This is a genomic window from Streptomyces eurocidicus (assembly GCF_002891295.1).
GTDB classification, from domain to species: Bacteria; Actinomycetota; Actinomycetes; order Streptomycetales; family Streptomycetaceae; genus Streptomyces; species Streptomyces eurocidicus.
Genome location: NZ_LGUI01000003.1, coordinates 510,005 through 567,138 on the forward strand (window position 1 = coordinate 510,005; position 57,134 = coordinate 567,138).

General features: G+C 72.5%; 49 protein-coding genes, 3 tRNA genes, 4 pseudogenes and 1 CRISPR repeat array (2 of these 57 running past the window's edge). Of the genes and pseudogenes, 34 read left to right on the forward strand and 22 right to left on the reverse strand.

Annotation, left to right across the window (positions count from 1 at the left end; all coding sequences use genetic code 11):
• The 3 genes from AF335_RS12085 to AF335_RS12095 all read left to right on the forward strand — a co-directional run.
• On the forward strand, positions 1–460 hold the end of the coding sequence (locus tag AF335_RS12085; protein ID WP_102918326.1) for an MFS transporter. Its footprint begins 758 nt before the window's first position; 460 of the gene's 1,218 nt are visible here — the last part of the coding sequence; the start codon falls outside the window, past its left edge; its stop codon occupies positions 458–460.
• A 120-nt stretch (positions 461–580) separates the two neighbouring features.
• Positions 581–2,107, forward strand: a complete 1,527-nt coding sequence (locus tag AF335_RS12090) for an FAD-binding oxidoreductase (RefSeq protein WP_102918327.1) — start codon at positions 581–583, stop codon at positions 2,105–2,107.
• Between the two features lie 278 nt (positions 2,108–2,385).
• Positions 2,386–4,332 (forward strand): helix-turn-helix domain-containing protein, encoded by a 1,947-nt coding sequence (locus AF335_RS12095; protein ID WP_102918328.1) that lies wholly within the window; start codon positions 2,386–2,388, stop codon positions 4,330–4,332.
• A gap of 103 nt (positions 4,333–4,435) precedes the next feature.
• On the opposite strand, the gene AF335_RS12100 is transcribed toward AF335_RS12095, so the two are convergent.
• A complete protein-coding gene (locus AF335_RS12100; protein ID WP_211304092.1) occupies positions 4,436–5,665 on the reverse strand; it encodes an IS701 family transposase in 1,230 nt (409 codons plus the stop codon).
• 364 nt (positions 5,666–6,029) lie between these two features.
• Between AF335_RS12100 and AF335_RS12105 the strand changes: the two genes are divergently transcribed.
• The 4 genes from AF335_RS12105 to AF335_RS12115 all read left to right on the forward strand — a co-directional run bounded on the left by AF335_RS12105 (position 6,030) and on the right by AF335_RS12115 (position 8,904).
• Positions 6,030–7,562 (forward strand): FAD-binding oxidoreductase, encoded by a 1,533-nt coding sequence (locus AF335_RS12105; protein WP_211304093.1) that lies wholly within the window; start codon positions 6,030–6,032, stop codon positions 7,560–7,562.
• A 29-nt stretch (positions 7,563–7,591) separates the two neighbouring features.
• The gene (locus tag AF335_RS35555; RefSeq protein WP_244927000.1) at positions 7,592–8,053 is read left to right on the forward strand and encodes an alpha/beta hydrolase family protein; all 462 of its coding nucleotides are present in this window, start codon (positions 7,592–7,594) and stop codon (positions 8,051–8,053) included.
• Positions 8,054–8,102: 49 nt separating this feature from the next.
• The gene (locus tag AF335_RS35560; RefSeq protein WP_244927001.1) at positions 8,103–8,381 is read left to right on the forward strand and encodes an alpha/beta hydrolase; all 279 of its coding nucleotides are present in this window, start codon (positions 8,103–8,105) and stop codon (positions 8,379–8,381) included.
• Between the two features lie 151 nt (positions 8,382–8,532).
• Positions 8,533–8,904, forward strand: coding sequence for an STAS domain-containing protein (locus AF335_RS12115; protein ID WP_170127674.1), 372 nt, complete (start codon positions 8,533–8,535; stop codon positions 8,902–8,904).
• Between the two features lie 147 nt (positions 8,905–9,051).
• On the opposite strand, the gene AF335_RS12120 is transcribed toward AF335_RS12115, so the two are convergent.
• Positions 9,052–9,435, reverse strand: coding sequence for an STAS domain-containing protein (locus tag AF335_RS12120; protein ID WP_244927002.1), 384 nt, complete (start codon positions 9,433–9,435; stop codon positions 9,052–9,054).
• An 856-nt stretch (positions 9,436–10,291) separates the two neighbouring features.
• Here AF335_RS12120 and AF335_RS34590 point away from each other — a divergent pair.
• The 5 genes from AF335_RS34590 to AF335_RS12140 all read left to right on the forward strand — a co-directional run bounded on the left by AF335_RS34590 (position 10,292) and on the right by AF335_RS12140 (position 13,831).
• Positions 10,292–10,456 (forward strand): hypothetical protein, encoded by a 165-nt coding sequence (locus AF335_RS34590; RefSeq protein WP_170116743.1) that lies wholly within the window; start codon positions 10,292–10,294, stop codon positions 10,454–10,456.
• 10 nt (positions 10,457–10,466) lie between these two features.
• Positions 10,467–10,760 carry a Dabb family protein gene (locus AF335_RS12125; protein ID WP_095581263.1) on the forward strand — a complete coding sequence of 98 codons (294 nt, stop codon included), beginning with the start codon at positions 10,467–10,469 and terminating at the stop codon, positions 10,758–10,760.
• A 261-nt stretch (positions 10,761–11,021) separates the two neighbouring features.
• Entirely contained in the window at positions 11,022–11,891 is an 870-nt protein-coding gene (locus AF335_RS12130; RefSeq protein ID WP_102918753.1) for an RNA polymerase sigma factor SigF, read from the forward strand.
• 198 nt (positions 11,892–12,089) lie between these two features.
• Complete coding sequence (locus tag AF335_RS12135; RefSeq protein ID WP_102918331.1) at positions 12,090–12,923, forward strand: RNA polymerase sigma factor SigF; 834 nt, start codon at positions 12,090–12,092, stop codon at positions 12,921–12,923.
• Between the two features lie 80 nt (positions 12,924–13,003).
• Positions 13,004–13,831 carry a hypothetical protein gene (locus AF335_RS12140; protein ID WP_102918332.1) on the forward strand — a complete coding sequence of 276 codons (828 nt, stop codon included), beginning with the start codon at positions 13,004–13,006 and terminating at the stop codon, positions 13,829–13,831.
• A gap of 112 nt (positions 13,832–13,943) precedes the next feature.
• Here AF335_RS12140 and AF335_RS12145 read toward each other — a convergent pair whose 3' ends face one another.
• A complete protein-coding gene (locus AF335_RS12145) occupies positions 13,944–14,165 on the reverse strand; it encodes a hypothetical protein (RefSeq protein ID WP_102918333.1) in 222 nt (73 codons plus the stop codon).
• 403 nt (positions 14,166–14,568) lie between these two features.
• Here AF335_RS12145 and AF335_RS12150 point away from each other — a divergent pair, with 403 nt between their 5' ends.
• Both AF335_RS12150 and AF335_RS12155 read left to right on the forward strand, forming a co-directional pair.
• Complete coding sequence (locus AF335_RS12150) at positions 14,569–15,051, forward strand: MarR family winged helix-turn-helix transcriptional regulator (protein ID WP_102918334.1); 483 nt, start codon at positions 14,569–14,571, stop codon at positions 15,049–15,051.
• Positions 15,052–15,184: 133 nt separating this feature from the next.
• Positions 15,185–16,735 (forward strand): annotated as a pseudogene (locus AF335_RS12155) (MDR family MFS transporter); the annotation flags it as partial.
• 171 nt (positions 16,736–16,906) lie between these two features.
• Here the strand turns inward: AF335_RS12155 and AF335_RS12160 are convergent.
• The 4 genes and pseudogenes from AF335_RS12160 to AF335_RS12170 form a co-directional block, all read right to left on the reverse strand.
• Positions 16,907–17,530, reverse strand: coding sequence for a TetR/AcrR family transcriptional regulator C-terminal domain-containing protein (locus AF335_RS12160; protein ID WP_244927015.1), 624 nt, complete (start codon positions 17,528–17,530; stop codon positions 16,907–16,909).
• Positions 17,531–17,545: 15 nt separating this feature from the next.
• Positions 17,546–17,740: pseudogene (locus tag AF335_RS36400) on the reverse strand (TetR/AcrR family transcriptional regulator); the annotation flags it as partial.
• 227 nt (positions 17,741–17,967) lie between these two features.
• Positions 17,968–19,481 (reverse strand): annotated as a pseudogene (locus tag AF335_RS12165) (MFS transporter).
• A gap of 77 nt (positions 19,482–19,558) precedes the next feature.
• Entirely contained in the window at positions 19,559–20,392 is an 834-nt protein-coding gene (locus tag AF335_RS12170) for a response regulator transcription factor (protein ID WP_280524625.1), read from the reverse strand.
• A gap of 168 nt (positions 20,393–20,560) precedes the next feature.
• On the opposite strand from AF335_RS12170, the gene AF335_RS12175 reads away from it, so the two are divergent.
• Positions 20,561–21,445: a TIGR03620 family F420-dependent LLM class oxidoreductase gene (locus AF335_RS12175; protein WP_102918337.1), complete on the forward strand. Its 885-nt coding sequence runs from the start codon at positions 20,561–20,563 to the stop codon at positions 21,443–21,445.
• Between the two features lie 102 nt (positions 21,446–21,547).
• Here AF335_RS12175 and AF335_RS12180 read toward each other — a convergent pair.
• The 3 genes from AF335_RS12180 to AF335_RS12190 form a co-directional block, all read right to left on the reverse strand.
• Positions 21,548–21,621 (reverse strand) — tRNA-Met (locus tag AF335_RS12180).
• A gap of 48 nt (positions 21,622–21,669) precedes the next feature.
• Positions 21,670–21,742, reverse strand: a tRNA-Arg gene (locus AF335_RS12185).
• 273 nt (positions 21,743–22,015) lie between these two features.
• Positions 22,016–22,106 (reverse strand) — tRNA-Ser (locus AF335_RS12190).
• 205 nt (positions 22,107–22,311) lie between these two features.
• Here AF335_RS12190 and AF335_RS12195 point away from each other — a divergent pair.
• On the forward strand, positions 22,312–22,818 hold the full coding sequence (locus AF335_RS12195) for an SSI family serine proteinase inhibitor (RefSeq protein ID WP_102918338.1): 507 nt from the start codon (positions 22,312–22,314) through the stop codon (positions 22,816–22,818).
• 201 nt (positions 22,819–23,019) lie between these two features.
• Complete coding sequence (locus AF335_RS12200; protein WP_102918339.1) at positions 23,020–27,771, forward strand: response regulator; 4,752 nt, start codon at positions 23,020–23,022, stop codon at positions 27,769–27,771.
• A gap of 202 nt (positions 27,772–27,973) precedes the next feature.
• On the opposite strand, the gene AF335_RS12205 is transcribed toward AF335_RS12200, so the two are convergent.
• Positions 27,974–28,588, reverse strand: coding sequence for a TetR/AcrR family transcriptional regulator (locus tag AF335_RS12205; protein ID WP_102918340.1), 615 nt, complete (start codon positions 28,586–28,588; stop codon positions 27,974–27,976).
• A 112-nt stretch (positions 28,589–28,700) separates the two neighbouring features.
• Here AF335_RS12205 and AF335_RS12210 point away from each other — a divergent pair, with 112 nt between their 5' ends.
• Positions 28,701–29,951 carry an MFS transporter gene (locus AF335_RS12210; RefSeq protein ID WP_102918341.1) on the forward strand — a complete coding sequence of 417 codons (1,251 nt, stop codon included), beginning with the start codon at positions 28,701–28,703 and terminating at the stop codon, positions 29,949–29,951.
• Between the two features lie 238 nt (positions 29,952–30,189).
• Here AF335_RS12210 and AF335_RS12215 read toward each other — a convergent pair whose 3' ends face one another.
• Complete coding sequence (locus AF335_RS12215) at positions 30,190–30,882, reverse strand: LbetaH domain-containing protein (RefSeq protein WP_102918342.1); 693 nt, start codon at positions 30,880–30,882, stop codon at positions 30,190–30,192.
• 85 nt (positions 30,883–30,967) lie between these two features.
• Here AF335_RS12215 and AF335_RS12220 point away from each other — a divergent pair, with 85 nt between their 5' ends.
• Entirely contained in the window at positions 30,968–31,843 is an 876-nt protein-coding gene (locus tag AF335_RS12220) for a glycosyltransferase family 2 protein (RefSeq protein ID WP_102918343.1), read from the forward strand.
• Here AF335_RS12220 and AF335_RS12225 read toward each other — a convergent pair.
• Positions 31,840–32,946: an NAD-dependent epimerase/dehydratase family protein gene (locus AF335_RS12225; protein WP_244927003.1), complete on the reverse strand. Its 1,107-nt coding sequence runs from the start codon at positions 32,944–32,946 to the stop codon at positions 31,840–31,842. The two genes, AF335_RS12220 and AF335_RS12225, sit on opposite strands and share 4 nt — an antisense overlap.
• 281 nt (positions 32,947–33,227) lie before the next feature.
• On the opposite strand from AF335_RS12225, the gene AF335_RS12230 reads away from it, so the two are divergent.
• Complete coding sequence (locus tag AF335_RS12230; RefSeq protein WP_102918345.1) at positions 33,228–34,616, forward strand: NsdA family TPR-like regulatory protein; 1,389 nt, start codon at positions 33,228–33,230, stop codon at positions 34,614–34,616.
• Between the two features lie 98 nt (positions 34,617–34,714).
• Here AF335_RS12230 and AF335_RS12240 read toward each other — a convergent pair whose 3' ends face one another.
• Entirely contained in the window at positions 34,715–35,626 is a 912-nt protein-coding gene (locus AF335_RS12240) for a catalase (protein WP_102918347.1), read from the reverse strand.
• Positions 35,627–35,848: 222 nt separating this feature from the next.
• On the opposite strand from AF335_RS12240, the gene AF335_RS12245 reads away from it, so the two are divergent.
• Together AF335_RS12245 and AF335_RS12250 are read left to right on the forward strand one after the other, a co-directional pair.
• Complete coding sequence (locus tag AF335_RS12245) at positions 35,849–36,997, forward strand: AAA family ATPase (RefSeq protein ID WP_102918348.1); 1,149 nt, start codon at positions 35,849–35,851, stop codon at positions 36,995–36,997.
• A gap of 145 nt (positions 36,998–37,142) precedes the next feature.
• Complete coding sequence (locus AF335_RS12250; protein WP_102918349.1) at positions 37,143–38,600, forward strand: helix-turn-helix transcriptional regulator; 1,458 nt, start codon at positions 37,143–37,145, stop codon at positions 38,598–38,600.
• A 429-nt stretch (positions 38,601–39,029) separates the two neighbouring features.
• Here the strand turns inward: AF335_RS12250 and AF335_RS12255 are convergent, their stop codons facing one another.
• Complete coding sequence (locus tag AF335_RS12255; RefSeq protein ID WP_102918755.1) at positions 39,030–40,685, reverse strand: long-chain fatty acid--CoA ligase; 1,656 nt, start codon at positions 40,683–40,685, stop codon at positions 39,030–39,032.
• Positions 40,686–41,171: 486 nt separating this feature from the next.
• Between AF335_RS12255 and AF335_RS12260 the strand changes: the two are divergent.
• The 10 genes and pseudogenes from AF335_RS12260 (at position 41,172) to AF335_RS12305 (ending at position 49,582) form a co-directional block, all read left to right on the forward strand.
• Positions 41,172–42,172: pseudogene (locus AF335_RS12260) on the forward strand (IS5 family transposase).
• A gap of 51 nt (positions 42,173–42,223) precedes the next feature.
• Positions 42,224–43,036: a helix-turn-helix domain-containing protein gene (locus AF335_RS12265; RefSeq protein ID WP_260423837.1), complete on the forward strand. Its 813-nt coding sequence runs from the start codon at positions 42,224–42,226 to the stop codon at positions 43,034–43,036.
• Positions 43,037–43,045: 9 nt separating this feature from the next.
• On the forward strand, positions 43,046–43,237 hold the full coding sequence (locus tag AF335_RS12270; protein WP_102918351.1) for a DUF397 domain-containing protein: 192 nt from the start codon (positions 43,046–43,048) through the stop codon (positions 43,235–43,237).
• A 226-nt stretch (positions 43,238–43,463) separates the two neighbouring features.
• The gene (locus AF335_RS12275; protein WP_146045505.1) at positions 43,464–43,994 is read left to right on the forward strand and encodes an NUDIX hydrolase; all 531 of its coding nucleotides are present in this window, start codon (positions 43,464–43,466) and stop codon (positions 43,992–43,994) included.
• A gap of 187 nt (positions 43,995–44,181) precedes the next feature.
• Positions 44,182–44,484 (forward strand): putative ATP-grasp-modified RiPP, encoded by a 303-nt coding sequence (gene tgmA / locus AF335_RS12280; protein ID WP_102918353.1) that lies wholly within the window; start codon positions 44,182–44,184, stop codon positions 44,482–44,484.
• Positions 44,481–45,449, forward strand: a complete 969-nt coding sequence (tgmB, locus tag AF335_RS12285) for an ATP-grasp ribosomal peptide maturase (protein WP_102918354.1) — start codon at positions 44,481–44,483, stop codon at positions 45,447–45,449. The genes tgmA and tgmB overlap by 4 nt, the downstream gene beginning before the upstream one ends.
• Positions 45,433–46,653, forward strand: a complete 1,221-nt coding sequence (tgmC, locus tag AF335_RS12290) for an ATP-grasp peptide maturase system methyltransferase (protein ID WP_102918355.1) — start codon at positions 45,433–45,435, stop codon at positions 46,651–46,653. Before tgmB ends, tgmC begins: the two co-directional genes overlap by 17 nt.
• Before the next feature lie 63 nt (positions 46,654–46,716).
• A complete protein-coding gene (locus AF335_RS36180) occupies positions 46,717–46,845 on the forward strand; it encodes a hypothetical protein (RefSeq protein WP_260423836.1) in 129 nt (42 codons plus the stop codon).
• On the forward strand, positions 46,842–48,029 hold the full coding sequence (locus tag AF335_RS12300; protein WP_244927004.1) for a methyltransferase domain-containing protein: 1,188 nt from the start codon (positions 46,842–46,844) through the stop codon (positions 48,027–48,029). Before AF335_RS36180 ends, AF335_RS12300 begins: the two co-directional genes overlap by 4 nt.
• 18 nt (positions 48,030–48,047) lie before the next feature.
• Positions 48,048–48,320: a CRISPR direct-repeat array (repeat unit 29 nt; unit sequence GGGACCACCCCCGCATGCGCGGGGACCAC).
• A gap of 134 nt (positions 48,321–48,454) precedes the next feature.
• The gene (locus AF335_RS12305; protein ID WP_102918356.1) at positions 48,455–49,582 is read left to right on the forward strand and encodes a methyltransferase domain-containing protein; all 1,128 of its coding nucleotides are present in this window, start codon (positions 48,455–48,457) and stop codon (positions 49,580–49,582) included.
• A gap of 167 nt (positions 49,583–49,749) precedes the next feature.
• Here the strand turns inward: AF335_RS12305 and AF335_RS12310 are convergent, their stop codons facing one another.
• From AF335_RS12310 to AF335_RS12320, 3 genes are all read right to left on the reverse strand, one after another.
• The gene (locus tag AF335_RS12310; RefSeq protein WP_342353955.1) at positions 49,750–50,892 is read right to left on the reverse strand and encodes a cytochrome P450 family protein; all 1,143 of its coding nucleotides are present in this window, start codon (positions 50,890–50,892) and stop codon (positions 49,750–49,752) included.
• Positions 50,893–51,126: 234 nt separating this feature from the next.
• Positions 51,127–51,771: an iron-containing redox enzyme family protein gene (locus AF335_RS12315; RefSeq protein WP_102918358.1), complete on the reverse strand. Its 645-nt coding sequence runs from the start codon at positions 51,769–51,771 to the stop codon at positions 51,127–51,129.
• Positions 51,772–51,924: 153 nt separating this feature from the next.
• Entirely contained in the window at positions 51,925–52,539 is a 615-nt protein-coding gene (locus AF335_RS12320) for a hypothetical protein (RefSeq protein WP_146045506.1), read from the reverse strand.
• Between the two features lie 390 nt (positions 52,540–52,929).
• On the opposite strand from AF335_RS12320, the gene AF335_RS12325 reads away from it, so the two are divergent.
• Positions 52,930–53,436 carry a carboxymuconolactone decarboxylase family protein gene (locus AF335_RS12325; protein WP_184744026.1) on the forward strand — a complete coding sequence of 169 codons (507 nt, stop codon included), beginning with the start codon at positions 52,930–52,932 and terminating at the stop codon, positions 53,434–53,436.
• Between the two features lie 130 nt (positions 53,437–53,566).
• Positions 53,567–54,262 carry a hypothetical protein gene (locus AF335_RS12330; RefSeq protein WP_102918360.1) on the forward strand — a complete coding sequence of 232 codons (696 nt, stop codon included), beginning with the start codon at positions 53,567–53,569 and terminating at the stop codon, positions 54,260–54,262.
• Here the strand turns inward: AF335_RS12330 and AF335_RS12335 are convergent.
• The 4 genes from AF335_RS12335 to AF335_RS12350 form a co-directional block, all read right to left on the reverse strand.
• On the reverse strand, positions 54,209–54,748 hold the full coding sequence (locus AF335_RS12335; RefSeq protein WP_102918361.1) for a SigE family RNA polymerase sigma factor: 540 nt from the start codon (positions 54,746–54,748) through the stop codon (positions 54,209–54,211). The genes AF335_RS12330 and AF335_RS12335 overlap by 54 nt on opposite strands.
• A gap of 207 nt (positions 54,749–54,955) precedes the next feature.
• A complete protein-coding gene (locus tag AF335_RS12340) occupies positions 54,956–55,804 on the reverse strand; it encodes a DUF1906 domain-containing protein (protein WP_102918362.1) in 849 nt (282 codons plus the stop codon).
• A 53-nt stretch (positions 55,805–55,857) separates the two neighbouring features.
• Positions 55,858–57,024, reverse strand: coding sequence for a lipid-transfer protein (locus AF335_RS12345; RefSeq protein WP_102918363.1), 1,167 nt, complete (start codon positions 57,022–57,024; stop codon positions 55,858–55,860).
• Positions 57,021–57,134: the final stretch of a MaoC family dehydratase gene (locus AF335_RS12350; RefSeq protein ID WP_102918364.1), read on the reverse strand. It continues 354 nt past the right edge of the window; the window shows 114 of its 468 coding nt (coding positions 355–468); its start codon lies off the right edge, out of view; it ends in the stop codon at positions 57,021–57,023. The genes AF335_RS12345 and AF335_RS12350 overlap by 4 nt, the downstream gene beginning before the upstream one ends.

Consider the following 57,134-nt stretch of genomic DNA (forward strand, 5'->3'; position numbering starts at 1 on the left):
AAACCGGGTCAGCATGATGCTGCTGATCTTCGGAGTCGCCGGCATCATCGGCAACTTCCTCGCGGGTGCCAAGGTCGGTCAGCACGTCCGGACGATCGTCCTCGCGATCTCGGTGGTGCTGACCGCCGCGATGGTGCTGTTCGCCGTCACCGGCGGCGGCCTCGCCGTGGGCATCGCCCTGCTGGTCCTGTGGGGCCTGGGCTACGGCGCCGTGCCGGTGAGCCTCCAGACCTGGATCCTCAAGGCCGCCCCGGACGCCACCGAGGCCGCGTCCTCGCTGTACGTCTCGATGTTCAACTTCTCCATCGCGCTCGGCGCCCTGATCGGCGGGCTGGCCTTCGACAGCCTCGCCATGACCAGCGTGCTCTGGATCGGCGCCGCCCTGGCCGTCCTCACCCTGGCCGTGGCCGGCGGCCGGACCAAGGGCCTGCTGTCCACCGAGCCCACCGCGGGGCACTGACCCCGCCACCTGAACCCGCCCCCGCATTCAATCCCCCGGAGTGCGGGGGCGACCCCCGCCCCCTCCCCGATCCCCCCGGATCCCCCCGTTCCACCTTCCTGTTCCGATGAAAGGCCGCACATGTCCGACGCAAACCGCCCGTCGTCCGCCGTGGGCGCCGCGGACCCGCGCTACGAGGCCCTGGCCACGCGGGGCAACAACAAGCGGTTCACCGCCCGCCCGGAGGAGTTCCGGGTCGTCACCACGACCGCCGAGGTGGTCGCGGCCGTGGGCGACGCCGTACGCGCCGGACAGCGCATAGCCGTCCGCAGCGGCGGCCACGGCTACGAGAACGCCGTCGGCGAGCCCGGCGTCCAGCTCGTCCTCGACCTCGGCGAGATGCGCGCCGTCGCCTTCGACGCCGAGCGCGACGCCTTCATGGTCGAGCCCGGGGCGCGCCTCCTGAAGGACGTCTACGGGCCCATGTACGAGCGCTGGGGCGTCGCGATCCCCGCGGGCAACAGCAACACCGTCGGCGTCGGCGGCCATGTGCAGGGCGGCGGCTACGGCTCGCTGTGCCGGGCGCACGGCCTGACCGTCGACCACCTGGCGACCGTGGAGGTCGTCACCGTCGACGCCGCGGGCGAGGTCCGCGCGGTCGTCGCCACCCGGGAGCCGGACGACCCGCACCACGACCTGTGGTGGGCGCTGACCGGTGGCGGCGGCGGCAACTTCGGCGTCGTCACCCGCTTCTGGTTCCGCACCCCCGGCGCCGAGGGATCCGACCCGGCGGCCCTGCTGCCCCGGCCGCCCGCCGAGGTGATCACCAGCACCGTCCTCTTCCCGCGCCCGGGCCTGGACAAGCCGGCCATGCGGGCGCTGGTCGGCGGCTTCGGCCGCTGGCACGAGCGCAACAGCGCGCCGGACTCCCCGTACGCCCACCTCTTCGCGAGCCTGGTGCTGCTCGGCCGGAACCCGGACCCCGAGAAGGACATGGGCGCCGTCCTGGTCACCCACATGGATGCCACCCGGCCGGACGCGGAGCGGCTGCTCGCGGACTTCCTCGACGAGGTGGCCGGGCAGCCCGGCCTCGCGCCGGTGGTCCTGCCGCCCGAGACCGTGTCGTGGCTCGACTCCAAGAAGGCCCTCGGGGACGCGCAGGACGCCGAGATCGGCCGGCAGAAGGTGAAGTCCGCCAACCTGCGTCGCGCGTTCACCGACGACCAGGCCGACGCCCTGCACACCTTCCTGAACGACGACGACCACGCGAACGACAGCAGCCTGGTCGCCCTCGACTCGTACGGCGGCCGCGTCAGCACCGTCGCGCCGGACGCCACCGCCGTCGCGCAGCGCGACTCGGTGCTGAAGGTCCTGTTCATGAACACCTGGCAGGACGCGGCCGACGACGCGGTCAACCTCGGCTGGCTGCGGCGCTTCCACGGCGCCGTGTTCGCGAAGACCGGCGGCGTGCCCGCGCCCGACGACTCCCAGGACGGCGCGTTCGTCAACTTCGCCGACACCGACCTGGCCGACCCCGAGTGGAACACCTCGGACAGCCCCTGGCACGAGCTCTACTACAAGGACAACTACCCCCGGCTGCAGAGCGTCCGGGCGGCGTACGACCCGCGCGGCGTCTTCGGCCACGCCCTGTCGGTCCGCACGCCCTGACCTCCTGACAGGGCCCCCAGGCCCTCTTGATCGTTCCGAGTCGCGCGAGGACAATTCCGGTACACACCAACGCGACTGTGCGCGACGCCCGGCGTCGCCGGAATCGACCGCGCCCGGCGGGGAAACTCCGCCCCCCGGGTGCGGTCGACGCCTGCGCAAATGGCAATGCTTTGTTCACGTCCGTTGATATGAACGGACGTTGACTCCGGCATTACTCGATGCGTAGCTTCCGACATGTACGCCGCGAACGATCTCTGCGTTGCACCTGGGGGGGCAAAATGGGAAACGTTGCGTCACAAGGGAGGGCGACGGACTCCAGTGCGTTCGCCGTGCTGGAGTTGCTGGCCGACGAAGCGCCGATAGACCAATTCGAATCGCTCGTGGAAGAGGCCCGCTGGCGTGGGACCACGGGTGCCGAACTGGCATTCCTGGAAAAAGCCAAGCGGCTCGGCATGGCCATCTACGCACAGGCCGAACGGCGGCAGCGGAAGGAGGCCCGGCTCTCCGCGTTCATCGAAACGGCGCGCACCCTCGCCAATACGCAGGACCTGCCGGAACTGCTCACCACGCTCGCCAAGGAGGCCCGCCGGCTCTTCGAGGTCGACCTGGCGTACGTCACCACCTTCGACCGGACGCCCGGACTCGTCTCCGTCAGCGCCTTCGACGGGCATACGACCGTCCTCGCGCCCGGCCTCACCGTGCCCGACGACACGGCGCTGAGCGGCGGCCCGACCCCGTTCTGGACGCCCGACTACGCGGCGGACGAGCGGGTCGGCCACAGCCGGGCCGTCGACGGGCTGATGAAGTCCGAGCGCGTGCGCGCCCTCATGTCCGTCCCCCTCAACGACGGCGCCCGGCCGGTCGGCACGCTGTACGTGGCCAGCAGGTGCATGCGCTACTTCACGGCGGGCGAGGTGTCCCTCATGGCCTCGCTCGGCGAGCTCGGCGGGGTGGCCATCGGCAAGGCCCGCTTCCTGGAGCGCGCCACCGACGTCATCGCCGAGCTGGAGCGGCACAAGGCCGGGGCGCGCGGCGTCCGGGAGACCACGAACCTGCACGGCCGACTGATGGAGGTCGTCCTGCGCGGCGGCGAGCTGCCCGCGCTGGCCCGGGAGGCCGCCGCGGGCCTCGGCGGCGCCCTGCGGGTCCACGGCGCGGACGGCGCGGTGCTGGCGACGGCCGGCGAGATGCCCGCGGAGGCCGGGGCGGACGCGGTGCGCGCGCTCGTCGAGGCGGCGGGGGCGCGGCCGCCGCGCGAGCCCGCGCTGCTCGACGGCGGGCTGTGGGCCGCCCCGGTCCTCGCCGGCTCCGAGGACCTCGGGACGCTGCTGTTCAGCCCCCGTCACCCGCTCGGCGAGCAGGACGTACCGCTGCTCGCCCTCGTCGCCCAGACCGTCGCGGCCCAGCTGCTGCTGCGCGCCGCCCGGCAGGAGACGGCCGCGGGCCACGACCGCGACTGGCTGCTGGAGGACCTGCTGGCCGGTCCGGCCCGGCCGGCCGGGCGGTTCCGCGAGCGCGCGGCCCGGCTCGGCGTCGACCTCGGGCTGCCGCACGTGGTGGTGGTCGCCCGGCCCGAGGGCGAGCACAAGGACAAGCTGGACCTCTGGGCCTCCTCGTACGCCCGCCGCCACAACGGCCTCAAGGGCATGCACGCGGGAAGCGCCGTCCTGCTGCTGCCGGGTACGGACGCGACGGCGGCGGCCGAGCAGGTCTCGCGAGCGCTCGCGCCCGTGCTGGACCGGCCGGTGACCGTCTGCGCGTCCGGTCCGGTCGCCGCGGGCGAGGACGGCGGCGGCATCGCCCGCGCCCACGAGGAGGCGCTGCGCTGCCTGGAGGCGATGATCGCGCTCGGCGCCACCGGGGGCTTCGCCTCCGCCCGGGAGCACGGCTTCCTGGGCGTGCTGCTGTCGGACACCCATGACGTCGAGGGCTTCATCCGGTCCATGATCGGACCGCTGGCCGACTACGACGCGCAGCGCTTCACCGAGTTCACGCCGACCCTGGCCGCGTACTTCGACGCGCGGGGCAACATCACGCAGACGGCCGAGAGGCTGCATGTGCACCCGAACACGGTGGCGCGGCGGCTGGACCGGATCAGCGAGCTGTTAGGCACGGGGTGGCAGCAGTCCGAGCGGGCCTTCGAGATCCAGCTCGCGCTGCGGCTGTCCCGGATCCAGCACTTACTGAAGAAGCGCAGGCCGAGTTCCAGCCCGTCCGGCGTTTGAGGACCGGGGTCCGGGGCGGAGCCCCGGTACCGGGAAGGGGCGGGTAGGGGAAAAGGCCCCGCGCAGCGGCACCCGCACCCACCGCACCCGCCCGCCCCCAGACTCACACCGCGTACCCCAACCCCGCCCGCCCCGCCCGCCCCAGCGCGGTCACCGCATGCGCCGCCGACGCCAGCGTCACATGCCGGTGCCAGCCCTTGAACGACCGTCCCGTGTAGTCCCGCATGCCCACCTGGTCGGAGATCTCCGCGAAGTCCCGGTCGACGCGCCGCGTCATCTTGCTCAGCTGCATCAGGGCCACCGGGTGCAGCGTGGTCATGTCGGTGAGCCAGAGGGCCGTCGGCGAGGACTGGCCGTTCTCCCACTCGCCCATGAGCCGCAGGTCTCCCACGCCCGCCTGGCCGAGGGCCCGTACGGGCCGGGGCCCGCGGGCCGGCATCCGCACCCGTACGCTCGCGGACATGCTGGTCCGCAGCGTCTCCGCGGCGTCGTGGTCCGACCACATCACCGGGCGGCGCATCCCGGCGGCCGCGCCCATGATCTGGTGGGCGGGCACCCCTTCGGCCCGGCAGCCGGGCAGCGCGGGGTCCGCGGCCGTCAGCCGGAACGTGCTGCTGACGCGCACCAGCAGCGGCACGCCCGCCTCCCGCAGCCGCCGGACGATCGCTCCGGTGTCGGTCTCCGGCGCGTCCAGCACCAGCGGCCGCACCGGGACGCCCCAGGTGGTGAGCATGTCCAGGTAGGCGCCGACCGCGCAGTCGCCGAGGGACTCGGGGACCGTGCCGTCCGGGATGGAGGCGCGGGTCCGGCGTTCGTCGTCCTCCAGCCAGCCCTCCGACAGGTGCAGCCGCCAGTTGACCGGCGTCGCCATCTCGTCGGACGCGGCCCAGACGCCGATCGCCTGCTGCGCGTTGAGCACCTGGCCGAGCGCCGGGAAGAAGCGCCGGTCGACGCCGACGGAGTGCCGGCCGCCCTTGGGTATCACCATCGGCCGGACGACCCACGCCTGCGGCGGCGCGATCCGGCCGAGGTGGCGGACCAGCGCCTGGCGCACCGGCTCCCAGTCCCAGATGGAGCTGGAGATGAAATGGTGCATGCTCTGTTCCGTCGCCGATCCGCCGATGAGCGCGGCGATGTTCCGAATGGTTTTACGGCCCTGTCCGCCGAGCAGTCCGCGAAGGTATTCCAGGCCCTTTCGGCGCTGGTCGCTCCGGGGCAGGGTGGCGAAAAGCTCCGAACAGAGTTCGGTGAGCATCGCGTCATAGGCCCCGGCGTACTTCGGTGCGTGCGGCTGCCTTCTGACGTCGTCGGGGTACAGGGCGAGAGTGCTCATTGCGTTCCCTATCTCGGAGCTGAGGGCGAACGGCGCGAAGTGATGCCTCCACAGTGCCGTTCCGGCCCTCCTGCCGCCTAGGTGTGTAAGTCACCTGGCGTACCGGACGGGTGGTGGATGTTCCACCATCACTCACCCAGCGTGAACAGAACGGCCGGTCCCTGACTCTGCGCTCCGAAAATGCCCGGAATTTACCGTTCCAGAAACGGACTTGACTGACTGCGCGCGGCCACCGGAATAGCTCTGGAGTTACCCCGGGCGGCTGCATACCGTCCCTCCGGACACGCGATACCGGCCAAGGCCGGAAGAGGCGTGGCCGGTATCGCCCCGCACTTCCGCGGGGCCCGCGGGGGAGGAACTTCCAGTGATCAGCAGACGGTCGCTCATCGGAGCAGGTGCCGGGATCGGCGCCGCCGGAGCGCTCATGGCGGGCGGCGCCGCACTGCCGGGCCGGGCGTCGGCCTTCGCGGCGGGCACGCCCTGGGCCCGCCTGCGCGAGCGCCTGACCGGCGAACTCGTCCTGCCCGCCGACCCGTCGTACACCGTGGCCAAACAGCTCCAGCTGGCCCAGTACGACACGGTCGAGCCGCAGGCCGTCGCGTACTGCGCGACCGCGGCCGACGTCGCGGCGTGCGTGCGCTTCGCGCAGGACCACCGGATCGCCGTCGCCGCGCGCAGCGGCGGCCACAGCTTCGCGGGCTACTCGACGACCGCGGGGCTGGTCGTCGACGTGTCGCGGCTGAACACGGTCCGGCCGGGCGCCGGCACCGTCCGGCTCGGCCCCGGCGGGCAGGGCGTGGACGTGGTGCACGCCCTGGACGCGTACGGCATCCAGGTGGCCGGGGGCACCTGCCCGACCGTCGCCGCGGGCGGCTGGCTGCTGGGCGGCGGACTCGGCCCGCACGCCCGGCGGTTCGGGATGGGCTGCGACCGGCTGGTGTCGGCGCAGGTGGTGCTCGCCGACGGCAGCCAGGCCCGCTGCTCGGAGCGGGAGAACCCCGATCTGTTCTGGGCGCTGCGCGGCGGGGGCGGCGGGAACTTCGGCGTCGTCACCGAGTACGAGGTACGGCCCACCCGGCTGCCGTCGATGGTGGTCTTCACCCTGACGTTCGGGTGGGCGGCCGCCGCCGAGGTGATGCTCGCGTGGCAGCAGTGGATCGCGACCGGGCCCCTGGAGCTGGCCGCCGAGCTGTTCGTCCAGCTCACCACCGACGGACCCGCCGGGACCGAGCCGACGGTGCAGATCAGCGGCACCTTCGCGGGCACCTCGGCGGTGTGCGACCGGCTCCTCGACCGGCTGGTCACGGCCGCCGGGGCGCGCCCGCTCACCCGGGAGGCGACCGAACTCCCCTACCGGGAGGGGATGATGAAGATCTTCGGGTGCGCCGACCGGAGCGTTCCCGAGTGCCACCGGACCGGGTACTCCCCCCAGGCACGGCTGCCGCGCGACAACTTCGTCACCGGACGGAACCTCTACTTCACCCGGCCCTGGACCGGGCAGACCGCCAAAGAGGCCCTGCGGGCCTTCGAGGCGGACCTCCGGCCGGGGCAGTTCCGCTTCCTCGGCCTGTTCGCCTACGGCGGGAAGATCAACGATATGGACCCGAAGGCCACCGCCTTCGTCCACCGGGACGCCCTCTTCGAGGCCGACTACCAGGTCGGCCTCACCACGCCCCGGCCCGACCGGGAGCGGCGGGACGCCGCGCAGTCCTGGGCCGACGGCGGCTACGCGGCCCTCCTCCCCTGGTCCAACCGGCGGTCGTACCAGAACTACATGGACCCCGCGCTGCGCGACTGGCGGGAGGCGTACTACGGGCAGAACTACGAGCGGCTCCGGGCGGTCAAGCGGGCCTACGACCCGTACGGCTTCTTCCGCTTCGCGCAGGGAATCGACTGACGCGACGGGCGCCGCATAGGGTGCCCTATGTGACCAGTGAGTTAGTAGTGACGCACACGCTCGTCCACGGGGCGAACGGCAAGGCCATCGACGTGTACGGGCCCGCCGAGGGCGCCGGGGCCGCGCCCGTCGTCCTGCTGTGGCACGGCACGGGGCCCGACGAGCGGGCGATGCTGGCGCCCGTCGCACGGGCCGCCGCCGCCCGGGGCCTGGTCGTCTTCGTGCCGGACTGGCGCTCCGACGCGCCGGACCGCGGCCGGGCGCACCTGCTGGACTCGCTGACCCACGCCCACGACCACGCGGCCGAGCACGGCGGCGACGCCGCGCGGCTCGTGGTCGCGGGCTGGTCGGCGGGGCCGGGCCGCGGCCGGCCTCGCCACACACCCGGGCCCCGCAGGCCACCCGCGCCCCACGGCGGTCGTCGGCATCGCCGGGCGGTACGACGTCCCGGCGCGCACCACGGGCCGGGCGCCCCTCGACGACCTGGCTGAGCGGGACGGGTGGGAGGGCCCCGGCGCCGGCGGACCGGGCGCCGCGCCCGTGCCCGTACGGCTGGTGCACGGCACCCGGGACGACACCCTGGACAGCGTCTCCTCGCGGCGGTTCGCGGCGGCCCTCGGCCGGCACGGCTGGCCGGTGGGCCTGGAGGAGGTCCCGACCGACCACGCCGGGGTCGTCATGACCCGCTTCGACCCGGCGGCCGGCCACTGTGTGCCCGACACCGCGCCGCACGCGGTCGAGGGCGGCCGGACCACGGTCCGGGCGCTGCTGGAGGCGTCAAGGGGTCTTGTGCGGCCGGGAATTCTACCGCTGGTCTAGGGGATTCCGGCGAATGTCCTCGGTTTTACTTGGAGCCCACCGCGAATGTGGTGGAATTTCCTCGGATCAGGAAGCGGCTCGGCAGCGGGCGGCGATAAAGATCCGTCCGCGGATTTCACCAGGTCGCAGGAAGCACCCTGAAGAGGACCTCATGCAGGTGCCCACCCACACCATGCCGGCCCACGTCCTGTCGGCCCACTGCGTGGTCGCCTTTCCCGACGTGGTCGACATCGAGAACGCCCCGGGCATCCGCAGCGCCCTGCGCACGATCATCCAGGACCACGGCGGCAGCTGCCGCGCCCTGGTCGCCGACCTCTCCGCGTCCCGGTTCGCCACGGCGACGGCCCTCTCGGTGCTGGTCGAGGCGCGGCAGCTGGCGGCGGACGAGGGCATGGCGCTGTACGTGGTGGCCTCGGCGCCGCTGACGAGGAAGGTCTTCACGCTGACGGGGCTGCGCGAGGTGATACCGGTGTTCCGGACCCTGGAAGAGCTGCCGCGAGCGGAGCGGGGCCCCGGGTCCTGAGCGTCCCGGCCCGGGCCCGGCGGGCCCGCGCGCGGTGTCCGCGCAGGCCGGACGTGCCGCTCCCGCCGCCTGCCCGGCCGGGGAGCGCGGCAGCGGTACGGCCGGGCCGGCGGCTTCCGGCACCCCGGCCGGGGGCGTCCGCCCCGCTTACGCCGGCACGCTCCCGCCCTCGCCCACGCGTCCGTACGGGAACCCGTCGACCACCGTGAACCCGCCTTCGACCCCGGTCACCCGCAGCACCCGGAAGACCCTCGGCGCACCCCGCACCAGGCGCAACCGCCCGCCGCGCGCCAGCACCCGCTCCCGGGCCCGCAGCAGCAGCCGCAGCCCGCTCGCGTCCAGGAAGGTCACCCCGCGGAGATCGATGACGACATCCACCCGGAACCTTTCCGTCAGCGAGTCCACCCGCGGCCCCAGCTCCTGTTCCGCCAAAATATCTATTTCGCCGTGCAGTTCAATGATGATCGCCCCGCTCGCCACACGCTCACGCATGGCGAAGGCGGGCCACTCCGCGCCCATGTCGCCTCTCACCGACCTCCCTCGGCCGCATATGCCGTCCACCTTTTGGTGCCCCGGCAGTACATGAATCTCACCTACGTCGCAAAGCTGTGATCGCCGCTCATGGCATTCGGCGGTACGGCCCAGGGCGCGAGGAAGATCCGGAGGAGGAAGGGGCCGGAGGGACCGGCGGGGCGCCGACGGGGCGCCGACGGGGCCGGCGGCGAGGGGATCCGGGCCGCCCGGGAGCACTCAGGGGCTCAGGCGCGCCGCGGGACGAACGGGTGCGCGCGGGGGTGGCGCGGAAGGCGCGCGGCGAGGGGCCCGGCCGGAGCGGGGCGGTGGCGGAGAAGGCGGAGGAGAGGGGGAGTGCAGGTCGGGGGAAGCGGCATCGGGGGGACAAGCCGCTTCCCCCGGCGAGGACACGACCTCAAAGTACGGGCCGCAGTCGGGGGGAGTCGCGGCCCGGACCCCGCATGGAGGTCATGTCCCTGGCCCCGGCGGATTCCTGCCAGATCCGGGGGCCATTACCCCCCATCCTCCGCCCCCGCCGGAGCGCGACATGCGGCCGAAGGGCCCTCCTTGCCGGGCCTTTGGTCCTTAAAGGTGCCGTGAGGACACGGCCGGCGGCTGAAAATTCAGCCCGTCCGGCGCTTGAGGACACCGCGCGGAGCGCGGAAGGGGGCCCGGGGGCGTCAGCCCCCGGATGGGGGACCTCCCAGCGGTAGCTGGGGGAGGGAAGGGGCGGGGCTGGGGACAAAGCCCCGCGCAGCGGCACCCGCATATCGTCCATACGTACGGTTCGCCGGTTAGACTCTCGCGATCACAGCGCCGGAGGCGTCGGGAGCGACCGCCGAGGCACCGGGGACAACAGGGGAGACAGTGCGTCGTGGCCAAAGCGAAGAAGATCGCGCTCTACGCCGTCGGCATTTTCGTGGCCTACACCATCATCCACTCCCCCGCCCGGTCGGCCGAGCTCGTCCAGATAGGGTTCGAGGGCATCTCGGACGCCGCCAAGAGCGTCGGTGAGTTTATGACCCAGCTGATCAACTGAGGGTGGACCCGTGATCCGTCACCTCGTCCTGTTCAAGCTCAACGAGGGCGTCGAGCGCGACGACCCGCGCGTCGTCGCCGGCGTGCAGGCGTTCGAGAAGCTCGGCGGTCTGGTGCCCGAGGTGGAGTTCTGGGAGTGCGCCTGGAACATCTCGGACCGGCCGATCGCCTACGACTTCGCCATCAACTCCGCCGTCGCGGACACCGAGGCCCTCCAGCGCTACCTGGACCACCCGGCCCATCAGGCGGGCGTCGCGCAGTGGCGCGAATTCGCCACATGGGTGATCGCCGACTACCCGTTCTGAGCGGTTCGCGGGCCCCGTCCGGCACCCCGCCGACGGCCTCGCCGGCACCTCCCCGACGCCTGGCGGGCGCCCCTCCGGCGGCCCCGGCACACCCCCGCGGCACCCCTTCGCGACACCCTTCCCAGCGGACCTCTCGCCACCCCGGCGAGGGGTCCGTTTTGCGCCAACACGGCGCCATGCGGTGCTTGCACACAGTGCACATGTCTTGTGATGCTATGACCGCTTTTGCCGGATGAGTTGACCGTGAAGGGTGGCGTGACCGTGTCGGCCCGTACCGTCCCCGAAGCCACGCCCGAGACCCCGCCGCGCACCGCCCCGCGCCCCGCCCCGCAGGCGGAGGAGCCCGAGCCCGACCCGGGGCCCCGCAGCCGGGGCGCGGACGCCCGGGCACTCACCCAGGTGCTCTTCAAGGAGTTCGTCACCCTCACGCCCGGCACCGCCGAGCACACCCGCGTACGGGCCGCCCTGATCGAGGCCAACCTCCCCCTGGTGCGCTACGCCGCGGCCCGCTTCCGCAGCCGCAACGAGCCCATGGAGGACGTGGTCCAGGTCGGCACCATCGGCCTGATCAACGCGATCGACCGCTTCGACCCCGACCGCGGGGTGCAGTTCCCGACCTTCGCGATGCCGACCGTCGTCGGCGAGATCAAGCGCTACTTCCGCGACAACGTCCGCACCGTCCACGTCCCCCGCCGGCTGCACGAGCTGTGGGTGCAGGTCAACGGCGCGAGCGAGGACCTGACGGTGCTGCACGGGCGCACGCCCACCACCGCGGAGATCGCCGAGCGGCTGCGGATCCCGGAGGAGGAGGTGCTGGCCTGCATCGAGGCCGGCCGCTCCTACCACGCCACCTCGCTGGAGGCCGCCCAGGAGGGCGACGGGCTGCCCGGCCTGCTGGACCGGCTCGGCTACGAGGACCCCGCACTCGCCGGGGTCGAACACCGTGACCTCGTGCGCCATCTGCTCGTCCAACTGCCGGAGCGCGAGCAGCGCATTCTGCTGCTGCGCTATTACAGCAATCTGACGCAGTCGCAGATCAGTGCCGAGCTGGGCGTCTCCCAGATGCATGTGTCCCGGCTGCTCTCCCGGTCCTTCGCCCGGCTGCGGTCCGCAAATCGAATCGATGCCTAACCCTCACGGGTGACACCCCTCCGATGTCAGTGGGCAGATATGTCGACTTGACGCTACAGCGTGTTGCCGACATGTGACATTCTGCTGGAACTGCGTTTGCCACAGCCCGGCCTCCGGTATTCAGGTGGAGGCTGAACCCCTCGGCCGTACTCTCGACCGGGGCCCGCTGTGACCCGTCCGCGACCTCAAGGGGGTGGCATGTCCGTAGACCTGGGCAGCGCGAAGGTGCTCGCCAACGACGCACCGCACGCCGTGCTCGACGACTGCGAAGCCATCGACACCCGCACCCTCTCCCGCTCGCTCTTCCTGCGGCTCGCCGCGCTCGAGCGGGACAGCGCGGAGCGTACGTACGTCCGCGACACCCTGATCGAGCTCAACCTCCCCCTGGTGCGCTACGCCGCGGCCCGCTTCCGCAGCCGCAACGAACCCATGGAGGACATCGTCCAGGTCGGCACCATCGGCCTGATCAAGGCGATCGACCGTTTCGACTGCGAACGCGGGGTGGAGTTCCCGACCTTCGCGATGCCGACGGTCGTCGGGGAGATCAAGCGTTTCTTCCGTGACACCAGTTGGTCCGTGCGGGTCCCGCGCCGGCTCCAGGAGCTCCGGCTGGCCCTGACCAAGGCGAGCGACGAGCTGGCGCAGAAGCTCGACCGGTCGCCGACCGTCCCCGAACTGGCCCTGTGCCTGGGCGTCTCGGAGGACGACGTGGTCGACGGCCTGGCCGTCGGCAACGCCTACACCGCCAGCTCGCTGGACTCCCCCTCCCCCGAGGACGACGGCGGCGAGGGCTCCCTCGCGGACCGCCTGGGTTACGAGGACAGCGCCCTGGAGGGCGTGGAGTACCGCGAGTCGCTCAAGCCGCTGCTGGCCAAGCTGCCGCCCCGCGAGCGGCAGATCATCATGCTCCGCTTCTTCGCCAATATGACGCAGTCGCAGATCGGCGAGGAGGTCGGCATCTCCCAGATGCACGTCTCCCGGCTGCTCACACGGACGCTCTCCCAGCTCCGGGAAGGACTCATCGCGGACTGAACCTCCAGGCGCCACTCCCCGTACGTCCCGGCCCCGGCCGGTGTATGTACACCTGACGGGCCGTCAGCCACACTGGGCCGATGCGACGGAAGACGATAGTCTCCGCCTCCGCCTCCGCCGGTGCCGCCGCGCTCGTCCTGGGGACACTGATGGCGGGATGCGGCGGTAGTGACCGCGACGGCTATGTCGCGACGGGGGCCGCCGGACCCGGCTCGTCCCGCTCGGTGGACGGGGCCGTACCGCCCAGGAGCGGTGTGGAGATGGTTCCGCTGGACAGCGGATCCGGACCGTCCGCGACACCCACCCGAAAGCCTTCGGACAACGCCCCGGCAGCTCCTTCGGACGACCCCGCGAAGGGCTCCACGGCAGCAGTCCCGCCCGCCCCGTCGAGCGCCCCAGGGCCGCCGAAGACCTCGGCAGGACCCTCCGGTCACGCCTCGCCCCACCCCGGGAGACCACCCGGTGGCGGCACGGGCGGCGGACACTCCCCCTCGGGACCCCGCCCCGGTCCGGGCGACGACCGCCCGCCGGAGCCTCCGGCCTCCCCCTCCGTACCGAGCGGTGATCCCGCACCCGGCCGTCCCGCGCGACTGCTCGTCGGCACCCCGCGCCGGGAGCCCGACGAGGGCCGTCGCTGGTGCGAGCGGGTCACCGTTCCCCTCCAGAACACCGGCGGCCGCACGGTGACCGCCGGAACGATCACCTTCGGCACCCATGTCATCGGCCCGCTCGGCATCGACTGGGCAACCGTGCGGTCCACCGCGCCGCTTCCCGTGCCCCTCGCGGCGGGAGAGCGCGCGGAGCCGGCCTGGACGGTCTGCGTCGACGCCTGGCGGGTGCCGCTGGGCTGGCACGTAGAGACGCGGGACGTCTCGGCCGACGCGGGCCCTGACCGGGCCGGGGACTAAGCGCTCCGCTGGAACTCCGGCGAGTCGTCCGCGGGTGCGTCGTGGCCGGTCGCGCAGTTCCCCGCGCCCCTTCGGGGCGCTGCCGAACCGCACCGGACCTCGCCGAGCCGACTCAGCCGAGCGCCAGCCAGGCCACCGCCGCGATCACGGCGATCGCGACGACCACACCGACGATCACACCGGCCCGGGGCCCGGACGAACCGGTGGCGGCCGGAGCGGCGGGAGCCGCCGCCCGGCGGCCGGGCGTGCCCTCGTCGACGAAGGCGCGGAACATCTGGGTGCTGCCCGCCGGGTCGTAAGCGCCCTCGGGGTTCTGCTGATGGGGGTTGGCCATAGGCCAGGACCCTAGCGAAGAGGGTGTACGGAGCGCGCGCCGGGCACCCCTTCGACGCCTTTTCCCCTACCCGCCCCTTCCCCGTAACCGGGGGCTTCGCCCCGGGCCCCCTTTCCCGCGCTTCGCGCGGTGTCCTCAAGCGCCGGACGGGCTGAATTTCAGCCCGTCCGGCGCTTGAGGACCGGGGCCCGGGGCGGAGCCCCGGTTCGGGAAGGGGCGGGGCGGGGACAAAGCCCCGCGCAGCGGCACCCCACCCCCGCCCCCGAACCCGCCCCACCTGCCCCTTTACACCCCACCACCCAGCTCTTGAGCGTTCCTTTACCCGGAAAGAGGCGATTTCGTTTGCCTTCAGCAACCAATAACTGCTTCCATGGTTGCCTCAAGCAACCGAAAGAGGTGGCGCGTGGCCGCGCAGGAGCAGTACGAGGAGCTCGCCCGGCAGCTGAGTGCCGTCGCGGCCGTCCGGCGCGATCTGGGCCGGCTGCTCCCCCCTGACTGCTCGCCCGCCTCGGCCATCGTGCTCGCGATGGTCCAGAAACACGGTGAGCTGCGGATGAGCCGGCTCGCCGAACTGATGGCCATCGATATGTCGGTGACCAGCCGTCATGTCACCTACGCGACCGAGCACGGCTGGCTCGAACGCCACCCCGACCCCGCCGACCGGCGCTCCCGGCTGCTCAGCCTGAGCCCGGACGGCGAGGAACTGCTGCGGGAGGTGTCCGCGCGCTACACCCAGGCGCTCGCCGGCTGCCTCCAGGACTGGTCCGACGACGATCTCGGCACGCTCATCGGCCTCCTGGCCAGGCTGCGGACGAGCTTCGGCGACTGCCGGGCCCGCCCGCACCAGCACCTGGCGCACGCGGCCGGCGCCGCGGTCGCCGGCTGACCCCCTTCTCGTTCCCGAGGCCACCTCCCCTACCAGGAGATCAGGAGTAAGAAACTCAATGGCTAAGACCACACCCGCCGGTGTGGGGGCCGTCCACGACAAGCACGGAAGCCCCACCGGCTCCGACGCCCCCATGACGCATCGGCAGATCATGGAGGCGCTGTCCGGGCTGCTGCTCGGCATGTTCGTGGCGATCCTGTCCTCGACGATCGTCTCCAACGCCCTGCCGGAGATAATCTCCGACCTGCACGGCAGCCAGTCCTCCTACACCTGGGTCGTCACGGCCTCGCTGCTCGCGATGACCGCGTCCACCCCGCTCTGGGGCAAGCTCTCCGATCTGTTCAGCAAGAAGCTGCTGGTCCAGATAGCCCTGATCGTCTACGTCGCCGGCTCCGTGGTGGCGGGCCTCTCGCAGAACACCGGCACGCTGATCGCCTGCCGCGTGGTCCAGGGCATCGGCGTCGGCGGCCTCTCGGCGCTGGCGCAGATCATCATGGCGGCGATGATCTCCCCCCGGGAGCGCGGGCGTTACAGCGGCTACCTCGGCGCGACCTTCGCGGTCGCGACCGTCGGCGGCCCGCTGCTCGGCGGCGTCATCACCGACACCGACTGGCTCGGCTGGCGCTGGTGCTTCTACGTGGGCGTGCCGTTCGCGGTGATCGCGCTCATCGTGCTGCAGAAGACGCTGAAGCTCCCGGTCGTGAAGCGGGATGTCAAGGTCGACTGGCTGGGCGCGTTCTTCATCACCGCCTCGGTGACCCTCCTGCTGATCTGGGTGACGCTGGCCGGCAAGAACTACGACTGGCTGTCCTGGCAGACGTACGTCATGGTGGCCGGCTCGATCGTGCTCGGTGCGATCTTCGTCTACGTCGAGTCCAAGGCGTCCGAACCGATCATCCCGCTGCGGCTGTTCCGCAACACGACGATCACCCTGGCCTCGGCCGCGAGCCTCTTCGTCGGCATCGCGATGTTCAGCGGCACGGTCTTCTTCTCGCAGTACTTCCAGCTCGCCCGCGGCAAGTCGCCGACGATGTCCGGCGTGATGACGATCCCGATGATCGGCGGCCTGTTCCTGTCGTCGACGATCTCCGGCCTGATCATCACCAAGACCGGCCGCTGGAAGTCCTGGCTGGTCTCGGGCGGTGTGCTGCTCACCGCGGGCCTGGGCCTGCTCGGCACGATGCGCTACGACACCCCGTACTGGCACCTGGCGATCTATATGGCGCTGGTGGGCCTCGGCATGGGCATGATGATGCAGAACCTGGTGCTCGCCACCCAGAACCAGGTGTCCCCCAAGGACCTGGGCGCGGCCAGCTCCGTCGTCGTCTTCTTCCGTTCCCTCGGCGGCGCCGTGGGCGTGTCGGCGCTCGGCGCGGTCCTCGGCCACCGGGTGACGGACTACGTCAAGGACGGCATCACCGCCCTCGGCCCGAAGGCCGCGGCGGCCGCCGCCAAGGGCGGCTCCGGCGGCGGGATCCCCAAGCTCGACGCGATGCCGGCCCCGATCCGGACGGTCTTCGAGAGCAGCTGGGGCCACGCCGTCGGTGACGTCTTCCTCTACGCGTCCCCGTGCGCGCTGCTGGCCTTCGTCATCACGCTCTTCATCAAGGAGGTCAAGCTGTCGGCGCAGGCCGGTGGCACCACGACCGCCGCCACGCCCTCGGCACCGACCGAGGCGACCCCCGCCCGGCAGGGCGGCTGACGGACCCCGCCGGCCGGTCGCGCGCCTCGAGCGGAGCGCGCGACCGGCCGGCGGTCCCCGGGAACCGAACGGCAAGGGTGTTCCCGGGAAAAGGCCCCGGTGAGGGTGCGCACACGCAGGCAGGGGACGGCCGGCGCGCACCGCACCGGGGCCTCACGCCTTTCCGGACTCCCCGGACTCCCCGGACTCCCCGGACTCCCCGGGCCCGGCCGCCTCCGACCGGTCCCGGAGGGCCTCCATCCCGGCGATCACGGTCTCCAGGGCGATGTCGAAGGTCCGCTCCCGCATGGTGGCGATGGCCTCGGCGCTGCCGTCCCGGAGCAGCTCGCCCGCGTGCCCGTAGTTCTCGGTGAAGTCCGGCCGGTCCACGACCAGCTCCCTGACCTGCTGGAAGTACTCCTCCATGGAGACGCCGGAGGCACGGAAGCGCTCCTGGTGCAGCGCCTCGATGGTGCAGAAGCCGTAGATGAACTGGAAGAGGGCGGCGAGCGACCCCGTCCGCATCTCCGGGGCGACCCCGCTGCGCGCCATCACGACGAGGGTGGACTCGGCGAAGGTCATGGAGCGCGGCCCGAGGTTGAGGTACCGGCCCAGGAGCTGGGTCGCCCAGGGGTGCGCCAGGAGGAGGTCCCGGTAGTCCGTGGCGAGCCCGCGGAGCTGGTCACGCCAGTCGGCGTCCTCGTCGGTGAGGTCCGGGGTGGAGAGCTCCGCGCAGATCTCGTCGAGGGCGAGCTCCATGAGGTCGTCCTTGGTGTCCACGTACCAGTAGACCGACATGGCGGTCACCCCGAGGTCGGCGGCCAGCCGCCGCATCGAGAACTTCGTGAGCCCCTCGGCGTCGAGCAGCCGCACCGTGGCCGCGACGATGCGCTCCCGGTCGAGGGCGGCGCCCTCGGCGCCCTCCGCCTTGCGCTTGGGAGCCGCGGACGCGGTCCCGGCCAGCCACACACTGGGACGCGGCCGCCCCGCCCGACTCCCACCCGGCATGCGCGTTCTCCCTCTCACCGCCGACACCTGGCTGAATGCTAGGCCGTGCGCCCCGTTTGCCCTTAATCACCGGTCCGCTGCGCCGGACGGGTGCCCTCAGCCCGGTTCCGGGCAACAACTCAGCCCGTCCGGCGTTTGAGGACCGGGGTCCGGGGCGGAGCCCCGGTTCGGGAAGGGGCGGGGCTGGGGAAAAGCCCCGCGCAGCGGGCACCACCCCACACCCGCACTCACCCCCGCACAACCTTCCGCTCCGCCCGCCACAGCAACACCGCCGCAAGCACCCCACCCACCAGCACCGCCCCGCCCCCACCAGCTGACTCGACCGCACCCCGGAGGCGAACGCGTCCGCCACCGCCGACCGGTCCGCGTCCGTCCGCGCCCGCGCCAGCGCCTCCGGCAGGGAGCCCGCGCCCACGGCCACCGCGGGCACCAGCGCCGCGAAGCGGGAGTTGAGGACGGCGCCGAGCACCGCGACGCCCAGACCGTTGCCGGACTCCTGGAGCGTGCCGTTCACACCCGCGCCCACGCCCGCCTTCTCCGGCGGGATGGCCGACATGATCGCCGTGGCCATCGCGGGCATGGCGAGCGCGATGCCGGAGCCCATGAGCACCAGGCCGAACAGCATCCCGCCGTAGCCGTCCGCGCCGAGCACCGCGACCGCCGCGAGCCCGGCCGCCAGCAGCGTCATACCGCCGGCGATCGAGACGGGCGTGCCCACCTTCGGCAGCAGCCGGGCGCCCACGCCCGTGAGGTTGAGCAGGACGATCATCAGCGCCAGCGGCGACATCCGCAGCCCGGTCTCCAGCGGGTCGTAGCCGAGGACCAGTTGCAGGTGCTGCGCGAGCAGGAAGAGCGAGCCGCCCATCCCGAAGGCCACCAGGACGGAGCCGGAGACCGCGCCGACGAAGCGGCTGTCGTGGAAGAAGTGCATGTCCAGCATCGGGTGCGGCATCCGCTGCTCCCACAGCGCGAAGGCGGCCAGGACGAGCACGCCGACCCCGGCCGGGACGAGCACCCGGGCGGACGTCCACCCGTGCTCCGGACCGGAGATGATCGCGAAGGTCACGCCCGTCATACCGACGGTGGACAGCAGGGCGCCGAGCAGGTCCGGGCGGTCACCGCCGGGGTTCTTCGACTCCGGTACGAGCCTGGCCACGGCGAGCAGGCCCAGCGCGGCCACCGGCAGGTTGATCAGGAAGATCGCGCCCCACCAGAAGTGGTTGAGCAGCGTGCCGCCGACGAGCGGGCCGGCGGCGAAGCCCAGGGAGCTCACCGCGCCCCACAGGCCGATGGCCTTCGCCCGCTCCTCCTCGTCGAACACCTGCATGATCACGGCCAGTGTGGTGGTCATCAGCAGTGCGCCGCCGACGCCCATCCCCGCGCGGGCGGCGATCAGCTGCCCGGTGCTCTCCGAGAGCCCGGCGGCGAGCGAGCCGAGACCGAACAGCGCGAGGCCGGTCATCAGCATCCGCTTGCGCCCGTAGCGGTCCGCCGCGTTGCCCGCCGTGAGCAGCAGGCCCGCCTGGACCAGCGAATAGGCGTTGAGCATCCACTGCACATCGGAGGTGGCGGCCCGCAGGTCCTCCGTGAGGGAGGGGATCGCGACGGTCAGCACCGTGTTGTCGAGCAGCACGGTGAGCTGGGCGAGGCAGATCACCCCGAGGATCACCCAGCGCGCGGGATCGCGCCGCGGTGGGACCGCCGCGCCCGTGCCCGGTGTGTCCGCGGTCGTCGCGGTCATATGAGAACCCCCTTGTACGGTGTACGAGCCGAAGCGACGTACACCGTACAAGGTGAGCTCTACGCCGTACAAGGCGATTATCCGGCGGGCCTGATGAGGTAGCCGACGCCGCGCCGGGTGTGGATCATCGGTTCGCGGCCGGCGTCGATCTTCCGGCGCAGATAGGAGATGTAGAGCTCGACGACGTTGGCCCGGCCGCCGAAGTCGTAGGACCAGACGCGGTCGAGGATCTGGGACTTGCTCAGCACCCGGCGCGGGTTGCGCATCAGGAAGCGCAGCAGCTCGAACTCGGTGGCGGTCAGCCGGATCTCCGTGCCGCCCCGGGAGACCTCGCGGCCGTCCTCGTCCAGCACCAGGTCGCCGACGGTCAGTACGGAGCCCTCGCGCGGGGCGGCCGCGCGCGAGCGGCGCAGCAGCCCGCGCAGCCGGGCGACGACCTCCTCCAGGCCGAACGGCTTGGCGACGTGGTCGTCGCCGCCCGCGGTGAGCCCGGCGACGCGGTCCGGGGCGGCGTCCTTGGCGGTGAGGAAGAGGACCGGCACGCCGGGGCAGTCGCGGCGCAGCCGGCCGAGGACAGTGAGCCCGTCCACGCCGGGCGGCGCCACGTCCAGGACGACGGCGTCCGGCCGGAAGTCCCGGGCGGCGCGGACCGCGCCCTCGCCGTCGGCCGCCGTCCGCACCTCCCAGCCCTCGTAGCGCAGGGCCAGGCACAGCAGTTCGGCGAGCGGCGCCTCGTCGTCGACGACCAGGACGCGTACGGGACCCCCGCCGCCGCGCGGCAGGTCCCGGTCCGGCAGGTCGCCGTGCGTCGGAAGGTCGCGCGAGCGGCGGTCGCGCGGCGGTGCGGTGCGGGCGGTGGCGGTCATGACGACGAGCGTGGGGGCGGCGGGTGAGAGACGTCTTTCGGGCACCTGTGATTCACCTGAGAATCCGGGCCGCGACCCTCCGGGCCAAGAACCCGCGCCCCTCCGGACCGAGAACCGCGGACCCCTGGGCCAAAAACCGCGCCCCTCCCCGGACCAAGAACACCCCCGGACCAAGATCGGAATAACCGGAAGACACCTCCGGTTGCCCCTGTCATGGCACTCACCACAGACCTCGGCACCATCGGCCTCTGGAGCACCGCGTTCCGGGCGGAGGACCCGGCCGGAACCGGCGAAATCCGCGAAGCGGCGGCCGAATTGGAGGAGCTCGGCTACGGCACCCTCTGGATCGGCGGCAGCCCCCGCCTTGAGCACGCCGCCCGGCTGCTGGAGGTGACCGAGCGGGTGACGGTCGGCACCAGCATCGCCAGCATCTGGGACCAGGAGGCGGCCGAGGTCGCCGCCGGGTACGCGGCGCTCACCCCGGAGCGGCGGGAGCGGCTGGTGCTCGGGCTCGGGACCAGCCACGGCCACCTGGCCAAGGACTACGCCCGCCCGTACTCCGCGATGAAGGACTATCTGACGGCCCTGGACGAGGCGCCCGTACCGCTGCCGGCCGGGCGGCGCATGCTGGCCGCGCTCGGGCCGAAGATGACCGCGCTCGCCGGCGAGCGGGCGGCCGGGGCGCTGCCGTACCTGGTCACGGCCGAGGCCACCGCGCAGGCCCGCGAGCTCCTCGGCGAGGGACCCGTGCTGGCACCCGAGCTGAAGGTCGTCCTCGACACCGACCCGGCCCGCGCCCGCGAGCGGGCACGCGGGTACCTCTCCTTCTACCTGCCGATGCCCAACTACACCAACAACCTCCTGCGGCTCGGCTTCACCGAGGAGGACTTCGAGAACAAGGGCAGCGACCGGCTGCTCGACGCGCTCTTCGCCCTCGGGGACGCGGAGACGGCGAGCGCCCGGGTGAAGGAGTTCCTGGCGGCCGGCGCCGACCACGTCGCCGTCCACGTCGTACTGCCCGGCGGGATAACGGACCGCGCCGCCCTCCCCCGCGCCGAATGGCGGGCCCTCGCGGAGACGCTGCCCCTCGGCGGGTGACGGGAAGACACCGGGGCCGGTACGTGAGTGCCGGCCCCCCCCGGTGGGGTGCCCGGAGAACGCCGAAGGCCCGGTACATGAGTACCGGGCCTTCGGTCTTAGTAGCGGGGACAGGATTTGAACCTGCGACCTCTGGGTTATGAGCCCAGCGAGCTACCGAGCTGCTCCACCCCGCGACGGTCGAGTAACCATACCCCGGAATCGGGATACATGTTCCTCGGCTGTGCGCTCGGCAGGATTCGAACCTGCAACCTCTTGATCCGTAGTCAAGTGCTCTATCCGTTAAGCTACGAGCGCTCGGCTTCCCGGCGGTTTTTCTTGCCGGTCGGCGTTGCGTGGACAACATTACATGAACTCCGCCGTGACGCGAAATCCATTACCCACACCCGCTCCGACCTGGGAAAACGGCGTTCGGAGGCCCTTCCGGCGGCCCTTCCTGAGCCCTCCGCGGAAGATCGCCGGGAGCGGTCCCGGCAGGCGCCCCGGTCGGCCCCGTACCGCGACCCGGCCGCCGCCGTACATGCGAAAAGCCCCGGCCGTCACAAGGACGGCCGGGGCTTCCGGCACCTGCGGAGGCGGAGGGATTTGAACCCTCGATGGGATTTAAGTCCCAAACCGCATTAGCAGTGCGGCGCCATAGACCGGACTAGGCGACGCCTCCAGCTCACCCGCGCATGCGCGAGTGGTGCGTGCAGATGATGACACAGCCTTGCGGCCCGCCACCAATCGATCCCTACGGTACCGGGCTTTCACCCGTGGGGGCAAAGACGTTTGCCGACGCGCAACGCGTTGCCGTCCGACGCGTTAGACGGGTGAAGGGTCCGCTCCGGCCCCTTCGGTCCCGCCACAGCCCTGGAGCCCCACAGATGTCCGTGCCCCGCCCCCTCCGTACCGGCCGCCCGAACCGTCCGGCCCCGCTGGCCCGCCTCCCCCGGTCCGCCCGGTTCGGCCTCGCCGCGCTCGCCCTGGCGCCCGCGCTGCTCGCCGCCCCGGCCGCCGCGAGCGCCCGGCCGCTCCCCCTGCCCGGCACCGAGCCCGGCGACCACCTCACCGTCACGGTCACCGACAGCGGCTCCTTCGACGGCACGCACCACCTCTACTGCCACCCCGACGGCGGTACGTACCGGAACGCCAAGGAGGCGTGCGGGCAGCTCGACCGCCAGGCGCACTGGGGCAGGGACCTCTTCGCGCCCGTCCCCAAGGACAGCGTGTGCACGATGATCTACGGCGGGCCGCAGCGGGCGAAGGTCACCGGAATGTGGGCAGGCAGGCGGGTGAACGCCGAGTTCAACCGGAAGAACGGCTGCGAAACGGCACGCTGGGACCGCTTCTCCAGTCTCCTCGAAGGTCCGAAGAGCACCGCCAAGAGCTGACACAAGAGGCATGTCCGGCCTGCGGCAGGACGCCCCGGAGCGGCCCCTCGACGCGCCTCGCCGCACGCGTCGTCCGCCGTCGCCCCCGCATCCACAGCCTTTAGACTTCCCTCCAGTGACACGCCACACGGCGGCGGGGAAGAGTGACGCCACCGCCCGGCGAGGTCGGCAAGGTGCGGTAACCAGGGAGGAAGCGTCGTCGTGAGCAGCAGGCCATCCCGAGGCGCTGCTCGCCTCGCAGCCATACTCGACGCCCTCCCCGACGCGCTGTTGCTCGTCAACTGCAACGGCACCGTCGTCAACGCCAACCACATAGCGCTGGAGACGTTCGAGGTGCCCGGCACCGGGCTCGTCGGCCGTGGACTGCTCTCCCTGCTCCCGGACTTCGACTCGCGGCGCATCCCCGGCTCGATGCGCCTCCCGGACAACGCGGACAATCGCACCAAGCCGACCAGGATGGTCGCCCGGCGCACCGACGGCTCGCAGTTCCCCGTCGAGGTGACCAGCGCCAATCTGGAGGACGGCCGCACCCCTTACGCCGACCACCAGCCGTACACCGGCGACGAGCTGCTGATGCTGGTCGTCCGCGACCTCACCGGCACGCTCGACACCGAGGCCGAACTCGCCCGCCAGCAGCGTCAGACGGAGATGATCCTGCGCGCGGCGGCCGAGGGCGTCGTCGGCGTCGACACCGACGGCAAGGTCGTGCTCGTCAACCCCTCCGCCGCGCAGATCCTCGGCTTCCGCGCGAGCGACCTGGGCGGCAAGGAGCTGCACCCGCTCGTCCACCACTCGCGCCCGGACGGCACGCCGTTCCCCTACGACGAATCGCCCATCGCGGACACGCTGCGCTCGGGGCGCAAGCACCGGGTGCGCGGACAGGTGCTGTGGGCGAAGGACGGGCGCGCGGTGCCCGTCGACCTGACGACCGCGCCCGTCCGCGACGGCGACCAGCTGGTCGGCGCGGTGATGACGTTCACCGACCGCCGGGCGCACGACGCCCTGGCGGCCCGCCACGCCCAGCTGCTGGCCGTCCTGGAGAGCTCGCTGCGCGGGCCGCTGGAACAACTGCGTGCCGAGCTCGGCACGCTGGCCGCCGACCCGGCGGGACAGCTGTGGCCCGAGGCGAACCAGATCCTGCATCACCTTTCCGCCGGTTACGCGCGGATGACCACGCTTGTCGACAATGTCCTGGCATATCAGCAGTTGGACGCGGGCGAGGCGAAGCTCACGAGGGAGAGCGTCTCCCTCGACGAGGTCGTGGCGGCGGGCGTCGAGGGCGCGGTCGAGCTGATCGGCCCCGGCCGGGCACAGTTCGCGGTGCACGCGCCGGCGATCGAGGCGGAGGTCGACCCGGAGCGGTTCGCCCAGGCGCTGGCGCACCTGATCGCGGACGTGGCGGGCGTCGACGCGACGGGCAGCGCCCCGGCGGGCGCGGCGGCGGCCTCCGGCGACCGGACGATCGTGGTGGCGGCGGCGCAGCGCGGCGAGGTCGTCCGCGTCGAGGTCCGGGGCCCCTACGCGGGCGGCGACCCGGTGCACGCGCCGATCGTGCGCGGCATCGTGCGCGGCCACGGCGGGGTGCTCCAGACCCATGACGTGCCGGGGGCGGCGGGCGGGCACGCCTACGTCCTGGAGGTCCCGGTGTCGGCGAAGGCCGGGCCGGTGTCCGCTTCGGCGACGGCGGAGCGGTCGGCGACGGACACGATGAACGCGACGACGGTGATGCCGGTGCCGTCGCAGCGGGCTCGTGGCACGAACGCCGGCACGAATGCCGGCACGGAAGCCGGCGTGCACGACGGTGGGGGTACCGGCGCCGGTGGCCGACGGGCCGGGCGCGGTGCGGCGGATGAGGCCGTGGCGGGAGGTCCGGGGGGCCCGGGGGCTCCGGGGGCTCCGGGGGTTCTGAGGGCCCAGGGTGGTCCGGGGGCTCCGGGCGGTCCGGGGGCTACGGCGGTTCCGGCCCGGGCGGAAGGGGCCGAGGGGCCGCGGGCCCTGTCGCAGCCTCAGCCTCCGTCCCAGGCACAACCTCAGACCCAGACCCAGGCCGAACCGCAGCCGCAGCCGCAGCCGACGGGGCGGCGGCGGGCGCGGCCGCGCGCGGACGAGGAGCAGCCGGCGGACGCGAGCGGGCTCGTACCGCCGCAGGGCACGGCCGCGCCGACGGGCCGCCGGGCCCGCCGTGACCAGCCCCGCGAACAGGCCGCGGAGGCGCCGCGCGCACCGTTCGCGCTGCCTCCGGCGGAGGCCGACCGTACGCCCGGGTCCGTGACGCCCGGGGAGTCCGTCCCGGCGGCGGCTCCCTCGGGACGGCGCGCCCGACGCTCCCTGGCGGAAGCGGAGCATCCGATTCCGGGCCAGGCGAGCGCCGAACCGGCCGTTCCGCGAGCCGTGTTCGCCCTTCCCCCGGCCGACGCCGACCGCACGCCCGGCACGGACGCCCCGGGCGCGACGGCGCTCCCGTCGACGGACCCGGCGGAGGCGCCCGGCACGGACGCCCCGAAGCCCGGCCCGGAAGCGCGGGCGGGCGACGCCCTGGCGGCCCGGATCAGCCAGGGCGCGGCGGCGCCGTACGGCGCGGTGCCCCCGCAGAACCGGCCGGAGCGGCCGGGCGGCGAGACGACCGGACGGGGCACGGGCCGGGACGGCGCGGCACCGCAGGCGGCGCAGGGCCCGTACGGCACGGACACCCCGGGCGCGGGACCTCGGACGGGTGGCCCGTACGGCACGGACGCCCCGAGCGCGGGCCCCGACAACGCACGGCCGCAAGCCGCCCCGGCCCCGTACGGCACGAACACGCCCGGCGCGGGCCCGGACGGCCCGGGACCGCGTACGGCCCCGGGCCCGTACGGCGGCGACGCGTCTCGTCCCGGCCAGGGACCGCAGACCCCCTACGGCACGGACACCCCGGGCGCCGGCCCCGACAGCCCCGCGCCCCAGGGCCCGTACGGCACCGGCGCTCCCCGCCCCGGCCAGGGGCCGCGGGCCCAGGGCGCCGGTCCGGGCGACGCCGCGCCGGGTACGGGCCCGTTCGGTGCCGGTTCCCTGGGCGCGGGTCCGAACGGCCCCGTGCCGGCGGCGGGCCGGGCTCCGGGTACCGCACCAGGCCCGTACGCCACCGACGGCCCGGCGGGCGAGCTTGCCGGGCGGCCGGGCGCCGTGCCGCACCCGGGTCCGGGCGGCCCCGCTCCCCGGCCCGCCGGCGCACCCGGCGCCGTCCGGCCCACCGGGCCGGGCACCGTCCCGCACCCGGGCCTCGGCGGCCCCGTCCCCCAGCTCACCGACGCCGCCCCCGGCGCGGGCCTTCCCGGCCGACCGGGCAGCGTTCCCGGCACGGGCCCCGGCGACCAGGCCCGTACGGAACGGGGGGACGGCACCACCGGCCCGTACGCCCCCGATACCGCCGGGCCGGGCACCGTGCCGCACCCCGGCCTCGGCGGCCCCGTCCCCCGGCCCACCGACGCACCCGGCACGGGGACCGGGCCGATCCCGGTCGTCCCCGCGGACGCGGCGGCGCGGCCGGACGGCGGGGCGCAGGATCCCGCGCCCCGGCCCGCGCCGGGCGCGCCCTTCGCTCCGCCGCGCCCGCAGCAGGCTCCGGCCGTGCCCGGCGCACCCGCGAACACCGCGCAGGGCGCCCGGACCCCCGGTGGTCAGGACGGCCCCGGGCCGCACCCGCAGGGTCCGGACGCGTCCGGCTCCGGCGACGCCCCCGGCCGTGGCGGCCCGCCCGGCGCCGGCGCGCTCCCGGGCCAGGGGGCCCCGGCCCCCTTCGGCACCCCGCATCCGCAGGAGGCCGACGGTCCCGGGCGGAGCGAGCGGCGCGAGGCCACGCCGGGGGCGGACGCAGCGCCGCAGGCCGAGGCGCCCACCGGCCGCCGCCGCGCACGGCGCGCGCTCGCCGAGGAGCCGGGCGCGGCGTCGCAGGCGGACCGGCAGATCAGCGTGCGGACGCTCGGGCAGGGTCCCGGCGCCGGTGACACCCCGCCCGGTGGCACGGCCGTGGGCTCGGGGCGCCGGCGCAAGCTGGGCAACCCGGCCGAGGGCGAGCGCGAGGCGCGCACCACGCAGCCGAGCGCGGCCCGCCCGCAGCCGCTCGGGGGCCCGGAGGGCCGGGCGTTCGCCATAGGCGCGCCGGACGAGGGCTCCGAGGGGCCCGAGCCGCTCGACGGGCCCAACGGCGCGGTGGAGGTCGTGAACGCCCCCCGCCCGCCGATGGACGACGAGCTGCCGCCGGAGCCGCTGGACAACCCGCGCCGGCTGCTGGTCTGGCCCGCGCCGGACGACTCGACGCGGCAGGCGCTCACCGAGCGCGGCTACCGCCCCGTGATCGTGCACTCGCGCGAGGAGGTGGACGCGCAGATCGCGGCGTACCCGGCCGCGCTGTTCGTCGACCCGCTGACCGGCCCGATCACCCGCACGGCGCTCCAGTCGCTGCGTCAGGCGGCGGTCGCGGCGGAGGTCCCGGTGCTGGTGACGGCCGGTCTGGGCCAGGCGACGAGGGAGGCGGCGTACGGGGCCGACCCGGCCGTCCTCCTCAAGGCGCTGGCCCCGCGCGACAGCGAGATGCACCCGCCCCGGGTCCTCCTGATCGAGGAGCACGAGCCGATCGCGGTCGCGCTGACGGCGACGCTGGAGCGGCGCGGGATGCAGGTGGCACGCGCGGCGACGGACGCGGAGGCGGTCACGCTCGCGGCACAGCTGCGGCCGAACCTCGTGGTCATGGACCTGATGCAGGTACGGCGCCGGCGCGCGGGCATCGTCGACTGGCTGCGGGGCAACGGCCTGCTGGCCCGTACGCCGCTGGTCGTCTACACCTCGCCGGAGGCGGACCCGGGACAGCTGGCGCTGCTGGGGGCGGGGGAGACGGTGCTCTTCCTGGCGGAGAGGTCGACGAGTACGGAGGTTCAGGGGCGGATCGTGGATCTGTTGGCGAAGATCGGTACGAACTGATCGGCGGGGGTTGGGGGGGTGCCGCTGCGCGGGGTGCCGCTGCGCGGGGCGTTTTCCCCTACCCGCCCCTTCCCGAATGTCCTCAAGCGCCGGACGGGCTGAAAATCAGCCCGTCCGGCGCTTGAGGACCGGGGTCCGGGGCGGAGCCCCGGTTACGGGAAGGGGCGGGACTGGGGAAAACGCCCCGCGCAGCGGCCACCCGTCACACACGCCCCCGCCCGCCCTCGTCCCCCTCGTCCCACCGCGTCAACCGCCGAGCCGCCGTCCGCACGGACTCCCGCAGCCGGGCCTCGTCCGCCTCCGTCCCCCCCACCAGCAGCCGGCGGAACTGCGGGACCGCCGACGGCCAGCCCGCCAAGGCGCTGATCATGAAGACCAGGTCCTGCGGCGGGAGGATCCGTTCCACCGTGCCCTTCTCCTGGGCCGCCGCGAAGGCCCCCGCCTTCGCCTCGTAACTCGCCCGGCGTTCGGCCTCGTGGGGGATCTCGGCCGTGCCGTACTCCAGGCCCTCCCAGAGGAGCAGGCGCAGGAGTTCCGGGTGGGCGCGGTGGTACTCCATGAGGCGGTCGATGTAACCGTCCGGGTCGTCGGCGTCGACCGGGTTCGCGCAGGCGAGGTCGAGCAGGGCCCGCTGGAGCACATGGGAGAACAGTTCGGCCTTGTCGCCGAAGTAGGCGTAGATGAGCTGTTTGTTGGCCTTGGCCTCGCGCGCGATGCGGTCGATGCGCGCGCCGGAGATGCCATGGGCGGCGAACTCGGCGGTGGCCGCCGCGAAGATGCGCGCCTTCGTGGCCTCGGGGTCCCTGACTACTGCCATGCACACAGGGTAACCAACTATTTGGTTGACAGCCCTGCGCGGTCGGCCACAAACTTATAACCAACCAGTTGGTTATAAGTTGAAGCCATCGTTCCGGGAGCGTCCACCACCCATGCCGACACCCACCCGCACCAGCTCAGGAACCGCCGGAGCCCCCTCCATACCGGGGCCCGCGGACGTCGGCACCCGGCGGACCGGCCCCCGCAACGGCGTCCTGCTGTCCGTCATCGCCCTGTGCACCGCCGTCACCGCCGCGAACATCTACCTCGCGGCCCCGCTCCTCGGCCTGATCGCGAAGGACTTCGGCGTCGCGCCCTCCGCCGTCGGCTGGGTGGCGTCCGTGGCCCAGCTCGGTTACGCCCTCGGTCTGCTGGCCTTCGCCCCGCTCGGCGACACCGCGAACCGCCGCCGCCTCGTCGGCGCCCTGTCCGGCCTCGCGGGCCTGGCGCTCGTCGCCGCCGCGCTCGCGCCCGGCCTGCCCGCGCTGGCCGCCGCCGTCCTGGTGGCCTGCGCCGCCACCGTCGTACCGCAGCTGCTCGTCCCGCTCGTCGCCGAGCGCGCCCCGGCGGAGCGCCGCGCCCGGCACGTGGCGGCGGTGGTGTCCGGCCTGTTCACCGGCATCGTCGCGGCCCGCGTGCTCGGCGGGATCGCCGGCCAGGCGTACGGCTGGCGCGCCGTCTTCTACGGTGCGGCGGCCCTGACCGTCGGCGTCGGCCTGCTGACCGCCGCCCTGCTCCCGGCCGAGACCCGGCCGCCCGGCCGCTCCCGGCCGCTCAAGTCCATCGCGGCGCTGCCGGGCCTGATGCGGTCCTCGGCGGAACTGCGGGCGGCGTGCCTGCGGCAGGCGGGCCTGTTCGGCGCCTGGAGCGCCCTGTGGACCACGCTCGCGCTGCTGCTGACGGCTGACGAACCGTTCCGCCTGTCCACCGCGACCGCCGGTCTCTTCGGCCTGTTCGGCCTGGTCTCCAGCGCCGTCGCCCCGGTCTCGGGCACGCTCATCGACCGCTTCGGCCCGCGCCGGGTCGTGACCTCCGGATACGCGCTGGCGGCGCTGTCCCTGCCGCTGTTCTGGCTCGGCGGCCACCGGCTGTGGGCGCTCTACGCGGCGGCGGTGCTGATCCACGCCGGGTTGATGGCCGGTCAGGTCGCCAACCAGACGCGCGCGCTGGGCGCCACCGGGAAGCCCGCCTCGGCCAACACGGCCTACGTGGTGACCGGGTTCCTGGGCGGAGCGTCGGCTTCGGCACTGGCGGGCCCGGCGTTCGCGCACTGGGGCTGGAACGGGGTGTGCGGCATCGCGGTGGTGTGGATGGCGGCGGGGTGGATCGCGGGGGCGAAGGCCCGTCCGGACGGGGGTGCGTAGCGGGGGTGTGGGCGAGGTGCGCCTGCGGCGGCCTTCCCGAATGTCCTCGAACTCCCCGGCTACCACTGGGAGGAGGTGCCCCCAGCGGTAGCCGGGGAGTTCGAGGACCGGGGTCCGGGGCCAGGGCTGTTGCAAAGTCATGTGATCTGACACTGCGCTGGTCAGATAACGGTACGCACCACCCGCCGCACAGGCCAAGCCTTTGCGCCTCCTGAGGGGCGGCAGGCTAGGGCCGTGTCTACCGTGTGGCGGGACGCCGGCGGATGTGGGTGTCGGCGGTGTGGGGTGCGGTGACGGTGCTGTTGTCGGGGATGGTGCGGGCGGTGAGGGTGACGCCGCTGGCGATGCGGCAGTCGCGGCCGATGAGGAGGCCTGGGCCGAGACTGATGGTGTTCCCGGTCTGGCAGCGGTCGCCGATCACGGCACCGAACTGTGGGGTTCCGCAGCGGTAGAGCCCTTCGGGGACCCGCACGATGATCTCTTTCTCGGGCTGGCTCATGCGTGGGCTCCAGAGGCTGATCGCGGCAACGGTGAGGTTCGCGGAGAGGTGGGCGTCGGTGCCGACCAGGGTGCGGTTGATGCCGATGCGGTGGCCGAGGACGGCTCCTGGTGCGAGGAAGGCTTTGGTCACCTCGCTGTTGAAGCCGACCGAGACCCCGGCGCACAGGACGGAGCCGGCCCGGACGGTGGAGAACTCCCACACCCGCACGCCGGGGCCGATGATCACGTCGTCGCCGATGAGGGCAGTCGGGTGGATGCGGGCGGTGGGGTGGATGCGGTGCGTGATCCGGGCGAGTGCCTGGCGGTGCCAGTCGTCCCAGGAGGCGAGGAAATCGGCCAGGTCGGCCTCCTCTATCCACTCGTACGGGGTTCCGGAGAGAACCCCCGTGGCGGGGATGGTGAGGTAGTCGCCGAGGCGGACGATGGGCATAGGGTCCTCCCATTCGGTCGTAGCCGTTCCTCAAAGGGGGCGGTCCGGAGAGCGGGCATGCGCCCCCTTGCGGAACGGAGCGTTCGTGGATCACCCACGCGTCGGCGTCGCCATCCTGACGATGGGCAACCGGCCCGCCGAGCTGTCCGACCTGCTCGACTCGGTGGCCAAGCAGGACACCCCGGCGGCGCGGGTGGTGGTGGTCGGCAACGGCTCTCCTTTGCCACCGCTCCCCGATGGGGTGACGGGTGTGGAGCTGCCGGAAAACCTGGGGGTAGCCGGCGGCCGTAACGCCGCCCTCGCCCGGCTCCGCGAGTTCGGGGACATCGATGTCCTGGTGGACCTGGACGACGACGGCCTGCTGATCAGCCCCGACATCTTCACCCGCCTCGCCGCCCTGTACGCGGCCGATCCGCGGCTGGGCGTCGTCTCCTTCCGCATCGCCGACGAACACGGTCGCACTCAGCGCCGCCATGTACCGCGCCTGCGCGCCGGGGATCCGGCGCGGGGCGGGTACGTCACCACGTTCCTCGGCGGCGGCCACGGCATCTCCCTGAGGATGCTGGAGGAGACCGGGGACTGGCCGGATGCCTTCTTCTACGCCCACGAGGAGACCGATCTCGCCTGGCGGGCCCTGGATGCCGGGTGGAAGGTGCTCTACGAGCCGGAGCTGGTGCTCCAGCATCCGTGGACGTCGCCGACGCGGCACGCGGTCTTCTTCCGCATGGTGGCCCGCAACCGGGTATGGCTGGCCAAGCGTCACCTCCCGGCCCCGCTCGTCCCCGTCTACCTCGGGATGTGGACGGTCCTGACGCTCGCCCGTACCCGGTCCCTGACGGGTTTGCGGGCCTGGGCCGGCGGCTTCGCCGAGGGGGTGCGCACTCCGTGTGGTCCGCGGCGGCCCATGCGGTGGGCCACGGTATGGCGCATGACCCGCCTCGGCCGGCCGCCCGTCGTCTAATAGGGCGTGGCCGCTTTGGTTTCCGCCCGGAGCCATACGGGGATCGCCTCCGGTGTGCGCTCCAGCCAGGCCGTGTAGCGGGCGATGCCGTCAGCGATCGTCACGGCGGGGCGCCAGCCGAGTACGGTCTCCATGCGGCGGGTGGAGGCGTACCCGCCGAGTGGGTCGCCGAGCGGCATCGGCGACTCCAGGAACCGGGCACCCGGGTGCCGCCGTGCGACGAGATCAGCCACGGTGCGGATGCTGGTGGGGACACCGGTACCGATATTGAGGGTTTCATTGTGGGCGCGCGGGGTGACCAGGGCCCGGACGGTGGCCTCCGCTATGTCGTCGACGTGCACGAAATCGCGGATCTGGTGGCCGCCGCCGTTCAGGTGCAGCGGCAGCCCCAGGGCGGCGCGAGCGGCGAACCAGGACACCACCCAGGAATGGCTGTTCTCCTTGACCGCCTGTGGCTCACCGTAGACGGAGAAGTACCGCAGAACCGTGTACGAGGTGCCCACCGCGCCCAAGGTCAGGGCGGTCTGGGTTTCGCCCCATGCCTTGGTGGCGGCGTAGGCGGACATCGGACGCAGCGGTGCTCCTTCGAGGAAGCAGGGTGCGGTCCGGCCGTAGACCGCGGTCAGGAGCCGGCGCATCGAGCGGTGCTCGTCACGCGGTCCGGCGAAGTCCGCGGGGTTGCCATTGCCGTAGACGCTGGCGGAAGAGACGAAGCACAGCCGGCGGATCCCCTCGCTCCGGGCGACCGCGTCCAGAACGATCCGGGTGCCGGTGATGTTGGTGCCGATCGCGTCGAGAGGGCGGCGGGTGCAGGCCGCGACGTCGGCCAGGGCGGCCGCGTGGACGACGTAGTCGCACCCATCCAGAGCCCTGTTCACCAGGGCTTGGTCCTGGACGTCGCCGATGAGCACATCCGGGTCCGCCGGGTCGATGCCGAAGAGGCGGGTGTAGACGTGACGCGGGTAGGCATCCAGGCTGCACAGGACCACGGAGCGGGCGCCGAGGCGGCGCAGGTGGGCGGTGATGCGGCTGCCGATCAGCCCGGCACCACCGGTGACCAGAACGGTCCGACCGGCAAGTTCGGTGAGCTCGCTGTCACGCACAATGCCTCCAACCATGAGCAACTGCGAACAGGGACCGGCCTCCGCACGGGGAGGCCGGACGGTGCAGGAGGGACAAGCACACAGCGGAACGGTGTGGCGAAGCGAGAGTCCGCTCTGGTGCGAATGCGGGCGAACCCCGGGTGTCAGCGAGTGGGGTGCACTGTGGCGGTCTGTGGCGAAGCGCCCGCAGGGCTCCGGCTGCCTGCGGCTCCGGCGGTACGCTGACGGGTGCGCCACCCGTCAGCGACAGCCACGCACCCTTGACCCGAAGGGGCCCGACGGTGACCGGACCGGACCGCCGCAACGAAGCCCTCGCGCACTGGGTGCACGTCTCGCGCGCCTCGTACGCGAAGCTGGCCACCGAGGTCGCCAGGACCGCCCGCGCCCACGGCCACCACGACATACGCCCCGACCGTTCCCGCGTCGGGAAGTGGATCAAGAAGGGCGAGCACCCCCGGGATCCCGTACCGGAGCTCCTGGCCGAGGCCCTCACGCATCTGTGCCGTCTCCCCCGGCCTCTGAGCCCGGCCGACATCGGGCTGCGGGGAAGGCCGGCCACCGGCCCCACCGCGTCGTGGAAAGCCACCGCCGTCGTCGCCGCCATCATCGACACCGCCCGGAGCGACGCCATGACCGACGAGGATGCCCCGCCCACCGTCCCGCTGCTGACCGGCTCCCAGCTGATCGGCGCCATCCAGCCCTGGCTCCACCTGCCCGACGAGCCACTGCCCGATCCGATCCGCCCGGGCCGCATCGGCATGAGCGATGTCCGCAACATCGAAGCCGCCACCGATGCCTTCCGCGGCCTCGACAGCACGCACGGCGGCGGCCTCTCCCGTCGCGCCGTCGTCGGGCAGCTACACGACGTCACCCTCCTGGCCACCAACGGTCGCACCTCCGACGACGTCGGCCGCGCCCTGTTCACCGCCGTCGCCGACCTCGCCTCCGTCGCCGGCTGGATGACCCACGACGTCGGCCGGCACGCCGAGGCCCAGCACTACTTCCTCCTCGGCCTCCAGGCCGCCAAACAAGCCGGGCCCGCCGGCGCCGGAATCGCCGGGCACCTGCTGAACTGCCTCTCCCGTCAGGCCAACCACCTCGGACGCGCCGAGGACGCCCTCGAACTCGTCCAGGCCGCCCAGTACGGCACCCGCAAACTCCCACCCGGACGCCTGCGCGCCCTCCTGTGCACCCTGGAGGCCCGCTGCCATGCCGTCCTCGGCCACCTCCCCGAATCCGCCCGGGCCATCGGCACCGCCGCCGACGCCCTGGCCACCGACCAAGGCGATCCCGTACCAAGCTGGGCCGCCTGGTTCGACAGCGCCGAGTACCAGGTCACCGCCGGCGTATGCGAGTCCATCGCGGCCACCCACGACACCCGCCACGCCACCCGCGCCATCGAACTGATCGAGGCAGGCACCGAGCAACGCCCCGCCGACCGCATCCGCAGCCGCGCCTTCGACCACATCGCGCTCGCCCGCGCCCAGGTCCAAGCCGGACAACTCGAAGCCGCCGACCACACCACGGCCACCGCCCTGGAACTGCTGGGCAGGGTGAACTCCACCCGCGTCACCGACCGCCTACGCGAACTCGACACCGAACTCGCCGCCACGGGAGCCCGGGCGGCCACAGAAACCCGCGAGCGGATACGCGCGACCTTGAACTCGTGACCATCCTCGCCGACGAGCTGCTCGCTGTGGTCGGCGGAGGGCTTTGAGGCCGGCGAGCCCGCTCGCGGCGACCGGGGCCGAGCGCGGCGCCGGTGAGGTCACGCCGATGCCGTCACCCCCGCCAACCCATCCCGCGGCGCCACAAACCCCTCAGGCAACCGCAGCACCTCGAACCGCGGCTCCCGCCCCGGAAGCGGCACGTACACCGCGTCGAGCACCAACGTGCCGAGCACCGCCGTCCGCGCCGGTTCCTGGGACCACAGCCGCGTCGGGTCGTGGAGCGCGGGCGCGTCGTCCGGGCAGGGCAGTTGGGCGACGAGGCGGAAGCGGGCCGGGAGGCGTTCCCGCAGGCCGGCCGTGAGGTAGTCCGCCGGGCGGGCGAGCGCCGCGTCCGGGTCCAGGGCGGGCAGCGGCCGCTCCGGCTGCCAGCTCAGCCGGGCCCAGCGGGTCCGGCCGACGGCGTCGACCAGGCCGAAGGTATGGACGGCGTGGTAGGCCACGCCGGTGAAGCTCTCGGCCGGCCGGGACGCCTCCGCCAGGGCCGTCGCCGTGGCGGCCTCCGGGTGGCGTTCCAGGAACGCGGGGACGGCCGCCGGGTCGGGCGAGCGGGCGGCCAGCCGGAAGGCGCGCAGGTCCGCGGCGGTGCGGACGAAGAACACCGGCAGCGTGCCGGCCACCAGGTCCATCTCCTCGCCCGCGCCCGCGTAGAAGCGCACCGCGAGGCCCTGCTCGCCGGGCGCGCCGTCGTGGCCGTCCCGGCCCCGGGGCGTACGGGAGAAGCGGGCGACGACGGAGACCTCGGGGCCGGTCAGGAGGGTGGCCGAGCCGAGCGCGACGGCCTCGGGGGACGGGTCGAAGCGGCCGGTGACCCAGATGCCGCGCGGGTGCGGAAGGCGGTCGCCGGAAGCCTCGTCGGCAGCGGCGCCGAGCACGCCGACCGGGCCGCCGGCGAGGGCCGCGCCGGCCGCACCGGCGGTGACTGAGGGCAATGCCGTGGGGGAGGGCTGCATGGTGTCGACGTTACGAGCCCGGCGGCCGAAGTGAATCGGTCACCGTATCGGTGGCGGCGGGAATGGCCGGAACCGCGCGGCCCCCGTCCGCTACCGGCCGCACCGGCCCGCCCCCGCACGTGGCGTAAACGGAATTTTCCATTCCAACAAGGGACTTGGTGACACACACCATGGTTTTCCCTGACGGAGATCTGAAATACCCCCTTATAGGATCTCCAACAAATGACGCTGTACGGACGGCACCACGAAAAAGCGGAGCTCGACCGCGTTCTGGACGGAGCGCGTGAGGGCACGGGGGCGGGACTGGTGCTCTGGGGCGACCCCGGCATCGGCAAGACCGCGCTGCTGGAGGACACCGCCCTCACCGCCGCGGACTTCACCGTGCTCTGCTGCCGGGGCACGCGCATGGAGTCCGGGCTCGCGTTCGCCGCGCTGCACGAGCTGCTGTGGCCGGTCGTGGACCGCATCGGCACCCTGCCCGCACCGCAGGCCGCCGCGCTGCGCGGCGCGCTCGGCCACCACCGCGACCCCGCCGACCGCTTCCTGATCGGCGCCGCCGTCCTCACCCTGCTCTCCGAACTCGCCGGTGAACAGCCCGTCCTGCTGGCCGTCGACGACGCCCAGTGGCTGGACGAGCCGACCGTCGCCTGCCTCTGCTTCGTCGCCCGCCGGGTACGCACCGAACCCGTCGCCCTGCTGCTGGCCACGCACGCCGACCCGGCCCGCGGCCCCTGGGACCAGCTGCCGTCGCTGGAGGTCACGGGCCTCGCCGACGCCGACGCCCGGCTGTTCGCCGCGGCCACCTGGCCCACCGCCGACGAACTCACCCTGGCCCGTACGGTCCGGGCCGCGGGCGGCAATCCGCTGGCGCTCCAGGAGCTGCCGGGCACACTCGACCTCGCGGGTCCGGCCGCGCCCGGCGCGCCCCGTCCCATGGCCGGCCCGCCCCCGGCCGCCGCCCGCCCGTCGCCACCGCCCCACCCGTCGCCGTCGGCCCCCGTCTGCGCCGCGCCTTCAACTCCCGTATCGACGCGCTCTCCCCGGCCGCCCGCACCCTGCTCCTGCTCATCGCCGCCGAGGAGCGCGGCGAGCAGTGGACGCTGCGCGGCGCCGCCGCGGAGCTCGGCGTCGGCGACGACGCCTGGGACGAGGTGCACCGGTCGGGGCTGCTGGCCACGCGCGACGGCCGGATGCGGGTACGCCACCCCCTCGCCCGTGCCGTGGTCTACGAGGAGGCGCCGCCCGCCCGGCGGCGGGCCGCGCACCGGGCCCTCGCCCGCGTGCTGGCCTGCGAGGACGCCGACGAGCTGCGCGCCTGGCACCTGGCCGCCGCCTGCGACGGGCCGGACGAGGAGGTGGCCGCGCTGCTGACCGCCGCGGCCGAACGGGCGTGGGCGCGCGGCGGCTGCGCGTCCGCCGAACGGGTGCTGCGCCGCGCCGCGGAGCTCTCCCCGAGCCCGCCGGGGCCGCCGCGCGCCTCGCGCGCGGGGCACGGGCGGCCTGGGAGGCGGGCCGGGTGGCCGCGGCGCGGGAACTGCTGGACCGGGCGGCGCGGCTGTCCTCGGACGAGCGGGTCGCCGAGGTCAGCGGCGGCCTCCGGGGGCTGCTCGAATTCGCCCACGGCGACCAGGAGACCGCCCACCGCCACCTGCTCCGCGACCTCCGGACCCTGTCCCGGCCGGACAAGGCGGCGGAGCTCGCCAGCATGGCCGTACGGGCCGGCTGGTCGGCCGGCTCGCCCGGCCTCCAGGAGGCGGCGCTGCGGGTGCTCACCGGGCTGCCGGACGTACCGCCGGTGCTGCCGGAGTGGTGGCGCGAGGAGGGCGCGGCCCCCGCGCTGACCGACGAGGTCGTCGCCCGGCTCGGGGCGGGCTCGTGGCGGCTGATACCGCCCGCGCCGCTCGCCGTCGCGTGGGGCGCCGAGGAGGCGCTCGCGGAGGCCCTGGAGCGGAAGGTCGCCGAGCTGCGGCGCACGGACGCGGCGACCGCGATCGTACTGACCGTGCCGCAGACCGCGACGCTCGACGTCGTGCGCGGGCGCTGGGCGGACGCCACCGCCAACGCCACGGAGACCCTGCGGCTGGCCGAGGAGATCGGCGCCGACCACGCCGCCTCGCAGTGCCGGAACATCCTCGCCTGGCTGGCCGCGATGCGCGGCGACGAGGCGGCGGTCACGGAGCTCAGCGAGCGGGCGCTGGAGCTGTCCGTACCGCGCGGGATACGGTCGCTGACCGCTGCCGCGTACTGGAGCCGGGGCCAACTGGCCCTCCACGCGGGGCGCGCCGAGGAGGCGTCCGGCCTGCTGGAGCGGCTGGCCGAGCCCGGACACGACGCCGCGCACGGCACGTTCGGGCTGCTCGCCGCCGGGGACGCGGCCGAGGCCGCCGTCCGGGCCGGGCACCCGGAGCGCGCGCTGCCGCACGCCCGGCGGCTGCGGACGTGGGCGGACCGTACCGGCGCGGCGTGGGCGACGGCCGCCGCGGACCGCTGCGCCGCCCTGCTGACCGGGGACCCGGCGCGGGCGGAGGCCCTGTTCCGGTCGGCGCTGGCCGTGCCGGGGGTGTCGGCGCGCCCGTTCGACCACGCCCGTACGCGGCTGCTGTACGGCGAGTGGCTGCGGCGCGCCCGGCGTCGTACGGACGCCCGGGCGCAGCTCGCGGAGGCGGCGGAGACGTTCCGCCGGCTGGGGGCGGCTCCCCTGCTGGCCCGCGCCCTGACCGAGCAGGAGCTCACCGGCCAGCAGCTCCGCCGCCCCGAACCCGGCGACGCGGGCGCGGCCCTCACCCCGCAGGAGCGCCGGGTGGCCCGGCTGGCGGCGGAGGGCCTGACCAACCGGGAGATCGCGGCGAGGCTGCTGATCAGCCCCCGGACGGTGGGACACCATCTGTCGAACGTCTTCCCGAAGATCGGCGTCACCTCGCGTGCGGAGCTGTCCCGGGTGGACTTCGAGGACGGGCTGCGGCTGACGTCGTAGCGGGGGCCTGTGCCGCCTTCGCCGTCCGCCGGGGACCCGCCCTCGGCCGCCCTTCGTACCGCTTTCGGGCCGCCTTCGGGCCGCCGGGGGCCCCGCCCTCGTGTCGCTTTCGTGTCGCTTTCGTACCGCCTTCGGGCGCCGGAAGCCTCGCCTTCGCACCGCCTCCGCTGTCCGCCGTCCGCCGGGAGCCCCGCCCTCGCCGGGCGGGCCGGCCGGGCGGCGGCCGCGCTCCCGCCGTTCCACGGAGAGCGCGGCCGGCGGGGCGGCCCGGGGCCGCGCCCCCGGCGTCCGTCGCCCTACGGCGACCGCTCCGAACGGTCCGGTCTCAGCCACACCCCGGCCCCGCACCGCACCGCACCGAGGACATCCCGCCCCCAGTGCGGAACGACCGGTGCGGAACGACCGGTGCGGAACGGGCCGGCCGCACCCCTACGCCAGCACCGACACCTCCAGCTCACCCTCCGCGTAGAGCTTCCGCAGCGCCCGCTTGTCGAACTTCCCCACCGACGTCTTCGGCACCGCCTGGACGCTCACCCAGCGCTCCGGGAGCTGCCACTTCGCCACGCGCTCGCCCAGGAACGCCCGCAGCCCCGCGTAGTCGACCGTCGAGCCGTCCCGCAGGACGACCGCCGCCAGGGGCCGCTCGCCCCACTTCTCGTCGGGTACGGCGATCACCGCCGCCTCCGCGATCTCCGGGTGGTCCATCAGGTGGTTCTCCAGCTCGACCGAGGAGATCCACTCGCCGCCGGACTTGATGACGTCCTTGGCCCGGTCCGTCAGGGTCAGGAAGCCGTTGGGCTTCATGGTGCCGACGTCACCGGTGCGCAGCCAGCCGTCCTCGGTGAACTTGTCCTCCGGCAGGATGGGTTCCTGCCCGGCGCCGCCGTAGTAGGAGCCCGCGATCCACGGCCCCCGGATCTCCAGCTCACCGGCCGACTCGCCGTCCCAGGGCAGGTGGTCGCCGTTCGGGCCGGCCAGCCGGAGCTGGACGGAGGCGGGGATGCGGCCCTGCGAGAGCCGGTACTCCCACTCCTCCTCGCCGGTCACGCCGAGGGGCGGGTACGCGATGGTGCCCAGCGGGGACGTCTCGGTCATGCCCCAGGCGTGGACGATCCGTACGCCGTGCCGCTCCTCGAAGCCGCGCATCAGGGCGCGCGGGCAGGCGGAGCCGCCGCTGACGACGGTCTTCAGCGAGGTCATATCGCGGGGGCGGGCGTCGAGCTCACCCAGCAGGCCCGCCCAGATGGTGGGCACACCGGCGCTGACCGTCGGACGCTCGGTCTCGATCATCTCGGCGAGCGGGGCGGGCTGGAGGAAGCGGTCGGGCATCAGCAGCGACGCGCCCGCCATGAACGCCGCGTGCGGCATTCCCCAGGCGTTCACGTGAAACATGGGGACAACAGGGAGGGCCAGGTCCGCCGGGGTGAGCGCGAAGGACGCGGCGGCGTTGACCTCCATGGCGTGGAGGTAGATCGAACGGTGGCTGTAGAGCACGCCCTTGGGCTCGCCCGTGGTCCCGGAGGTGTAGCAGAGGGCGGCGGCCTGGCGCTCGTCCAGCTCCGGCCAGTCGAAGCCCTCGGTGGGGCGGCCCGCGAGCAGTTCCTCGTAGTCGTGCACCTGAGGGCGACAGCCCGCCAGCGCGGACCGGTCGCCGGGCCCGGAGACGACGAGGTGCTCGACGGACGGGAGGTGCGGCAGCAGCGGGGCGACGAGGGGCAGCAGCGAACCGCTGACGAGCACGACGCGGTCGGCGGCGTGGCCGACGATCCAGGCGAGCTGCTCGGCGGGCAGCCGCAGGTTGAGCGTGTGCAGGACGGCGCCCATGGAGGGGATCGCGAGATACGCCTCCAGATGGTCGCTGTTGTTCCACATGAGCGTTCCCACCCGCTCGTCGCCCGCGACGCCCAGCTCGTCACGGAGCGCGTGGGCCAGCTGTACGGACCGGGCCCCGACCTCGCGGAACGTCCGCCGCAGCGGCTCGCCGTCACCGGTCCAGGTGGTCACGACCGCGTTCCCGTGCACCCGCGCGCCGTGCGCGAGAATGCGGGTAACGGTCAGCGGTACGTCCTGCATCGTGCTCAGCACCGAAGGGCCTCCCATAGCTGCGCGCCGCGTTGCGCGAGGTAGTTCCCTGAGATTCTGCTTTCGTTCCCCTCGGTAAGTCACTACTCTGCGGCGACGATCTCCGGCCGCGGGGGCCTGGCGGCCTCTTCCGGCGGGTCTCTGGACGTGATAGCCCCATGGCGGCACGCATGGGCTGCCTCCCAACGGTCGTAGCTCAGCGCTTCACGCTCCGTCCGTGGCTCGGCCGCCTCCTAGGACGCCACGCGCCTTGCAGGCGGCTTCACTTCGGGGCTTCCCGGCGCCGCCAGGGCCATAGGGCCCATGGAAGCACGCATGCAACCCCAATAGGGAAACTTATGCACTAGGTGGACCGGTAAGGAGCCCCACGGGACACTGTGCGTAAGAATCAGGGGAGGACGGTATATGCCACCTAGGGCGTGTATCGGATTGTGATCAGTTTGTTCGATTCGACCTCATGGTGGGTCCTGGTCCGGTAGACCGTCATATGTGACGAGAGCGCAACTGACGGATGTGGAGTGGGAGTTCATCGAGCCCTTCCTGCCGGTAGGCAGGTTCGGGCCTTACCCCGAGCGGTTGCGGCAGCAGTTCGAGGGCGTGATCTGGCGGTTTCGTACGGGTGGGCAGTGGCGGGAGATGCCGTCCGAGTTCGGCGCCTGGCCGACTGTCCACAACCGCTTCCGTCAGTGGAGGGACGCCGGTGTCTTCGAAGCCCTGCTGGAGGCCTCGATCGCACAGGCGGCGAGGCGGGGTGAGGTGGACGTGTCCCTGGTCAGCGTGGACTCCACCACGGTCAGGGCTCACCACGACGCCGCCGGGATGCATCTGGACCCCGGCGTCCTTGCCGCCCTGGAGAAAGCCTCAGCCGAAGAGGGGAAGGCCCGGCAAAAGGGGGTGGCCCGGAAGAACAAGACGGACACGGTGGAGATGGCCTCGAGCGGGAGGCACGACGCCGCATCCGGCGCCGTCACCAGGTCCGTTTGAAAGCCGCCCTGCTCGGACGTTCCAGAGGCGGCCAGACCAGCAAGATCCACCTCGCCAGCGATCGAAAGTGCCGCCCGCTGGCCATCGTGCTGACCGCGGGACAGGCCGCCGACAGCCCGCAGTTCATCCCCGTGCTGAAGAAGGTACGCATCCGGCAGAGCATCGGCCGCCCTCGCACCCGGCCTGACGCGGTCGCCGCGGACAAGGCCTACTCCTCCCGCGGCAACCGCGCTCATCTGCGGAAACGACGCATCAAAGCAGTCATCCCAGAGAAGAAGGACCAGGCCGCCAACCGGAAGAAGAAAGGCAGCACCGGCGGCCGGCCCGTCAGCTTCGACCCCGATCTCTACAAAGAACGCAACACCGTCGAGCGTCTGATCAACAAAATGAAGGCCTGGCGAGGCATCGCCACTCGATACGACCAAACCCCGGCAAGCTACCTCGCCGGCCTCCACCTCCGTGCCGCGATGATCTGGATCAAAGACCTCACCCGCAGCACCTCTTGATCACAACCCAATACGTTCCCTAGGGCGGCCCCAACAGCTCGACAGCGAAGGCTGGGCGCAGAGCTTCGCCGCATGCGGGAGCACAGCGGGCTCACCGTTGCCGACGCGGGCAAGGAGTTCGGCGCCGACCGCACTCGGATCAGCAACATCGAGGCCGGTCGCGTGGGTGTCAGCGCGGATCGAATCAGAGCGCTGGCCGCCATCTACGCGTACCCGGACTCGGCGCACGTCGAGACTCTGGCGCGTATGACCGAAGAGCGCGGAAAGGGATGGTGGGAGGAGTATCGCGGGACTCTTTCGACAGGCGCCCTTGATCTGGCCGAGCTTGAGCACCACGCCGCCCGGATTACCGTCCTGCAGGTTGTCTACATCCCGGGACTTCTCCAGACGGAAGAGTACGCACGCGCCCTGTTCGGACAGACCGTGCCGGAGCTGCCGCCGCTGGACGTCCAGCGGCGGGTGTCGTTTCGAATGCAGCGGAAGAGAGTCATAGAGCGAAACCCTGCAACGCCGTGCAAATTCGTGATCCACGAGGCGGCGCTGCGCATGATCTTCCCGGGAAGGGACGGCCAGCGCCGACAGCTGGAAAGACTGGTGGAGATGAGCGAACACGACGGCGTAACGCTCCACGTCATCCCTTTTGCCGCCGGCGCGTTCCCGGGCGCGAACAGCTCACTCACGTACGCCTCCGGCCCGATTCCGAAGCTGGATACCGTTTCACTGGACACGGCACACGGATCTGTTCTCCTGGACGCAGAATCCCACCTGGAGAACTACCGCAGCATCCTGCTGAGGACGCTGCGCATCTCTCTCGCGCCGTCCGAGTCGCGAGACTTCATCCGTAACACGCTTAAACAACTGTGAAGGCATGGCATGTCTGAAATAAAGTGGCAGAAGTCGTCTTTCTCCGGAGACAGAGACGACTGCGTCGAGGTGGGCCGACGCGAGGGCGCAATCCTGATGCGAGAAAGCGACGATCCCGCGGTCGTCGTCACCACGACTCCGGACAAGGTTCGCACCTTCATCCTCGGCGTCAAGGCAGGCGCGCTCGATCACCTGATCTGACGATCTAGCCGACCGCAACCCCTCCATCTCTGCAGGTGGAGGGGTTTTGGCATATGCAGTTGCACGCGTTTAACGTTGCACGCTTGCTCCGACGATTGCGCGGCCGCTACGTTCTCCACCTGCACCGCCACGTTGGGCGATCGCCAGGCGAGAGCGCGCCCAACCGGTGCCCCAACTCCCCGATCGCTACTGCCGGTTGACGGGGATCCCACCGCGCAAGGAGGGCATGAGTCCCATGGGGCTGAAGGTGACACTGAACGAGGCATGGACGAACCCACCGCGCCGCAGGCTGGCGGGGCTGGCGCGGATCACCAACGATCAGGGAAAGGTGCTCGTGTTGCTGTCCGGCCGGGGCCCGAGCTGGCTGCTCCCCGGGGGAATGGCCATCGCGGGAGAGACCGCGGCCGACGCGGTCAGGTATCAGGTCCGCAGAAAGCTCCAACTGCACGTGGAGGTGGGCCCGGCGATCGCGATCGACCACGTCACGGCGAACCGCGCCGAGGGCACGGTGGAGGGCATCAACATCGTGTTCGAGTGCGGTGAGTTGTCCACGGCGCAGATCGAATCGATCACTCTTCCCCTGGCCCTCAAGGGTCAGGGGCCGGAGATCCTGAAGTACGAGTTCATGGGCCACGAGGAGCTCATGGAGAACGTGCCGCAATGGCGCCGGACCATGGCCGCGGAGGCGGCGACGGTGACCCGGGTCGGCATCCCGTACCTGCAGGACGGAAAGCCGGTGTCGAACCGCGCCGCCTGACCCGCAGCGGGCGATCCGCTGAGAGACCGCCCGCGCCGACGCACCCCGCACCCCACTGCCGAGCCATCCGGGCTCGGCGGCGTTACCCGGGCGCCCCAGCACCCCCTAAGCTGCCGCCCCCGTGTCCCGGCGTTCCCGCGGGGCACCACCGCACAGCCCTGTCCGTCCTCGAATGGAAAGGCACGCGATGTTCAATTACGCCGAACGGTTCCCGACCGGGACACCGCTCCCTCAGGGATACCGGACCCCCACGCCCTGGGCGCTGCGCCGCATCGCCCCGTACCCGCCGGTCGAGGCACACCAGTACACCCGCGTGGAGCTGGATGCCGGAACGCAGACCGCCCGCTACCTCGACGCCTCGGGCGCGCTCATGACGGCGCCGGGGCACGGGACGTCGTCCGGCACCAACCCGCCCACCGGGACGACCGGCCAGGGTGACCGCAGCAGCGACTCGCCCGACAGCGACACGGGGAATGACACCGACCAGTGACGGACCCCCGCCCGGTCGCGGTCGTCACCAACCTCGACGACCCGACCGCCGATCTGGTGATCGCCGAGCTGCACGACCGGGATGTCCCGGTCGTGCGGTTCGACTCCGGTGACTTCCCCGCCACCCTGTCGTGCTCCGCCTTCATCGGCGGTGACGCGACGCAGTGGCGCGGAAGCGTGCGGACACCCACCCGCAGCCTTCAACTCAGCGCCGTCCGGTCCTTGTACTACCGGCGCCCCTCCGGGTTTTCCTTCCCCCACCTCGACCCCCAGGACGCGAGGTTCGCCGCCGCCCAAGCCCGTTACGGCCTCGGTGGCGCCCTCGTCTCGCTCCCCGGCTGCCTGTACGTCAACCACCCCCACCGCATCGGCGACGCCGAGTACAAACCCGCCGGCCTCGCAGCCGCCGCAGCCTGTGGCTTCACCGTTCCGCCCACGCTGATCACCAACCGGCCCGACGACGCCCGCACCTTCATCAAGCGGTACGGGCCGGTCATCTTCAAACCCATCTCCGTGCCGCTCTACCTCATCGACGGTGCGGCGCAGACCGTGCCCGTCAGCACAGTCGAGGCCGACGAGATCGACGACTCCGTCGCCGGCACCATGCACCTCTTCCAGGCACAGGTGGACAAGACCGCGGACGTCCGCGTGACCGTGATCGGGAACCGGATATTCGCGGTGCGCATCGACTCCGGGCTGCTCGACTGGCGCACCGACTACAGCACCCACACGTACACCCCCGTCACACCACCGCCGGACGTCGAGCGCGCGCTCTTCGCCTACCTCCGGCACTTCGGACTCGTCTTCGGCGCGTTCGACTTCGCCCTCGCGCCCTCCGGCGAGTGGACGTTCATCGAATGCAACCCCTCGGGCCAATGGGCGTGGATGGAGCCCCCCACGGGACTGCCCATGACCGCGGCCCTCGCCGACCTTCTGGAACGAGGCACCCATGACCGCCGAACCTGACATCGACTCCATCGCCGCCGACCTGCGGTACCAGCTCGCCGCGCGTCTCACCGACGCCGGGCATCTGCGCTCCCCGCAATGGCGCGCCGCCGTCGAAGCCGTCCCCCGCCATGAGTTCGTACGCCGTTTCTACCGAGAGACCGACGCCCCCGGACTGACCACCTGGACACCGGTCACCCCTGAACTCTCCGGCGTCAAGGAATGGCTACGGCAGGCGTACACCGACGAAACCCTCATCACACAGTTCGACGGCCGGGAGATCGACTGGACCGACCCGCAGCCGATCAGCGGTGCGCACCCGACCTCGTCCTCGACGTTGCCGGCCCTGGTGGTGGACATGCTGGAAGAACTCCAGGTGCACGACGGCATGAACGTCATGGAGATCGGCACCGGCACCGGCTACTCGACCGCCCTCATGTGCCGGCGCCTCGGCGCCGGACAGGTCACCTCCATCGAGACCGATCCCGACGTCGCCGACCGCGCCCGCGACGCACTCGACCGCTGCGGATACGCCCCGCGCCTCATCATCGGCGACGGCCTCACCGGAGACCCCGAGGGCGCCCCCTACGACCGTACGATCGCCACCTGCGGCGTACGGCGCATTCCCCGTTCATGGGTGCGGCAGACCCGCCCCGGTGGGATCGTCCTCGCCACCCTCCGCGGCTGGATGCGTTCCCTGGGGCTCGTCCGTCTCGCCATCGGCCACGACGAGCGCGCCGAGGGCCGGTTCGTTTCCGGCGACCCGAGTTTCATGATCGCCCGCCAGCAGGACGCGCCCGAAAGCCTCGGCATGATCCCCGCGCCGGACGACGGCGCTTCGCGGAGCACTCCGTACGGGCCCGAACTCCTGATTCAGCCCGGAAGCGGGTTCATGGCCCAACTCGCCATGTCGGCCGCCCGCTTCTTCTCCATGCCGGCCGACGACGGCACACCATGCACGTACGTGCTGAACACCACGGACGATTCGTTCGCCGTCCTCACGCCCAAGAGCGACGACGAATGGAACGTCCGCCAGGGCGGCCCGGTCGCCCTGTGGGACGTGTTCGAGAACGCGCTCGACATCTGGCGCGCCGCTGATTCCCCGATGCCGACGGAGTTCGGGATCACCGTCACGGCAGAGGATCAGCGGGTGTGGCTCGGGTCACCGGACGGTCCGAGCTGGAGCCTGCCGACCCGAGCGGAGACCGGAGGCCACCCGGCGTAGCGTGACCGCGGCCCCGGCCCGTGAATCACTGTCCGGGGCCGCCGCGCGGCACTCGACTTCATCGTGTCGCCCGAGGGTGACTGGACGTTCTTGGAGGCGAACCCCTGCGGCCAATGGGACTGGATCCAGGCCGCCACCGGCCTGCCCATCGCCGAAGCCATCGCCGACGAACTGACAGGAGTCGCCGAGTGACCGACCTCAGCCTCGAAGCCGCCCGACCGTACATGACCGCGCTCGCCGACGAACTCACGAAGGGCGGCGCGATCAGGTCCCGCGAATGGGCCGAGGCATTCGCCACCGTGCCCCGGCATGTGTTCGTGCCCGAGTGGTACGAACAGGAGACCGACGATAAGGGCATCACCGTGTGGCGGCGGCATCAGGCCGGCACCTCCGACGAGGATCTCGCCGCGGTCTACCGCGATGCCACCCTCGTCACGGCCCTCGACCCGGACACCGCCCGGCAAGCCGACGAATCGGCGTGGACGGGCTTCCCCACCTCGTCCAGCACCCTTCCCGGCCTCATGGCCCGGATGCTGGAAGAACTCGATGTCGAGGACGGGCACCGTGTCCTCGAAGTCGGGACAGGCACCGGCTACAACGCCGCTCTGCTGTGCGCCCGCCTGGGCGACGGTGCCGTGCACTCCGTCGACATCAGCCCTGATCTCGTCCGCGCCGCGGAACGCCGGCTGTCCGGAATCGGGTACGGCCCACAGCTCTCTGCCGTCGACGGGCGGAACGGCTACCCCGGCGGCGGCCCGTTCGACCGGATCATCGCCACGTGCTCCGTACCGGCCGTCCCCTCGGCATGGATCGAGCAGACAATGCCCGGATCCGTCATCCACACCGACATCGCGCTCGGCGTCGAGGGTGGCCTCGTCCGCCTCACCACCGACGCGGAGCACCGCGCGCTCGGCCGCTACACCGGTACCACCGGCCGATTCATAGCCGCGCGAACCGACGCCCGCGTCTACCACCGCACGGAGCGAGCGCCCGCCGCCCCCGAAGCGGACCACCGCCCGACGCCCGTCACCGCGAGCGACATCCGAACGCACTACCCGTTCCGCCTGCTGCTCGCCTTCCACCTCCCCGAGGCGAAGCTCGTCTATCACCGCGACGACGCCGGAACCCTGTCACTCCAACTCCAGCAGAACGACGGTTCATGGGCCCGTGCTCCCCTCACCGAGGAAGGAACGGGCATCGTGACGTACGGCGGAACTCCCGACCTCTGGCAGCAGGTCGAGGACGCCTGGACATGGTGGAACGCCACAGGCCGCCCCGCGCAGGACCGGTTCGGATACGTCCGCGAGCCCGACGGGCGCGCGTCCGTGTGGCACATCCCCGACGGCCGCCGATGGGAACTCACCCCGGACGACTAGCAACAGAACGCGTGGATCCGCGACACCCCCGCATGCGCGGGGACCACAGGATGGTCATGGGCGGGCCCTCGACGCCGTTGGGACCACCCCCGCATGCGCGGGGACCACCATCTCCGCCGCCCGCTTCGCGCGCTTGTGGAGGGACCACCCCCGCATGCGCGGGGACCACCGGGGCCTACGGAAGGAAACCCCCGTGACACCGGGACCACCCCCGCATGCGCGGGGACCACGTGGCCACGTGCCATGAGGAATTCCCTTTCGGGGGACCACCCCCGCATGCGCGGGGACCACAGCGATTGATCAGCCGTTTCGTCTTGGGGCAGGCCGGATTTTACTCACAACTACGGGATCCGGCATGCCAGTCATTTCGGTTCCCCCGAGCTACCCCGGCGACGACAGCGAAGAAAGCTGAGAGGAGAGAACTGATGAACTGGGCACCCCGCGCCGCGGCCCTCGCCGAGCGCGTCACCCACCCCTCGTCACGGTGGCGCGCCCCCGTGGCGCAGACCGCCCGGCACGAGCTCGTGCCGCGGTGGTGGCAGCGCGCCCCCGGCGGCTGGGCGTTGCGGAACGGAGAGGCCGACAAGGGCCGGTGGCTCGACGCCGCGTACGGCGACGCCTCGCTGGTCACCAGCGTCGGGCCCCTCCACGCCGACCACGCGACCGGCGACGATCACCCGGCGGGCCTGCCGACCTCGTCCTCGACACTGCCCGGTCTCGTCGTCCGCATGTTCCAGCACGCCCGCCTCGGTGACGACGACACCGTGTGCGACATCGGCACCGGATCGGGCTACGGCGCCGCCCTCGCGGCCCGCCGCCTCGGCGACGCGCAGATCACCAGTGTCGACGTCGACCCCTACCTCGTCGAGGCCGCCCGAGCGCGCCTCGACGCGATGGGCCTGCACCCCGCACTCGTACACACGGACGCCACCGGCGACCTGCCCGGCACCTTCGACCGCATCGTGGCCACCGTCGGCGTCCGGCCGATCCCGGCGAGCTGGCTCGCAGCCCTCGAACCCCACGGGCGGCTGGTGACCACCATCGCCGGCACCTCCCTTCTCGTCACGGCCGAGAAGACCGAGGACGGTGGCGCGACCGGACGCGTCGAATGGGACCGGGCCGGCTTCATGCACACCCGCCATGGCTCCGACTACCCCCCACGCCTCGCCGTGCTCCTGGCCGCCGCGCGTGAGCACGACGGCGACGACATCAGCACCGGCCGGTACCCCGTCGTCCAGGTCACCGAGGCATGGGACCTGGCATCGATGCTCGATGTCGTCGCGCCGGGCATCGAGCACCGGTTCGACGAGGGCGGCACACAGCGCACCGCCCTGATGGCACACGCCGACGGCTCGTGGGCCCGGGCCACCGCCCGCGCCGACGAGGCTCCCCAGGTCCACCAGGGCGGCCCCCGAAGGCTCTGGGACATCCTCGACGAGATCCGCACGCACTGGCTCACCCACGGCGAACTCCCCGTACGCGGAGCCAAGGTCTTCGTGAAACCCGACGGATCGACGTACCTCGCCCGCGGAAAATGGCTGGCCGAGCTGTAGAGCACGGCACCCCGGCCCGGCATCCACAGCGTGTGGACGCCATGGGGCCTTCTCGTCCGTCTCGCCCTCGGCCACGACGGGCGCGCCGAAGGCCGGTTCATGGCCCGACTCGCCATGCGGCCGCCCGCTTCTTCTCCATGCCGGCACCGGTGACGTGGCGGCGCCTCTCAGGCAGAGGCCGACTTCAATGTCACAGGGAGAGTCTTGTAGCCGTTGGCGATGAACGACTCCAGTGGCTCCAAGGAGCTCGGGGAGCCGGCCAACGCCATGTGCGGGAACCGGTCGAAAATGGCGGGCAAGGCGATTTCGGCCTCCATGCGTGCCAGTGACGCGCCCAGGCAGTGGTGGACTCCGTGCCCGAAGGCCACATGGTTCCGTCGTGTCGCGCGCGTGATGTCAAATACCCGGGCATTCGCCCCGTGACGGTCCGTGTCGTGTCCGGCAGCGGCGTAGGAGATCATGATGGGGTCTCCTCTGCGCATCATCACACCGTCCAGATCGATGTCTTCGACGGCATATCGCAGAGGCATATAGGCGATCGGCGCCCTCACTCGCAGTGTCTCCTCCACGGCATCCCGCCAGGATGCGCGTCCGCCCCGGACCAGCTCCAGCTGATCCGGGTGAGCGAGAAGTTCGGCGATCGTGTTGGCCAGGAGGTTCACGGTCGTTTCGTGACCCGCGCCGATCACGAGCAGCAGGGTGTCCATCAACTCCTGGTTCCCCAGCCGGGAATCGCCGTCGGCTTGGGCAGCGATCAGAGCCGACGTCAGGTCGTCCGTGGGTCTGGCCCGTTTGGTCGCCACCAGACGCATCAGCACGGCGTACACGGCTCGCCAGGCCGCCCCGGCCTCCTCGGCGGACGCCGATGTGCGCATGAATTCGTCCACTCCGGCGCACAGGGCTGCCCGGCTCTCCTTGGGGACACCGAAGAGTTCGCAGATGACGCGGATCGGCAGTGGGTGGGCGAAGGCTGCGCGCAGGTCCACTTCCAGCCCGGCCGGCACGCGGTCCAAGGCAGCCAGAAGGTCTCGTGTGATTTCTTCGACGCGGGGCCTCATCGCCTCCGTGCGCCGCGTGGTGAACGCTCGCGCGACCAGCCGGCGGAGCCTGGCATGGTCCTCTCCGTATGCGGTCATCATGTTTTCCAGGGACACCCAGTGGTACAGCGCCCAGTCCGTTCCGATGCGTCCGTCGGCAAAGGCCGGCCAGTGCTGCCTGGGAGCCTTGGAAACCCGTGGGTCACGCAGCACCTGTTTGACGTAGGAATGGCGGGTGACCGACCAGGCCGTGATTCCGCCGGGCAGTTCCACCAGAGCGGCAGGGCCCTGTTTCCGCAGGAGCTCGGCTTCGCCGACGAGATCACGGCCGGTCGGATCAAGAACGTGGGGGCACCGACCGGACACGATAAACCCACTCCCATTACTCTGCCCCGTACGGAGGCAAGGGACCCGGTTGCGCTTGCCGGCTGCTCCGTCGCCCGGTCCGCGCCGACAATGTGTTCCTGCATGAGGGCGGTGCTCCGACGACCATCGGCCGGTGAGCCCTCACCCGAGCGCGTCGAGCGCGCGGCGGAAGAGCTGGAGCGACCTGCGGGTGGCGAACTTCGCCTTCTCCCGGGTTTCGTCGTCCCCCGCGGTCAGCTTGACCAGCTCCAGGGCCTCACGCGGGTGCGCGTCGTCGTACTCGGCGTGCGCCTCCAGCCAGCGCAGGGCGCGTGGGTTGCCGTCGAGGCGGTGTCGGACGGCAGGCAGGACCAGGCGGCTCCACTGGCCTGTCACGCCTTCGATCGCGTAGTTGACGGCGCCGAACGCCTCGGCCAGCGTGCCGCGGTTGGACACCGACCACAGGTACTCGTACAGCGCGCCCGCTTCAGGACCGGGGCGGTGGGTGACGATCTCCTCATACGTCACACCGCTGGCCATCGCCCAGTCGAGGTACCACTGAGCATGCGATGCCTCGGTGCGGATGTTGCCGATGAGCCAGTTGCGGGCCTCAAGGTCGCCGGGCCGAAGGCCGAACGTCGTTCGCGCGAGGCAGGCGCCCATGTACCTGGGGAACGCCTCCACGATGCAGAAGAAATCCATGAAACTGCGCCGCAGTGTTTCATCGGAGACCTTCTGCTCCCTGACCGCTGCGAAGTGCCGCGAACCCAGCACCGCGTCCCAGTCGGTCTGCAGCTCCGCAAGCATGGCCTCCACCCATGGGGGGTGCGGAGTGGGGGCCAGGCCGTGACGGGCAGAACGGTTCGAGGCGTATTGGATGTCTGTCACAGAACCTCCCTGTGCGATCGACCGGAGAACGCGGGCCGGCCGAAGGCGGCCATCCGATGATCACCGATGACGTCAGGCGTTGAAATCACCCGTACAGAAAGCGAATTTGTCGCCCCCCTTCGCTACCGGGCCGAACGCGTCGTTCAGGACCGCAGCGAATTCGGGGGTGAAATCGACAGGAGTGATGACGTGCACCTGGACGCTGACCACTGGAAGCAGGTGCAACTCCGGCTGCAGCGTCGCCGGGGCCGGATAGCTGAAGACGGGAATCCGGGTTCCGGCGGGGTTCTCCGGCGACTTGACGACGAACGAGACACCGCCGGTCGGCAGCGTTCCGTCCGGTTCGCTCACGGCGACCGTTCTTCCATCGGCGGTGCTCAGTTCGAAGCCGCCCGTGCCCGCGCCCCTGTAGGTGATCGCCTTGGCGAGCGCGACAGGATCCGTCGCGAGAGCGGCGGGATCACCCGATATCTCGACCGAGCCACTGGTGGCCTTCACTGTGAACGAGTTCCGAGAGGTGCCCGGTGTGCTGGTTTTGAACTGTACGTCGCCGTTGCGCCAGAAGACCTCGCACTCGCCCTCGGCGGCGATCAAGTTCAGCGTCAGGGCGCCCAGAGCGCAGGCCGCCCCTCCGGCTATCCCGGTGAGGGCGAGCACGCCAAGCGCTATCGCAGGTCTTCTGGTCATTCGAGCTCCTCAGCGGGCAGGTGCCGGCCCGAACTCTCGGCCTTCCGCGCCGGCTCCGGAGGCCCCCGTTCGCCGAACATGTGCGGACGGAGTTCCTGAGAGTGCCGGGCCGACCGGATACACCACATAAGCATCCAGGAGAGGGAGAAAGGATGCCCTCCCTGAGCGGCCGAATGGGTGCCGCGACCTCCGGCCGCCCCGGCAGTGCTCGCGAGCTGTCCGTTCCGCCCGGCGCCCGGAGCGGACGAGACCGGGCGCGGCGCCGAAGACCTGGGCGACCACCTGCCGTTCGGCGAACGCCCGTGTACTTTTCCCGTCCCCCGGTCACATTCCCCCGCCCCCATCCGTCAGTGGAGTGAAAGCCATACGAAACGCGGAGGTAACACCACAATGACCACACGTTCCATCACCGCGGAGATCCCGGCGCGCCCCCGGATGGCGCAGGACCCGACCGAGCTCGTGCCCGAGCTGAAGGAGGTGTCGGCGGCGCTGTTCAAGGCCACCGGGAACAACTCCGTGCCGCGGGCCACGATCAGTCTGGTGCAGCTGCGGGCCGGGCAGATCGTCGGGAGCACCTATCTGACCGTCCTGCACACGGGGTTCCTGCGGAAGGCCGGGGAGTCCGAGGAGCGGATCACCTCGGTGTCGTCCTGGCAGGACTCGCCGTACTTCACCGCCGCCGAGCGCGCCGCGCTGGCGCTGGTGGAGGCGGTGCTCCAGCCGTCCGCGCAGGGTGAGCGGGTCTCCGACGAGCTGTACGCGGAGGTGTCCGGGCACTACGACGAGAAGGCGCTCGCCACCCTGACCATCGCCATCGGGCAGGTCAACTTCTTCATCTCCGTCGCCTTGATCGCCAAGCCGGTCCCCGGGCGGTCGTTCACCGACCCCTGGGCCTGAGCGGGGCGGGACGGGCTTACGCCGCCCGGCTGACGCGGGCCGGGTGGGGCGTGACGCGCGCGGCCGGGCCGCGTTGGCCAGGCGCGGCCGCCACCGGACGCGGCCGAACCCGAACCCCCCGGAGCCCGCTGTGACGAAGCACCGCCTCCGCGCTCTCGCTGTCGCCGTGACCTCGCTGGCCGCCGTGGCCACGTCCGCCCCGCAGACCGCCGACGCGGCGGCTCCCGCCGGGACGCCGGTCACCTTCTGTCTGACCGACGCCTCCGCGGCCGCCCTGCGTGCCGCGCGGATCAGGCTGGCGGCCGTCGCACCGGCCACGCTGGTCACCGAGAGGGGACACGCGTGTGTGCGGGCCGCCGTGGAGACCGGCGGGCGGATCAACCCGGATCTCTCCGGCGGGGGCGCGGCCGGCGGGGGCGGCTTCGCCTTCCGCCGGGGCCGGCGGCTGGCGGTGTTCGAGAGCCTGGTGGCCCGGGTCACCCCGGACAGGACCATGGTCATCTCGGCCGTCCACCGCGGCCGGTGGCTCGACGTCCTCACCTCGCCGACGGCCCGGCTGAAGCTCTACCTGACCAAGGTGAGCGCCGAGGACATCCCCATGCACCTCACCCCGGACGGCGCGGACGCCCTCGCCGCCGCGTTCACCACCGGCCCCCTGCCCGCGGGCGCCCGGGTCTTCACGGGCAGTACTGGAGTCGACGTCCTGGAGCAGGTCACCGGCCTGCTGGGGCCGGGACAGCGCTCGGGCCCGAGGCAGCGGCCGGGCCGGCCGCTACGCCGCCCGGGAGAGCTCCGGGTCCTCCCGCAGCTTCCCGAGCGCACGTGACACCGCGCTCTTCACCGTCCCCACCGAGACCCCCAGCAGCTCCGCCGTCTGCACCTCGGTGAGGTCCTCGTAATACCTGAGGACGACCATCGCGCGCTGCCGCACCGGCAGCCGCAGTACGGCACGCCACATCGCGTCGCGCAGCGCCTGGGCCTCCGCCGGGTCCGGCGCGGCCATGGCCTCGCGCTCGGGGAGATCGTCGTAGGGGAACTCCTCGACCTTGCGCTTGCGCCACTGCGAGGTCCGTGTGTTCACCAGGGCCCGGCGGACGTAGCCGTCCAGGGCCCGGTGGTCCTCTATGCGCTCCCACGCCAGATACGTCTTGGTCAGCGCCGTCTGCAGCAGGTCCTCGGCGTCGCACGGGTTGGCGGTCAGGGAGCGGGCGGTCCGCTGCAGCACCGGTCCGCGTGCCCGTACGTAGGAGGAGAACGACGGGTACACGGCGGTGGATGCGCTGGTGCACACAGACGTCGTGGTGGCTGTCATGCCTTAACGCTAGAAGCGCACCCGTACCCGGCGGATCGCCCGCAGGTGCCGAAGGGCGGTACGCCTCAGGTCGTACCGGTGGTGCTACCCCCACCTCCTGGAGGGGGAGGGTGCTCAGGGACCGCCTCGGGGTGCCGGGGGCGGAGCGGTGTCCACCGGCCCCGACCGGTGGTGCCGCTCCGCCCCCGCGCCCGGCCCCGGCGGCGGTCAGTCGATGATCGCCACCGGGGCGTCCACCAGGTTGCGGTCGACGGTGATCCGGCGGCCTCCGTGCGTCTCGGTGACGTTGCCCCGGTACTGGTGGATCCGGCGGTGGGGCGTCCAGGCCGAGCGGGAGAGCACCGGCTCGCCCGAGGTCGAGGCCGGGACCTGCCAGCGGGCGAACCACATCAGGTCGGGCAGCCCGTCAGTGCCGCCGCGGCGGGCCCGCTCCATGTGCCGGATGCCGGAGTCGGCGCTGCTGTAGAAGCCGGCCAGATAGCCGCGGCTGCGCACGGTCGAGCTCCAGCCCCGTACGAAGGACAGGGTCGTACGGGCGCAGGACGAGTTGCGGTGGTCGTACGCCTCCATGTCCAGGTAGAGCGGGCTGCGGCGGGCGATGCCGAGCGCCCCGGCCCGGTCGGCGGCCTCGTGGCCCTCCTCCTCGCCCTGGCCGTAGGGGTCGTAGTCGCTGATCGAGAAGCCCCGCTTGCGGCCGGTCTTGACGCACGGCGACTGCGAGCCGACGAAGATCGGCAGCATCCGCCAGCCGAGGTCGTCGGCGTCGGCCAGCCAGGAGGCGCTGAGGTACGTCTGGCGCGGGCAGGCGCGGGCCCGGCCGGCGAAGTAGACGCCGACGGCCCGGTAGTCGGAGGCCCGCCATGCCCGCATGGCGGACAGCGAGGGGGCCTGGCAGGTGTCGAAGCCCCAGCCCCTGAAGACTTCCGCCCCCTCGGAGCTCGGATCGCCCCTGTCGTCCGCCGCGGCGGGCTGGACGCCGCCGACCAGTTGCGCCAGGGCGACCGTCAGAGCGACGAGAAATCCGATGATCTTCCTTAGGCGGTCCAGTCGGTCCATACGCCGAGTGATAGGCGCCCCGGACCGGGCTCCCCCGCTGACACGCCCTCGGTTCATCCGTCTGCCCCGAGAAGCAGCCCGGACGTGGGAACACCGCTCCCCGCGGTGACGAGCACCCGCGCGGCCCCCGGAACCTGGTTCACGGCGGTGCCGCGCAACTGGCGCACCGCCTCGGCGATCCCGTTCATGCCGTGCAGATACGCCTCGCCGAGCTGGCCGCCGTGGGTGTTGAGCGGCAGCGCGCCGGCCGCGACGAAGCCGGCGGCCTCGCCGGGGGCGCAGAATCCGTACTCCTCAAGCTGCATCAGCACGAACGGTGTGAAGTGGTCGTAGAGAATGCCCACGTCGATGTCTCCCGGGGTCAGGCCGCTGGAACGCCACAGTTGCCGGGCGACCGCGCCCGCCTCGGGCAGGCCGGTCAGGTCGTCCCGGTAGAAGCTGGTCATCTGCTCCTGCGCCCGGCCCGCGCCCTGGGCAGCGGCGACGATCACGGCCGGCGGGTGCGGGAGCGTACGGGCCCGGTCGACGGAGGTCACGACGACCGCCTGCCCGCCGTCCGTCTCCTGGCAGCAGTCGAGCAGCCGCAGCGGCTCGGCGATCCACCGGGAGGCGGCGTGGTCGGCCAGGGTGATCGGCCTGCCGTGGAAGTACGCGGCCGGGTTGGTCGCCGCGTGGCGGCGGCCGGTGACGGCGACGTGCCCGAACGCCTCGGGCGTCAGACCGTATGTGTGCAGGTAGCGGCGGGCGGCCATGGCCACCCAGGACGCCGGCGTGAGCAGCCCGAAGGGCAGCGCCCAGCCCAGGGCCACGCCCTCCGCCGACGGCTCGCGCCGCTGGACCCCGGCGCCGAAGCGGCGTCCGGAGCGCTCGTTGAAGGCGCGGTAGCAGACCACGACCTCCGCCGCGCCCGCCGCGACGGCGAGCGCGGCCTGCTGCACGGTGGCGCAGGCCGCGCCGCCGCCGTAGTGGATCCGGGAGAAGAAGGTCAGCTCCCCGATGCCGGCCGCCTGGGCGACGGCGATCTCGGGGCTGGTGTCCATGGTGAAGGTGACCAGGCCGTCCACGTCGCCGGGCCCGAGTCCGGCGTCGGCGAGGGCGACCCGCACGGCCTCGGCCGCGAGGGCGAGTTCGCTGCGGCCGGAGTCCTTGGAGAACTCCGTGGCGCCGATGCCGACGACGGCGGCCGCGCCGGAGAGGCCGCACCCGCGCCGGGCGCTCATGCGCCGGCCCCGGGGAACGTGCCCATGGGCCCGGCTCCCGCGCCCGGGCCCCCGCTCGGCTCCTCCGCGGGCACCGACACCCGGACGGTGCCGGACACATGGCGCCCGAG

Coding starts and splice junctions, on each gene's coding strand:
- AF335_RS12175 (WP_102918337.1), top strand. CDS start 20,561: ATGGCACTCACCACAGACCTCGGCACCATCGGCCTCTGGAGCACCGCG.
- AF335_RS12345 (WP_102918363.1), bottom strand. CDS start 57,024: ATGAGCGCCCGGCGCGGGTGCGGCCTCTCCGGCGCGGCCGCCGTCGTC.
- AF335_RS12100 (WP_211304092.1), bottom strand. CDS start 5,665: ATGAGCACTCTCGCCCTGTACCCCGACGACGTCAGAAGGCAGCCGCAC.
- AF335_RS12305 (WP_102918356.1), top strand. CDS start 48,455: ATGAACTGGGCACCCCGCGCCGCGGCCCTCGCCGAGCGCGTCACCCAC.
- tgmC (WP_102918355.1), top strand. CDS start 45,433: ATGACCGCCGAACCTGACATCGACTCCATCGCCGCCGACCTGCGGTAC.
- AF335_RS12140 (WP_102918332.1), top strand. CDS start 13,004: ATGCGACGGAAGACGATAGTCTCCGCCTCCGCCTCCGCCGGTGCCGCC.
- AF335_RS12325 (WP_184744026.1), top strand. CDS start 52,930: ATGACCACACGTTCCATCACCGCGGAGATCCCGGCGCGCCCCCGGATG.
- AF335_RS12275 (WP_146045505.1), top strand. CDS start 43,464: ATGAGTCCCATGGGGCTGAAGGTGACACTGAACGAGGCATGGACGAAC.
- AF335_RS12245 (WP_102918348.1), top strand. CDS start 35,849: ATGACGCTGTACGGACGGCACCACGAAAAAGCGGAGCTCGACCGCGTT.
- AF335_RS12145 (WP_102918333.1), bottom strand. CDS start 14,165: ATGGCCAACCCCCATCAGCAGAACCCCGAGGGCGCTTACGACCCGGCG.
- AF335_RS12340 (WP_102918362.1), bottom strand. CDS start 55,804: ATGGACCGACTGGACCGCCTAAGGAAGATCATCGGATTTCTCGTCGCT.
- AF335_RS12320 (WP_146045506.1), bottom strand. CDS start 52,539: ATGACCAGAAGACCTGCGATAGCGCTTGGCGTGCTCGCCCTCACCGGG.
- AF335_RS12090 (WP_102918327.1), top strand. CDS start 581: ATGTCCGACGCAAACCGCCCGTCGTCCGCCGTGGGCGCCGCGGACCCG.
- AF335_RS12205 (WP_102918340.1), bottom strand. CDS start 28,588: ATGGCAGTAGTCAGGGACCCCGAGGCCACGAAGGCGCGCATCTTCGCG.
- AF335_RS12160 (WP_244927015.1), bottom strand. CDS start 17,530: ATGTCGGTCTACTGGTACGTGGACACCAAGGACGACCTCATGGAGCTC.
- AF335_RS12335 (WP_102918361.1), bottom strand. CDS start 54,748: ATGACAGCCACCACGACGTCTGTGTGCACCAGCGCATCCACCGCCGTG.
- AF335_RS12115 (WP_170127674.1), top strand. CDS start 8,533: ATGCAGGTGCCCACCCACACCATGCCGGCCCACGTCCTGTCGGCCCAC.
- AF335_RS12270 (WP_102918351.1), top strand. CDS start 43,046: ATGTCTGAAATAAAGTGGCAGAAGTCGTCTTTCTCCGGAGACAGAGAC.
- AF335_RS12215 (WP_102918342.1), bottom strand. CDS start 30,882: ATGCCCATCGTCCGCCTCGGCGACTACCTCACCATCCCCGCCACGGGG.
- AF335_RS12195 (WP_102918338.1), top strand. CDS start 22,312: ATGTCCGTGCCCCGCCCCCTCCGTACCGGCCGCCCGAACCGTCCGGCC.
- AF335_RS12315 (WP_102918358.1), bottom strand. CDS start 51,771: ATGCTTGCGGAGCTGCAGACCGACTGGGACGCGGTGCTGGGTTCGCGG.
- tgmA (WP_102918353.1), top strand. CDS start 44,182: ATGTTCAATTACGCCGAACGGTTCCCGACCGGGACACCGCTCCCTCAG.
- AF335_RS12240 (WP_102918347.1), bottom strand. CDS start 35,626: ATGCAGCCCTCCCCCACGGCATTGCCCTCAGTCACCGCCGGTGCGGCC.
- AF335_RS12135 (WP_102918331.1), top strand. CDS start 12,090: ATGTCCGTAGACCTGGGCAGCGCGAAGGTGCTCGCCAACGACGCACCG.
- AF335_RS12210 (WP_102918341.1), top strand. CDS start 28,701: ATGCCGACACCCACCCGCACCAGCTCAGGAACCGCCGGAGCCCCCTCC.
- AF335_RS12095 (WP_102918328.1), top strand. CDS start 2,386: ATGGGAAACGTTGCGTCACAAGGGAGGGCGACGGACTCCAGTGCGTTC.